The following is a 57,671-nucleotide window of genomic DNA, read 5'->3' as shown; positions in this document are numbered from 1 at the left end:
ATCATTGACAGCCAGCGCAAGGTTTATCTTGGCCGGTGCCAAAACAACCACAGAATTTTCTTTCATATTTACCAAGTTCTTTTACCTTTGATACGATAGAATTATTTTCCTAATATTATAGCGTATTACACCCTCATCCTGCCAGAAAAATATTCTAATCCGCCAAATTTCTTATTTCCGGCAGGATTAAATTGAGGTGATCATTAATGATTTTTCTTAACGGCTCTGCTTTTTCATAAAAGATCACAACAATATCTCCTTCTCTGGCTTTTGCCAGAGCTTCGCGCAAGGCTTCCTCTTCCTTAAGAATGATCTTTATTGAACTTGCCTTTTTCCCTTCCCTTAAAGCCTCTTCATAGATCATATGCGCAATTTCTCCTGATTTTCTGCCTCGCAGATCTGCATCTTCCTTAATATACAGTAGATCAAATCCTGCGGCAGCTTCCCTGGCAAATTGTTTTACTGTGGTGTCGCTTCTGTCACCGGGCAAGCCGATACACCCTACAATCCTCTTGTGCCCAATCGTCTGAAGTGTTTGGACAACCTCTTTAATACCGGCGGGGTTATGACCGTAATCCAGAATTACCTTAAAGCCATCCATTTCATAATATTCGAGCCTTCCCTGATTATCTTCAGGATTTTGCCCAAAGCCGCTTACCGCCCTCCTGATTTGCGGAGCAGTATATCCCAAAGCGTAGCAAGCTGCAACAGCTGCCAGGACATTTTGAACATTATGCCTCGCTTTTCCTCCCCAGGTAATCGGGATTTTGTTCAGGTTACAAACAGTTGAGCCGCAGGTCCCCTGGTAAATCCATATCTTCTTCTGATCTGCGACCACGGCAACCCCTCCAAACGCCAGGTGTTTACAGATTCTTCTGTTTTGGATTTCGGTACTAAAGTAAATAACATGGCCACTGGCTTTTTGGTCCAGGTTCACAACCTGAGGATCATCCGCATTTAGAATGGCAAAACCATGCTTTTGTACTCTTTCAGCAACCAGACTCTTCACCTTGCTCAAATCCTCAATAGTATCAATACCGTATTGACCGAGATGATCCTCAGAAATATTTGTGATAATCGCGACATCCGCATAATCATAACCGAGACCCGCCCGTAAAATCCCCCCTCTGGCTGTTTCCAGGACTGCAACTTGGACATCGGGGTGTCTCAGGACAGTCCTGGCACTGGCAGGTCCGCTGTGGTCACCCTTGCTGAGCAGTCTGTCATTAATATAGATTCCTTCCGTGGAAGTCATCCCTACTGTTAACTGCTGTTTCCGGAGCATTTTACTTAAAAGACGGACGACAGTTGTCTTGCCATTGGTTCCTGTCACCGAGACAATAGGGATTCTGCCGTTTCCATGCGGAAAGAGGATATTGACAATATCCCTGCCGATATTCCTGCTTTGGCCGGCACTGGGCAGCAAATGCATCCTTAAACCCGGAGCTGCATTGACCTCAATAATTCTGCCATCCTGCTCCCGGTAAGAACGCCTGATATCTTCCAGAATAAAGTCTATCCCGGCAATATCGAGTCCCAGTACGCTTGCTGCATAAACAGCCAGCTCAGCATTATCCCTGTGCACCAAATCTGTCACGTCCACTGCCGTTGATCCGGTACTGAGGTTCGCACTTTGCCGGAGTACGACTTTTTCTCCAAGATGTGGAACAGATTTCAGCGAAAATCCCTGCCGGCTGAGATCTAAAATAAGAACGGGATCAACCGCGATTTTTGATAAATATTTTTCATGCCCCGTTCCCCTTAGAGGATTATTATTTTCCTGTTCGATCAGCTCTTCAATGCTCGATTTGCCGTTTCCGGCAACTATCGGCGGTCTTCTCCTGGCCGCCGCCACCAATTTGCCCCCAACAACAAGAAGCCGGTAGTTGTTTCCTTTGATGTATTCTTCGATAATCACCTTTGTGCTGTAGATCTGCGCCAGGCGGCAGGCTTTAACAATCTCACTTTCCTTCGTTAAATTGAGAGATACACCTTTCCCCTGATTGCCCATACAAGGCTTGACAACCACACTGCCGTCAAATTGTCGGAACAGCTTCAGAATCTCCTCTTCCGAAGAAGCAATCTTTCCGCGTGGAACCGGTATGGCAGATTCACTGAGTATTAGCCGCGTAAGCTGTTTGTCTGCTGCAATATCTGTTCCGATGCAGCTCGTTCCACTTGTCATCGCCGCCTGTATTCTTTTTTGCAGACGGCCATAGCCAAGCTGATAAAGATTCCCATCCCCGAGCTTATCGTAAGGAATACCTCTGTCAAGGCAAGCCTGAAGAATGGCTTGCGTGGACGGCCCAGGCATATACGCTGAACGAAGTTTTTTTAATTGAGCGACCAACGGCTCAGCATTCGGCTCTTCCCCATAGCGCAGCCGGTTGAGAAAACCGGCTGCAGCATAAAGTGCCTCAATCGCTGCTTCCTTGCATTCATATTCATAGATCACCTCATATTCTTCCATTTCTTCAACCAGAATACGCGTTTTGCCGTAACGGCTTTTTTCTCCGGCTAAAGTCAGTAATTCTATACTGACATGCTCCAATACATGTCCAGGCAATGTTCCTTCTTCCAGTCTTTCAACAAACCCTCCGGGTTTTCCACGGGAACAGGTATGGTCGGCAAGTGAAGGTAGCGCCTTTAACAATCTTTGATTGAAATCGCCAAGCTCATGGGTCATTTTCCCCTGCCATTCGGCAATACTGACGATTCCGCGGATCACGGGCCTGTAACTGAAAAAGTTTGCACCTTCAATTGCTTTCACCTGATGTATCTTCATGAAGATGTAGCCTCCTGTTTCATTTCCTTTTTAGACAGCTCCGAATGATTCATACTGAATCCTTCAGCCTCACTCAGAAAGCTGGTCCGTTCAGTAATATTAAATCTCCAGCCTTCACTCAAAACGTGTACTTTGACCGGGGCAAGGGCCAGAGGCTTCCCATTATTTAAGTCGTCCACATTACTGATCACTGCACATGAAGCATCGGCAATAAGTACTGTTCCGCGCCCGATCACCCGAAAGGTCCCGTCTTTTCTGATATGGACAGATGTATCTTCATCAATTCCCATTCCTAAAAAGTACGGATTTAAAGAGACAGCCGTCATTAGCCGTCCAATCCTTCCTCTTTGGGCAAAATGCTGGTCAATAATGACACCCTTCAAAAGTCCTAGTCCGGGGGCCATCTGAATTAAGTCTTCACCAGGCGTATCTCCCTGTCCGCCGATAATCATTGTATCAGACATTACGGATGCTCCGGCACTGGTCCCTCCGATAATAACCCCTTGCTCATACAGATGCTGCAAGGCCATACCCATTGCAGTCCCGCCGATCATCGCTGTGATCCTGAGCTGGTCCCCCCCTGTAAAGAAAATACCGCTGGCTTGAACGATCTTTTCAATATTTTCACCTGCATTGGCATACGCTCTGTCTTGAATGGCAATCACGTCTATATTTGAGCAGCCAAACCTCATAAAAAGGTCTCTATAAATGATCCCCGCCTGCTCCCCGTCCTCTGAAGCTGCAGTAATCACACATATCCTGGATCTTTTTTCTCCTGCCTCGCGGTAATAATATTTTAAAATTTTACAGTCTTTTTCCTTGTCTTCTGCTCCGCCGATAATAAGCAGATTTCCCATAATATGCTCGGTCATAGCATCCCTCCGAGCTTAATTTGTGGAAATCTGCGTAAATTATTCCTAAACTTGTATTTTATTCATGGATCAATGCTCTACTTTGGGGTAACCTCTTCTGAGCTGTCCTCTTGTTTCAATTCCGCCTACACCGTCTACACCCGTAACTGTATGCCGAATAATATCTTTGAGAGAAACGGTACGGTCAATTGGCGTATAGGCAATGCTTTCCACCAGAAACACAGGGTCTAAGGCATGAATCAGCATTCGCCTTGGCGAAGAGGCAAAGTTTGCACCGGCTTCAATAATTGCTTCGAAATTAGACTGGCATCCGCCTGCAAAGATAACCAACTGATCTTTATTCGGCTGAATTCGCCTTGCTTCTGTAACGGACTGCACAAAATGGCCCGAGCTCCGGTAGCTGTCCAGACTTTTCAAATTACTCTTCCCTTTAAGCAAAGAGTCATGACCTGTCAAAACCAGAATATCCGCCGGATAATCTCGCAAAGACCCGGCAATTGCCTTGGGCTGTTCCGCTTCCGATTTACAAATTCCTTTGGCCTGAAGTCCCAATTGTCTATACGTTTTTAGACAATGATCCAAATATTCCTGATCTCCGTCCAAATGAAGAATTTTGCCCGGTATTTCAAAGTACTCTTCTTCAACGTTGAATTTGCGGTCGTAGACAACCTTACGGAATTTTTTATAAACTTCCTGAGAATCGGCCAGCTGATAATGGACAATTTGCTTATCATCCTTGAAAATAAGGTCATCGACATCGGCGTCGGCGATTAATCGGTAATTGAGCCCACCGAGTACTGCCGTTACTTTCTTGCGCCTTTTATTCAGGGCCAGTATTTTTAGAAATAAATCCTGGTTATAAGAAAGGCGGGCCACAATATCTCCTGTCTTAAACATGTCTAACCCTCCTGCTCTTCGCAAACTCCTTTAAAAATAGCCGCATCTATATTTTCTGATTTACTCTATTTTATGACATAAAAAAATACCGGTTCCCAAACCGGTATCCTTAGAATCAATTTCTTTGCGCCTCCCAGACGACTACAATCTTCTGATAATCAAGTATCCCGACATCTTCAGCCCTGAGCTTCGGGTCTACTCCTGCAGCCTTGAGTATCTCCGCAGTTTGCTCTTTGGGTAAGGAGAGTCCGCTGGAAAGCGTATTCAGCAGCATCTTCCTTCGCTGCGCAAAAGCCGCCCGCACAACCTTGAAAAAGACGTCTCTCTTTTCCAATGAGAATCCTGGATATGGCCGGATATCCAGTCTTAGCACCGTCGATGTGACCTTCGGCTGAGGCCAGAAGGCCGAAGGGGGAACATCGAACAGCCTTTTGACCTCGGCTGATAACTGAACGGCAATCGATAATATCCCATAATCCCTTCCCCCGGGCAGGGCACACATTCGGTCGGCAACTTCTTTCTGGACCATTACGGTCATGCCCTGCAGCGATTCCGCTTGGTCAAGAAAATGCATCAGTAGCGGATTTGTGATGTAGTATGGGAGATTGCCAATCAGCCAGCCTTTTTCCTGTCCCCAGAGATTGGCTAGTTTAAGCTTCAGGGCATCCATATGCAGCAGAACAAACGGGTAGGCGTTTAATTCTCTTTGGAGCAGCTCAACCTTTTCCTTATCAAGTTCTACCGCCCACATTTTAGGGTATTTCGGGGCAAGCATCCTTGTAAGTGCGCCCGGTCCCGGTCCAATCTCGACCAGCGGCAGATCGGTCCGGGGCACGCCCTCCTGCACAATTCTTTCAATAATACTGTCATCAACTAAAAAATTCTGACCCAAAGATTTTTTGGCCCGGACGCCATGGCGTACAACTCTGCGGATATAGGACGCCGTATCTTCCCGTCTTGCTTCCGTCACTTACTTCCCATCCCCTTCCCTTCCATCTGCTTTACTGCGGAATAAAATTCATCTTTGGTTATCCCAAAACGGTTGACGCGAAATAAAAATTGCTTGGCGTTTGTATCCCCGATCCCCAAAATTCTCCCGAGCCGGGACCGTTTTGCAGCCGAACAGTTTTGCCCAACCAGGCCGCTTTGCCGCAAATCAGCCATTACTACCGCCTCAGTATTCTTCTCAGCAATTTTCACTCCGTCTTTGCTGTCCGTATTCGAAATCTTTACTTCAAGTATTTTGGAAAACGCTTTCCTGATCTCCTCGAGAGAAACGTTTTCCAGGCCAATATCATGATCTTTTGGATTGCGGGCTACCTCGACGGAAAGATAAACATGCCTGGCTTTCGGAATCCGTTTATTGATCCGCTCCCGAATCTGTTTCCCAGCAAAATCAGGGTCCGTACAGACAATAACACCGCGTCTCTCTGCCATCTCCGCAATATACTCCAGCTTTTGCTCAGTCAATCCAAACCCCTCCGTCCAGATGACGTCAACTTTGCCCAGGGCACGTCTGACCGCATGCGCATCGTTTTTTCCTTCGACCACGATCAGCGGCTCATAATCAAGATCCGTATTTGTGTTGAAATTCATTTTATTCTCCTTTAGCTTGCATCGACAAAAGCTGATCCATTTTTTTATCAATAGCCGCTATTTTTCCCAGGCTGTTTTGGTTGCCCTCAATGGCAGATTCAATCTGCAGCACTTTGCGTCTGAGCTCGTTCAAGGCATTTTGAAGCATTGTATCCGAAGCCATAATATCTTTCCCTAGTTCTTTCGTTGCCTCGCGAAAACGGTTAAAAAATGTTTCGCTTTGTTTTTCAATGTAAAGGGTCAACAGCCTTCCCGGAAGCAGGGTGTTGGTCCGACCGTCCCCTCTGATCTTGTATGTGCCTCCGGCCGTGCAATACGGCTTTTCTTTACCGGAGGGAATCTCAATTCGATAGATCGGTTTTCTGGCATAGTTTTCTATTATTATAGCGACTTCAACGGGCGGAACACAACTCTCAGCTTTACTTAAAATAAAGAGTCTTTCCTTGTCACCAACCGGACAGCCGATCATTCTACCTTTCTGCATGCTGTTTTTATCTTCAACTTCGCCGACGCCAACTAAAATGGTTCCTCCATTTTCAGAATTCGCAAATGCTACTAAATCTGTGGTTTGAATGCCTTTAACTGTCATTTTGAAATCCGCATCGAAACCTTCCTGTTTGACCAGCAGCTGTTTTGTTTTGCTGGAAATCGTCATATATAGATCTTTTTCCATAAAAACCTCATGATAGGATATTTTCCTATTCTATCATAACCAATCATCAAACAAAAAATCACTCCAAAAAACCGCATCAGGAAGATAGAAACAAAAGGAGGGACGTATCCTTTTGTCCCCCCTCTCCGCGGTATGCCTAATGCAGTTGTTTTTCTGCTGCGCAGGCCTCACTGTCCACAATATCCAAGATCCTGCTCAATATCTCCTCATATTTTTCTTCAACAGCCTTAAAATTCATATACGGGACATAATATTGCTCCAGAGCATCGTGCTCCTGTTTGGCCTGGTGAATACAGTCCATTCCGCTGAGCATAAGTTGACCAAACAAATCTAGGTCACTGTTCAGTTCCTGTGTCAATGATGAAGAAAGCTCTGTATGGACATGCCTGTTCAGGTTAACGGACTCTTGATGATTGTTTCGGAAATATTCGCTCGACGTCAGGGCAACCTGCAGTTCTTTGATCACAATCGTTCCGATCTTGGAAGGAATCAGCGGTAAGTGATAGATTTCTACATCAAAACCATTTTCCATGGCCTTAGCGGCAATTTTCTCCATAAAAACGGATCTTCCTGTGCCCATCTCGCCTTCCAGATAAACAATCTCCTCAATTTCCTGCAGAATAGAATCTGTAAAATCAACAAAACCTTCCGGTGTATACGCACAGGAAAATAGATGTCTGGCTACGCCGGTCCTACCGGAGTTTTCCGCCATGTACACACCTTCAAATATTTTCTTTGCCAAACGCAGTGTTTCCATATTCAACGCAGAGAAATCCATAGACTGCCTGGTTATGGCCATCATATTCTCCGCGACCGCTCTGGCTGCGCTTAACAAACGGTAAGCCCTGGCAAACAGACGGCTGACTTCATTCGTTGATGCAATAATATGTTTTACGTTATGCTGTATGGCATCCGTATCCCAGTATTCTCCCAGATTGATGATTTCATCCAGACCTCCAGGATACTTCGGATCCACAATATGCGGTGCAGTTCCATCAACCATCACAATCCCGGCATCTACAACCGCTATTCCGTCCAGGGAATGATGGTCAGAAGAGCAGTGGTGGAATTCCACATCATAACCCATTTCCACCATTCTGTTCCCAATTTTTTTCATCAACGTTGATTTTCCGACACCAGGTCCCCCTTTGAGCACAAAAACTCGTTTCGTACCTTTTTCTAGCAGAAACGAATAGTACGAAAAAAATCCCTCTGAGGTATTTCCACCCGGAAATACATGTTTCATGTTTCCTTTCATTTTACCGACACTCCCCCATAATATGTTCACGCTTCATTTTATTGCCTGTTGCCTTAAAAGGTTCAATTGATGGTTCAGGACAGTTCAGGAAAAAAATTTTGACAAATCTCATTGATTTATTTCTCTTATTAATAAGGATTGTCGTTTCTTCGACTATTTTCATGCAGATATGCATGTTAATTACCACTAAAATCATCCAGCCGCTTGTTGCATTATTCCAGTTTCCAGCTTATAATCAAAATGTCTTGGACGTTTGTCTAAGCATGACATTTGTGATCTGCTGAGGGAGGGGAGTTTTTCGCATGGATTTGCGCCGGGTATTTGACTGTATGATTTCCGTTTCGGAGTTAGGCCGCGGACAAGCTTCAAAAGTTATTCAGGCCGTTGAAGATGAAGGCAATCCCTATATCATCGTCAAAAATAATAAACCCCAGGCTGTCATCATCTCCATCCATGAATATTCGGAACTAATGCGCATCCGAGATATGGTCGCCTCTGGTCAGAATATCAGTTCTCCGCTCTATTCGCCCCATTTCCAGGATAATTATGCCTCCCTGAAAACAAATGTTCTTTCTGACGATGAAATCAATATTTTCCTTGAAAGTGAAGACCTTGAAGGCCTGGATCTTGAAAGCGAATCAAATGACTAAATGACGAACCAATAAAATAATTTCTATATATAAATTGAACAGTTATATAAATGATAACAGTTTGGCAATCATCCAGATATTTTCAAAAAAATAGCTTGGATTTTGCTTGAACTGTTTTCTTTATTCATACTATAATGAATCTTATATCACCGAAAACAACCTATAACGTTTGATGATATTTTATAATGCAGATCTAAAATTTGAGAGGGTGGGGACAATGAAAAAGCTTCTGACAGGCAACGAAGCGATTGCAAGAGGTGCCTGGGAAGCCGGAGTTGTAGTATGCACGGCTTATCCAGGAACCCCCAGTACGGAAATTACAGAAAACGCAGCAAAATATGATGAGATGTATGCGGAATGGTCCCCGAACGAAAAAGTAGCACTCGAAGTTGGTTTGGGTGCTGCGATCGCCGGCGGAAGAGTGCTTGTCTCCATGAAACACGTTGGGGTAAACGTAGCAGCAGATCCCTTGTTTACTCTTTCGTATACCGGTGTTAACGGTGGACTGGTACTTGTATCTGCTGACGATCCGGGCATGCATAGTTCTCAAAATGAACAGGATAACCGTCATTTTGGACGGGCAGCAAAGATTCCGGTACTAGAGCCGGCCAACAGCCAGGAGGCCAAAGATTTTACCAAATTGGCTTTTGACATCAGTGAGATGTTTGATACGCCGGTTATGCTCAGAACGACAACGCGGGTGGCACATTCCCAATCCCTGGTCGAACTTGCTGACCGCGAGGAGAAAGGAATCAAGGAATATCAGAAAAATCCTTCCAAATATGTGATGATTCCCGCAAATGCCCGTCATCGCCATGTAATTGTTGAGGATAGGCTGATAAGACTAAAAAACTACGCTGAAAGTACCGATCTAAACCGCGTTGAATGGAACGATACGAAAATTGGAGTAATTACCAGCGGCGTGACCTACCAGTATGTCAAAGAAATTTTACCGGAAGTTTCAATCTTAAAACTTGGCCTGACCTTCCCGCTGCCCCAAAAAATGATTATGGACTTTGCGAACAAAGTAGATCAGTTATATATTGTCGAAGAGTTGGAACCTTTTATCGAAGAGTATGTAAGGTCCTGGGGTCTTGATGTTCATGGCAAGGATACTTTTCCGCTGATAGGGGAACTACTGCCGGAAACGATTGCCGCCAAAATGATGCAGATGCTTGGGGACTGTTCTCCCCGTGAGACGACCGAACCAGATCAACTGCAATATGAAATTCCTCCGCGTCCTCCTGTCCTATGTCCCGGCTGTCCGCACAGAGGTCTTTTCTATGTGCTTAATAAGCTTAAAGTCACCGTCGCCGGTGATATCGGTTGTTATACGCTTGGCTGCCTTGCTCCGCTTAAAGCCATTGACACGACCATTTGTATGGGAGCAAGCATCGGTACTGCCATGGGCATGGAGAAAGCCAGAGGTAAGGATTTCGCCCGCAATCTGGTAGCGGTGATTGGGGATTCCACTTTCATTCATTCGGGAATAACTGCACTTGTTAACGTCGTATACAATAAAGCAACAACAACGACCATTATTTTGGATAACCGCATCACGGCAATGACCGGCCACCAGCATAACCCGACGACCGGTTTTACTGTTAAAGGAGAACCTACTAAAGAAATTGATCTCGTCCTTCTGACCAAGGCCGTCGGCGTGGAAAGGGTCCGGGTTGTTGATCCGTTTGAGCTGGAGGAGCTGGAGAAAATTATCAGAGAAGAATTGGCTGCAGAAGAGCCTTCAGTAATTATTACCCAGCGGATTTGCGCCTTAATCGATAAAAGCAAGAATAGCCCTTATCGCATATCCACAGAAACTTGTACCGGCTGTCTACGCTGTCTTAAATTAGGCTGTCCCTGTATCGCCAAGGAAGGGAAAAAAGTCAGGATCAACCTTGCTCAGTGTGTAGGCTGCGGGCTATGTGCAACCGTCTGCCCCAGCGAAGCAATCAAGAAAGAAGGTGGCGCCAATGACTGATACCACGAATATTCTTATTGTTGGTGTAGGTGGACAAGGGACAATCCTTGCGAGCCGAGTGCTGGCGGGCGCCGTCCAAATGACCGGCCAGGACGTTAAGGTCTCGGAGATTCACGGGATGGCTCAACGGGGCGGGAGTGTGGTTACCCAGGTAAGATATGGCAAAGAAGTCGCCTCCCCGATCATTCCTGAAGGTGAAGCGGATATTATCCTCGCTTTTGAAAAGCTGGAGGCTCTCCGCTGGCTGCCCTATCTGAAAAAGGATGGCAGCATCTTAATTAATGACCAAAGGATCGATCCTATGCCGGTAGTCGTCGGAGCAGCGCAATATCCTTCCGATGTGTTGGATATTATTAAAAAAGAACGTAAAGAAGTTTTCATCATCAACGGACTCGAAAAGGCTGTCGAAGCTGGTAACGCTAAAGCAGTCAACGTTGTTTTGCTGGGATTGCTGGCCAGATGCCTGAAGATCGACAAGCAAACTTGGCTTGATGTTATCCGGGAAACAGTCCCCTCCAAACTGCTTGAGGTCAATCTGAAAGCTTTTGAAGAGGGCTGGAACAGTTTTGACCGCTGAGTTGTATCTCTGTACAAAAAAATGACCGATAGGATACTGCTAATAGTGTTATGCTATTGGCAGTATTTTTTTAGGCTCTATGTCAAATGTTGGGGTGAACCCCAAAACAAGAGTAACTCTAAACCAATATGATGCTGCTAATGGTTTTTGACTGTTATCAGCATTTTTTGAGCTAGGCTAAGGTTGACGACATGGTGCCATCCTCTTTTCGGCTGTTGTGCCATCCATGGCACAAACAGTCGCGTTCCGCATCCGAGCTCCACTTGGCGCGAACAGTACCATGTCGTTAATATCTCGTTCATTAAGCCATCATCTAGAGAATGTGGGATTCTCATACGAAAAAAGGGGACAGCACGACTTTATCGAACATATGTTTGCTTTATTCATTATCCTGTGCTAGAATTAATTTGGGTGATGAGCATGGGTACTCTGGAAAAACTTGCAGTCCTCGCTGATGGAGCCAAGTATGATGTCTCTTGTGCGTCAAGCGGGGTAAATAAGCATAATCAAGGCGGTATCGGCAACTCCAAATCATTTGGCATTTGCCATACCTGGTCTGCTGATGGCCGCTGTGTTTCGCTTTTAAAGATTCTCCTGACCAACTACTGCATCTATAACTGCAATTACTGCGTCAACCGCAATCAGAATGATATCCCGCGAGCCAGTTTCACGCCAAGGGAAGTTGCCGACCTGACGATTCAATTCTACAGGCGGAATTATATTGAAGGTCTTTTTTTGAGCTCGGGTATTGAGCGCAGTCCAAATCATACCATGGAAAGGATTTATCAGGTTCTTGACATTCTGAGGCATGAATATCACTTTTACGGATATATACACGTCAAAGTGATTCCCGGCGCCGATCCGGCACTGGTCAACAAGACCGGATTGCTCGCCGACAGGATGAGCATTAATATTGAACAGCCTACAGAGCAGAGCCTCAAACTCCTGGCCCCGCAAAAGACACTGCCCGTCCTATTTGCGCCGATGAATCAAATTCATCATCAGATGACGCAAAACGCTTCCGAAAGAAAGATTTTCCGGCACGTCCAAAAATTTGTTCCAGCAGGACAGTCGACCCAGATGATTGTCGGGGCAAGCAAAGACAGCGACCTTTCCATTATTAAAGCCACAGAAACCCTTTACAACCGTTTTCAGTTGAAAAGAGTCTATTACTCGGCCTATGTTCCCGTTAATGAGGGCCCAAATCTTCCTGCTCTTTCCACTTCTCCGCCTTTGCTTAGAGAACACCGGCTCTATCAGGCGGACTGGCTGCTGAGATTTTACAGCTTTAAAGCGGATGAAATCGTCAATGAACAGAGTCCGTTTTTGGATACCGATTTTGATCCCAAAATTTCCTGGGCGCTTCGAAACATGCAGTTATTTCCTCTAGAAATCAACCAAGCCTCTTATGAAGAGCTGCTTCGAATTCCTGGCGTAGGCGTGACTTCCGCCCAGAGAATCATTCGGCAGCGCAGGCTGGGTAATATTTCTTATAATCATCTTAAAAAAATGGGGGTGGTTCTTAAGCGCGCTAAATATTTTATCACGTGTCAGGGCTGTTATTACGGAGGCATCCCTGCAGAAAGTGCCTTGGTGCGCCAGGCCCTGACACCTGTGGCCAAACCCGTTCAGCTATGTTTGTTTTGATTTATCCTGTAAACATATATGATCATTTTAGGGTTGACAAGGTTCTAGGAGTCTTCCGAAGAATGAGGGACTGTTGAAAATGGATTATTTATATGACGGAAGCTTTGACGGTTTACTGACTTCAATATATTACAGCTATTATGAACAAAAAGCCCATGGAATCTATCCTGAAGCTTCGTATCAGTTCAATATGTTCACGCCATCTACTGTTATCCAAAGTGATCCTGTGCTTGCTGCCAGGGTTTATGATGCGATAGACAGAAAAATTTCTGTCTACTCCTTAATGCAGATCTATTATGTATACCTCTCGAACAATCCCGCCAAAGAAAACCTTATCTTAAAATACCTTCAGCTCGGCTTTCAATTAGGTCCGAAAATTGACAGCATTCATTCTCATCCCGAGGTATTGCCGATCCGGCAAACAGCCAAGAAAGTATCTTTTGAAGCAGAACGCTTTTTAGGGCTGCTTCGCTTTACGGATACCGGCAGTTATCTTTATGCGGTTCTGGAGCCGGATCATAATATATTAATTCTTCTGGCCGACCATTTTGCTGACAGGCTAGCAGGCGAACGTTTCATTATTCATGACAAAAAAAGAAATCTTGCGATTATCTGCAATAAAAAAGAATGGTACCTTTCCGATTCCTCCGAGGAAGCAGCCATTCCTGATTCAGAGACAGAACAATTTTACCAAGAGCTCTGGGCTAAATATTTTACCCGTATCAGCATCGAAAACCGCAAAAATAAAAAGCTCCAATCCCATTTTGTCCCCCAGCGCTATCGGCATAACCTGGTAGAATTTCGAAAATCGGAGCTGCTTTAGTCCCATCCGTCCATCAATTCATTACAATGTTCTTTCAACCAGTTTTTCCACTTCTTATAGTCCGGCAGAATTTGTTCCACGAATGCCCAAAATTCCTTGGAATGGTTCATGTACTTAAGATGGGCTAATTCGTGAATAATCACATAAGCCGCAACCTGGTTCGGTGCCATGATAATGCGCCAATTTAAGTTGATGTATCCTTTGCTTGAACAGCTTCCCCATTTTGTTTTTTGATCCTTAATTCTAAGTTTTTGATAGATAATATCCAGCTGTCTGGCATAATACTCAACCTGTTCAGGAAGAAGCTTTTGGGCCTGTCGGATATACCATTCTTCCAGTATCTTTTTGGTTGATTGACTTTTTTTCTCTTTTGATAACCCCGGTGGAACGGTTACAACGATCCTGCTTCCAATAAACGATGCTGAGGAGCTTCCGGGTCCGGCCTTTTCCTCGATCAGCAGAGGATAATGCCTGCCCCTGTACAGTAGTTTTTCACCTGAAACATATTCCTTCGCAGCAGTTTCCCCTGCTGCTGAATTTTGTTTTTCGATGTACTTCAATATCAGGTCTTTATTGTTTTCCAGATATCGTCTGGCCTGGGTGAAAGTAACTTCGGCAGGAACAGAAACCTTTAACTTCTGATGTTTGATGGTAACAATCAATCTTTTTGCTTTGCTGCTTTTTCGAAGCTCGTATTCAATTTGCCTTTTGCCTATACGAAGGTATTCCATTTTGCCTTCCACTTTACTCCCGAAAATAATGATATTGCCCTGTGCAAAAAATCGAGCAAGACTATTTTACTACGATTAAGGGAAAAAAAGAAACCTTTACGCCAATAAATATTATCTGAATATATCTTTTATTTGTATTTTTCGTTCATAATCCCGTCATACCGTCCGATAGGTTGCCTGGCTGACTGCCACTTTCCACCCGCTCAGGTATTGTTGGCGCTCAGATTCGGTGATGTTCGAAGCAAAAATAAGGCGCCCTTTACTAAGGTCTTTCAGCTCTTCCTTGTCCTTCCAGTATCCGGTTGCCAAACCTGCCAGATATGCTGCTCCCAAAGCCGTAACCTCACAAATTTCTGACCGTTCAACCGGAATACCGCTGAGATCCGCCTGAAACTGCAGCAGGAAATTATTATCAGCTGCACCGCCGTCTACTTTCAAGGCCTTAAGAGGGATATCGGCATCCTTAGCCATTGCCGTAAGAACATCATTTGTCTGATAAGCAATGCTCTCCAGCGCGGCTCTTACAAGGTGGAAACGGTTTGCGCCCCGGGTAAGTCCGGTCACTATGCCGCGGGCATGCATATCCCAGTATGGTGCGCCGAGTCCGACGAAGGCCGGAACAATATAGACATCGTTCGTATCTTTGACCTGAGTTGCATAATACTCGCTTTCGGCAGAAGTTTTCAGCAATCCAAGTTCATCACGAAGCCACTGAATGACTGCTCCGCCAATAAACACACTGCCTTCCAGCGCATATTCCACCTCGTTGTCAATTCCCCAGGCAATTGTCGTCAGCAATTTATTTTGAGACCGGATCATATTTCTACCGGTATGCATCAGGATAAAACAACCCGTACCGTAGGTATTTTTGACCATTCCTTCTGTAAAGCAGGCCTGCCCAAAAAGTGCGGCCTGCTGATCACCGGCTATGCCAGCTATCGGTATTTCAGCTCCAAATATCGAAGAATCTGTTACACCGTAACAGTGGCTGCTCGGACAGACTTCCGCCAGCAGTGGTCTGGGGATATCCAAATAAGATAATATTTTGTCATCCCACGCTAGTTCCCTGATATTATAGAGCATGGTCCGGGAGGCATTGCTGTAATCCGTAATATGCAGCCGGCCTTTGGTAAGATTCCAGACGAGCCAGCTGTCAATTGTGCCAAAAAGCAAATCCTCTTTTTCGGCCATCGCCTGACCATCCGGGATATGATCCAGGATCCAGCGAATTTTCGTTCCGGAAAAATAAGCATCCGCAACAAGGCCGGTCGCATCTGAAATATACTCGTTCAAGGTACCGTTCAGTATCTGCTCGCAAAGTTCCGTCGTTCTACGGCATTGCCAGACAATCGCATGATAGACAGGTTTGCCGGTAAAACGGTTCCAAACCACAGTCGTCTCCCTTTGATTTGCTATCCCTAGCCCAACAATATCATCCGGATTTATGTTCGTCTGATCCAGAACCTCTCTGATAGCAGCCAGCTGGGTGTCCCAGATTTCCAAAGGATCATGTTCAACCCACCCCGGGAACGGATAAATCTGGGCAAACTCTTTTTGGGCTTTACCTACGATCATTCCTTCATGGTTAAAAATGACAGCCCGTGAGCTTGTTGTCCCCTGATCGAGCGCAATAATATATTTTTGAACCATTTGTGTTCCTCCATTAACCAGTTCATTAATGAGCCAAAGCCCGAATACTTTTCGCAAATAATTTTATTATACTATAATTAATGAGAAAACAGGCCAAAATAGTTCCAATCAGTACCCGATTAAGCTGAATAGATGAACACGGCAACCAGAATTATCTGAGGAAAGAAGTGTCAGACTATGCAAAACTGGCAGGAAAAAGCAGCCATACTCGTTGATGAGCATGTAGCTCCTCAAGGAGTTCATGACAAACGCATCCTGGACGCCATTAAAAAAATCCCCAGACATTTGTTCATTCCTGAAGATTTATGGCCCTACAGTTATGATGATGAACCGCTTCCGATCGGAGAGAAGCAGACGATCTCTCAGCCCTTTATTGTCGCTAAAATGACCGAGCTATTGGCTTTGGAACCTGGTGACAAAGTCCTTGAAATAGGTACGGGTTCCGGCTATCAGTCTGCTTTGCTGGCCGAGATGGGTATGGCCGTGACAACCATCGAAAGAATCGAAGCACTCGCCCTTAAAGTTCGAGTATTATTTGAACAGCTGAACTATCCAATCTGCAGTATCATTGCCGACGGCCGAAACGGTTATGAACCAAATGCACCGTACCGGGGAATCCTCGTAACGGCAGCAACACCGGTCATTGGACCTTGCTGGCTTGAACAGCTCGATGTCGACGGAAAAATCGTTGTCCCGCTTGAAGCCGGCGAAGGGCTAGCCTGTCAGCGTTTGCTGGTCAGACAAAAGACCAATACAAATCCGGAAGGCTATATTGACAGCTGGGATGACTACTGCCGCTTTGTACCGCTGCTCTCTGGGACAGCAGCGGGAACAAAAGAAACGCTCCCATGTCCCCGCTCGTCTATTTCCCGTACTTAAGCAGCCTCTTCACGGCAAATTCTACCCATTTGCTATCCGGCTGTCCATAATTGCTGTAAGGATGAATGGAGATCCCTCCTCTGGGGCTGAATTCTCCTATAACTTCGATATATCTAGGTTCAAGTAGCCGGATCAGGTCCTTCATGATGATGTTGACAACATCTTCGTGGAAACCTCCATGGTTGCGGAAACTGAAAAGATATAGCTTCAACGATTTGCTTTCTACCAATTTTTGATCCGGAATGTAATTGATAATCATCGTTCCAAAATCCGGCTGGCCGGTAATCGGACACAGGCTGGTAAATTCAGGGCAATTTAAGCGGACAAAATAATTATTATCGGGATACTTGTTTGCAAAACTCTCCAGTATGTCCGGATCATAATCAAAAACATAGCGTGTTTGTCCCGATCCCAGAAGTGACAGGTCCTCAGTTTCCTTGTTTTTCATTTACGGTAACCTCCCAACGGTTCTTAATCATAAACAGAATGCTTATTCCGAGCACTTGCATCAGACTCTTAACAGCAAACTGCCCGAGTACTGCATTCGGTACAAAATCCCAGATCAGGATGCCTGAAATAAGCGGGGACAGACCGATTAATATAAAGACTAAACTATCGAGAAAACTGCTGACAATCCCGCTCGCAAACACTTTACGCAGGAAAGAGCCTTTAAGCCTCGTATAAATTTCCGTATCTGCCGATTCCGATATCAAAAAGGAAATGGCTGAAGCCAAGGTAATGGTCAAAGTATCTCCAAGAAGTTTGGAGGAAACAGCCGATAGGACAAGAGCCGTGGTAATCGCCAGATAAGCAGCTTTTCGCCCGTACTTGCGCTGAATAATGTCCCTAAGTACCAACGTCACCCCGATCAGCCAGCTTCCGTAAGGAATTAAAAACGGTCCTATCTGCAAAGGTGCCAGCGCTGCAGTAATAATATTCGCAATAATGATGGCAGCTAAATAAAGAATAAGCAACATTATTTTTCTCCTAATAATAAATAATGACCCAAAGATTTGCCACTCCTTGCCGTCCATGGATGTTAAAAATAAAAAGGGCATGTAACTGCCCTAAAACTACCAGACGATAGCTTCCCTAGTTTTGTTTAGAGACAGGATGGATGACGAACTGTCTTATTAAGTTAAATGGTCTATTCCATATCGGTAAACGGCCAGGATGCGGATAGCTTGCAGCTGTCTCCTCGATAATAAGTAATACCCAGCCCGATTGGCTTATCCTGTGTATTAAACAGTCTTTGCTCAACAACCAAAAGTGGGAGAGCATTGTACAGGGACAGGTATTTTGATATTTTTTCATCAGGCATTTGGGCAGAAATTGTTAATTCTTTCTTAATCGCAAACAGAGAAGTATACCGAGAAACAATTTCCGGGAAAGTATTGTATTTGATTTCTTTTTCAACGATAGGCATTCCCTTGTAGTAAATCAGGTATTTTTCATCATACGCGACTGCTTCTCCATTGCTGCAATGGATCCGTTTAACCATAATTATTTTTTTGCTTTGGGGTATATTCAGACTGTCAATGAGTCTTGGTGTCGGCAGGATAATTTTAACTTCAATCAGCTTGGTCGTATCGATGGTGTTAATCAGATTTGCCATCTCGTTGTAATATAAGATGTATTTCTTGGAATCCGGTTCATTCACAAAGCTACCCTTGCCAGGGATAGAGGTGATATATCCCTCATTCACTAAGATTGCCAGACCCTTGCGGACCGTCATCCGGCTCACGCCATAGGTATCACACAATGAATTTTCTGAAGGGATCGCATCTCCCGGCTTCAAAACACCCTCTTTGATTTTTTTCTTTATCTCTTCAATAATATGTTGATAGATTGGTAATTCCATCTTCTTACTCCTCGGCAATTATTTAGTTATCATATATTATACATAGGAACAGATTAATAAATCCATCAATATTTTTTAAGCCACTAACTTATTTACTTTCTTCAAAAACCTGTATTCTGCAGATATTCCTGTTGAAAAGCAGGATTTGCCGCCAGGTCAAAATGGGTTACCTTTGCCAATAATATCAAAGTATTCATCCGTATATTTCTGGACAGTAGAAAATTCAATGCTCCGGCTCCTGCCGCATTGCCTATGGACCGGATGGGTACATTCGAAAAATCGGGAAACAGACCGAGTACCTGAGCACTTGGAGCGTCAATATAGTTGCCGAAGGCCCCGGCAATCAGAATTTCCTCGAGATCTTCTCCTTTCAGCCCATATTCTTTCATTAATAGCATACATCCTGTATAAATGGCGCTTTTGGCTAGCTGTACAGCACGAATATCCTTTTGGCTGATGTAAATTCGGTCGTTATCACCGGACTGTCCCTCATCCATCAGGTAGAAAACGCTGACCCCGTCAATTTTTGCCAGATAATCAGCAAATCTTTGATTTTCCGGCCGGCAAATTTTTAAATATTTGTCGGGAGGCAGCAGTCTGCCTTCTTTACTGATCAGCTCGGCTTTCAACATTTCAGCAACTGCATCAACGATACCGGAGCCACAAATCCCTTTGGGCTGTTCTCCGCCAATCACTTTTAATTTAATTTTACCTTCCGACAGTTTTACCCGTTCGATGGCTCCGTTTGTTCCACGCATTCCAAAGCGGATCGTTGCTCCTTCGAGGGCCGGTCCGGCAGCAGTTGAAGTGGCTAGCCACTTCTTCTCGTTCCCCAATAAAATTTCGCCGTTTGTTCCAAGATCAATAATCAATCTGTTCCCTTGACGTTCCCCTTCAGGCAAAGCCAGTAGGACAGCCAAAGTGTCCGCTCCGACGAAGCCCCCGATCAAAGGTAAAAAATCAATAATGGCATTGGGATGAATGTTAAGGCTCAACTCCCGTGCTGTTGTTAACACTTCACTTAAAATCGTATTGGTGTAAGGCGTCCTGCCAAGAGATCCAGGATACAAACCTAAAAAGAGGTGCTGCATGGCACTGTTGCCGCAAATCACCATCGTATAGATATTTTCAGCGCTGATCTGGTTTTGCTGTATCGCTTCCAGAATCAGGGTGTTAATGGTCTCTACTACTTTACGCTGAAGAATTTTTAGCCCTTCAGGATTATTTATCGCCGCCATAATGCGGGATATAACATCCGCACCTTCCGTAATCTGACCGTTTAAGCCGGAATATACCCCTACTTTTTTGCCGCTATTAAGGTCATATAAGTAGGCCACAACTGAGGTACTCCCAAGGTCAACGGCAAATCCATAATTGCTGGCTGAGGTGTCGCCCTGCTCAATATCAAGCAGCTGTTCGTCTCTTAAGACCAAAGTAATGCCTGTCATTTCCTGTTTCTGCATCAGCAGTGATAATTTTTGCAGAAGGCATAAAGCTGGCGTATTAATCCGGAATGGAACCGTGGCTTGAATATGTTCCCAGTCCCCGTAATAGAACGGAGTTCTTAGAAACTTCTTATCGATAAAGATCTTTTTAACTGGCGGATCGATGTTTAGCTCTGTTTCAATACGATCTGTTAAAATTGAGGCTTCATGTTTATAGTCTTCATATTTAAGATAAACGATCAAGCCGTCGCTTACTGGTTCCTGACACGCCAATACTTCCTGCCGTATGCCGTCCCTTTCTATTTCAACTGTGCATTTTTTACATGTACCTTTTCCTCCGCATACAAGATCAAGTGGATATCCAAGGCCTGAACAGGCAGCAGCGACCGTGTCATTCTCCTGGCATAAGATTTCTTTATTCTGGCTTGGAAATAGAACTTTTTTCATCATATTGTTTTCCTTTCTGTTATAATAAAACCTGCCATTTTCAGCGAAGGACAACCGTCTTTTTCCAAAAAAACATTCTAACATATCATATTATAAAACGTAACTTTCCTTAATTACAAGTCGGTAGTTTCAGGCTATTGTCGAAATAGAAATTATTTTCTAAAAAATCTCTTATTTTTTGTCTTTTAAATATATTGACTATTGAAAATTCGGATGATATATTAAAGTAAGCAAAACACCTGTATATACAATAGTATACATTATTTGGACGCAATTATCTCTTTTTATTTTCTTTATTTTTTATTTTCATGTTAGACTTTTGAGAATAATTGGAAAGGGGGATACTTATGGAGAACGCTTTTCGTAAAGCAATACAGGACAACAATGAGTTTATTGTAACATGGGAACTCGTACCCGGCCGCGGCTCTAAAGAAGTTTCTCAGGAAAAAGCGCTTCAATTGGCGGAGCAGGCTGCTAAAGGGAAAAAGATCCATGCTGTTAGTCTGACTGACAACCCGGGTGGAAGTGTCGGCATTAATCCTGAGGGCATTGGCAGGGAAATCAAAAGTCTGGGCATCGATGCAATTATTCACGTTGCCTGCAAGGACAAAAACCGCACACAACTGGAAAGCCAGCTTTTTTCCCTGGAACGTTCGGGACTCCATAACTTACTGGTACTGACCGGCGACTATGATCCAGGTAATTTCTTCGGACGGCCCAAACCGGTTTTTGACCTTGATTCCACTCAGCTCTTGGCCTTTATCACCAAGATGAATGACGGGTTGGAACTTCCCACAGTTAGAGGTGTCAATAAACTTCAGCCAACCCATCTGTTTGCGGGTGCTGCTGTTTCACCTTTTAAAGCCACCGAAGCCGAGCAGATGCTCCAGTACACCAAGCTCAAAAAGAAGATCGAGAATGGTGCTCAGTTCATTATACCCCAAGTTGGCTACGATGTCAGAAAGTACCACGAACTCTATCAATTTGTGAAGCACAATAACCTGCCCGGGTGTCTGATGGGAAATATTTACCTGCTGACTTATGGTGCTGCCAAAGCGATGAGTATGAATAAAGTCCCCGGATGTGTTGTTACGGACAAGCTTGTTGCTGAACTGGAACAGGAAAAACAAAGCAGCGACAAGGGTGTTGCCGCCATGCTCGATAGGGCAGCGAAACTCTTTGCTATCCTGAAAGGTATGGGCTACAAAGGCGTTCATCTCGGCGGGCATAATACGACGTATGAACAAGTTGAATATATTATTGACCGTGGAAACGAATTGACCGCCAACTGGCAGGATTATATTCGGGAGTTTGACTATCCTCAAAAAAACGGTTTCTATGTTTACGCCAAAGATGAAAAGACCGGCTTGAATACTGCTCAAAAATCCAATGACTACAACAATTATGAGAAGAGCTTTGATTTGAATTATAAGATGTCTAGAGTTGTTCACAAGATGATGTTTGAACCTAACAAAGGAATGTTCGGCTTTATGCGCGGATTTTGTCATGCCATAAAGGATTCTGCGCTGGAAAAACCTTTCCACGGCATTGAGCATCTCGCCAAATCCTGCATGTACAATTGCCAGGACTGCGGTGACTGTGCGCTGATCGATGTAGCCTATGTCTGTCCAATGGGCAACTGTCCCAAGAACCAACGGAACGGCCCATGTGAAGGAAGCTACAACGGCTGGTGTGAAGTGTATCCGGACAAGCAAAAGTGCATCTGGGTCAAAGCCTATTACCGCTTAAAAGGCTATTCTGAGGAAGAAAAGCTGAATTCCTATCATGTGAGCCCTTACAATTGGGAAAAACAGCATACTTCAGGCTGGATAAACTTTTTTGAAGGCCAGGACCACTCTGCGGAAAGACTTGGCATTAAACCTAGAACAAAGTCCAAAGAAAAAGAATAAAGTGCTTCAGTTTAAAGGCATTCAGTCTTTGTAACCGTCCTTTAAACCTTATGACCTTTTAAATCAGTCCAAATACACTTATAATAGGGGTAGGAGAATGGAAAAAATGTTTAAAACTCCTTCAGAGATTACTGAGGGATTTGTAGAATATGGAAAGAATAAAACGAATTCTTCTATATTGAAATTGCTGCTGTTGGCAATACTAGCGGGAGCCTTTATTGCCTTCGCGGCGGAAGGCTCTAATACTGCCATTCACACCATCACTTCTGTTGGCTTAGGCAAAGCACTCGCTGGTGCCTTATTTGCCACAGGACTGATGATGGTGGTTATCACCGGAGCTGAATTATTCACCGGAAACACCCTGATTGTGGTATCTTGTATGGAAAAGGAATCAAGATGGCTAAAGATGCTGCGTAATTGGACGATTGTCTATATCGGGAACTTTATTGGTTCCATGCTTGTCGTCTTGTTTATCCTTTACTCCGGCCAGTTTGACTTTTCCTCAGGTCTACTCGGAGGGTTTACAATCAAAGTCGCCGCATATAAGACGGGCCTGACTTTCCCGAAAGCTTTCTTCATGGGAATCTTGTGTAACTGGCTGGTTTGTATGGCTGTTTGGATGGCGAATGCCGCCAAGGATATCACCGGTAAACTTCTTGCTATCTTTTTTCCGATCTGGCTGTTCATTACTTCTGGTTTTGAACACTGTGTTGCCAATATGTATTACATTCCTGCCGGCATTCTTGCCAAAGCCAACCCGACCTGGGTGGCCCAGGCTGCAACGCTCGGTGTAACACCTGAAAAACTTGCTCACCTTAACTGGGGAACGTTTGTCGTGAATAACCTTATTCCTGTTACGCTCGGAAATATCGTTGGCGGAAGCATATTTGTCGGACTTATTTACTGGCTGAGCTTCATGTACAAAAAGAAATCCACTACTGTTTTGGATGTAGACCATCTTGTTCAGAAAAAATTTGATAGTGCTTACGTAAAATCTAAATAAAGTTAAGCAAAATGTCCATAATTAAAAAAAGGGGGAAAACCAATGGCTTTCAAAAGTGATATTGAAATCGCCCAGGAATCAACCATGCTGCCTGTATTAGATGTAGCAAAAGAACTCGGAATCCCCGAGGATTATCTGGAATCCTATGGCAAATACAAAGCCAAGGTCGACTACAACTTATTAAATCAAAAAGCGGACACACCGAATGGCAAACTGATTCTTGTTACTGCCATCAACCCGACTCCTGCCGGAGAAGGTAAAACTACGACATCCGTCGGTTTAGGAGATGCTCTCCATTATCTCGGCAAAAAAACTGTCATTGCACTACGCGAACCATCCTTAGGCCCTGTATTTGGTGTCAAAGGTGGCGCCGCTGGCGGCGGTTATGCTCAGGTCGTACCAATGGAAGATATCAACCTTCACTTCACAGGTGATTTTCATGCCATCGGTGCTGCCAACAACCTGATTGCAGCGATGCTCGACAACCATATCCAACAAGGCAACGCGCTGGATATCGATGTCCGTAGAATTACTTGGAAAAGATGCATGGATATGAATGACCGCCAGCTCCGCTTCATTGTCAACGGACTTGGCGGCAAAGCCAATGGCACTCCGAGAGAAGACGGCTTTGACATCACGGTTGCTTCTGAAATCATGGCGATCATGTGCCTATCCAGCGATATTGACGACTTCAAAGCAAGAGTTGAGAGAATCATTGTCGCCTACAACAGAAGCGGTGAACCCGTAACTGCCGGTCAACTGAAGTGTCAAGGTGCTGTTGGTGCCCTGATGAAAGATGCTTTAAAACCGAACCTTGTACAAACTCTTGAACATACACCAGCTTTCATTCACGGCGGACCGTTCGCGAACATTGCTCACGGCTGCAACAGTGTTATGGCGACCAAGATGGCTTTAAAACTTGGCGACTATGTTGTAACCGAAGCTGGATTCGGTGCTGACCTCGGCGCTGAGAAATTTATTGACATTAAATGTCGTTTAAGTGGCCTGCGTCCGGAAGCCGTTGTTATTGTTGCAACCGTTCGCGCGCTCAAATCCCATGGCGGCGTAGCCAAAGCTGATCTCAACAAAGAAAACCTGGATGCCCTCAAAAAAGGCTTGCCGAACCTCTTAAAACACGTCGAAAACGTCACCATCAACTTTGGTCTGCCTGCCGTTGTTGCGATCAACAAGTTCCCAACCGACAGCGAAGCTGAACTGGCAATGATTGAAGACGAGTGCAAGAAACTCGGCGTTAATGTAGCCCTTTCCGAAGTTTGGGAAAAAGGCGGCCCTGGTGGTGCGAAACTGGCTGAAGAAGTCCTTCGCATCATTGACAGCCCGAAAAACTTTAACTTTGCTTATGACATCAACATGGGCCTCAAAGACAAGATTACCGCAATTGCCACCAAGATCTATGGTGCAGACGGTGTTGACTTCATTGGCAGCAGCTCCGCAGATATTGAGAATATCGAAAAAATCGGCTATCGTGATGTTCCGGTCTGTATGGCGAAGACCCAGTATTCCTTGTCTGATGACCAGAAGAAACTGGGACGTCCATCAGGCTTCAGAATCTCGATCCGTGGCGTGAAGATTTCTGCTGGTGCAGGCTTTGCCGTTGCACTTACCGGAGACATCATGACCATGCCCGGCCTGCCGAAAGTACCGTCTGCTGAAAACATTGACGTAGACAGCACCGGTAAGATTTCCGGCTTATTCTAAGATAAAGTTTAATATTGTTTCCAATAAGAATGAGATGGCAGCTTCGTACTACCATCTCATTCTATAAATGCTCTTAATCTTTATTCACTGACGTTGTCTATGTATTACACAGACTAGTTTCTAGAACTAGATACCAGAATTTAAGCTTTGAGTATTTTGTAGAATACTTGTCTTAAGATGACATGACTATGGGATCGCTATATATTGGTTGCTCACGCAATAATTTAGTAGCAAAAAAAATTAAGAACAGGAGATGAATATTATGTTGAAAAAGAGCTGTATTGAATTTGTAAACGCTCTGTCTTCCAAAGAGCCGATTCCTGGCGGCGGCGGTGCTTCTGCTTATGTTGGCTCCATCGGCATGGCGCTGGGTGTCATGGTAGGAAGTTTAACTGTCGGCAAGAAGAAATATGCTGATGTTGAAGCCGATGTACTCGTCCTGATGGAAAAAGGCCAGAAGATCATTGAAAAACTGCAGGTTCTGGTCAAAGAAGATGCTGATGCTTTCTATCCGCTTTCCCAGGCTTACGGACTGCCTAAAAATACTGAAGAAGAAATCCGGGCCAAAGAAGAAACCTTGCAGGCCGCTTTGGTTAAAGCAACACTTGTACCGCTCGATATTGCCAGATGCTGCGCTGACGGCATCAATCTTCAGGAAGAATTCGCTCAGAAAGGCACCCGTATTGCGATTAGCGACGTCGGTGTCGGCGTAACCTTCCTGAAAGCTGCGCTCGAAGGTGCCAAACTGAATGTCTTAATCAACACCCAGATCATGAAAGATCAGGTTCTAAAACAGAAAATTGAGACTGAACTGAATGAACTTGTCACCACATATACCGCCAAAGCCGACCGCATCTTTGCGGAAGTTCAGAATGCAATCACAGGAGGTAAATAAGCAGCATGACTCAGATTCTTAACGCTAAACCCGTTGTTCAGGCCATGAAAGAAAACCTCCAGCAGGAAGTTGCGGCTTTAAAAGCTGAAGGCATCAACCCGACCTTAGGCATCATTCGCGTCGGCAGCCGTCCGGACGACGTTTACTATGAAAACAACATTATTAAAAACTGCGATAATCTTGGCATTGCAACCAAGACCTATCCTTTGGACTTAAATATCAGCATGGAAGAATTCACAAAAGTCATGACGGGGGTCAACAATGACAGTACCGTTCATGGCATCATGCTGTTCCGTCCGCTACCGAAACAGCTGGACGAAGAAGTCATCAAGCACCTGATCTCGGCAGATAAAGACATTGACTGCATGAATCCGCTGAATCTGGCCAAAGTATTTGAAGGCGATATGAGCGGACTCCTGCCCTGCACGCCCGCAGCATGTATGGAAACCTTGAGCCATTACGGCTACAATCTTAGCGGCGCGAATGTAGTGGTCATGGGAAGAAGCCTCGTTGTCGGCAAACCGCTGGCCATGATGCTCTTAAAAGAAAATGCGACCGTGACGATGTGCCATTCCAAGACCAAAGATATGGCCGGAATTGCGAAGAAAGCGGACATCATCATTGCTGCGATGGGCAGAGCCAAAATGATCGATGACAAATACGTATCCGAAAACACCGTTGTCATCGACGTTGGCATCAACGATGCCGGAGACGGCAAGATGTGCGGGGATGTCGATTATGATGCAGTCGTGGACAAAGTCAGTGCGATCACCCCTGTACCGGGCGGCGTAGGTTCGATTACCACCGCGATTTTGATGAAAAACTGTCTGCGGGCAGCCAGAAAAAAACACTGATAAACCTTGTTGACCCAGCAATCTAAATAGTCTATGAAAGATAAAATATTTAGGATACTTTTATTTTTAGAATATAGCGTACTTTGTCGAAAAAGATATTGACCATATGTAGAAACAATGTTAAACTCTAAGCGTATACCTGTATATACAAATTTCATGAAGGAGTGAATTTGATAGATGATTATTATTGGTGAAAAAATCAATGGTACAATCCCTATCGTAAAAAAAGCGATTGAAGAAAGAGATGCTGACTTTATCCGCCAGCGTGCGATTGACCAGACCAATGACGGCGCCCACTACCTAGATGTCAGTGCCAGCACATCACCTGACGTTGAAGTGGAAACACTGAAATGGTTAATGGATATTGTTCAGGATGCCGTTGACACTCCCCTCTGTATTGACAGCCCCAATCCGCGTGCAATTGAAGCCGTTTTTAAATATGCCAAGAGACCGGGGCTTATCAATTCCGTTTCCATGGAAGGCGACAAATGCGATGTCATTTTCCCGCTTATCAAGGGAACGACCTGGGAAGTCATTGCGCTGACTTGCGACAATGACGGAATTCCGAAAGACGTTGACACCAGAGTCAGAATTGCTAAGCAAATGGTTGAGGAAGCTGCTAAATATGATATTACTCCTGACAGGATGCATGTCGACCCCTTGGTTATTGCTTTGTCTACTGATAACAATTCTATGTACTCCTTTAATGAAAGCATGACAAGAATCAAAGAAATGTACCCGACAATCAAGATCACTTCCGGTTTGAGCAACATCTCTTTTGGAATGCCTTTAAGAAAAGTTGTGAACCAGAACTTCCTGGCCCTGGCTACTTTCTTTGGTATGGATTCCGCAATTATGGATCCCTGCAGCAGAGATATGATTGCAACCCTGCTCGCAACTGAAGCATTAATGGGTAAAGACAAGAACTGCAGAAAGTTCAGCACCGCTTTCAGACAAGGTAAAATTGGTCCTGTGAAATAAAGATAGACAAGAAAAATGAAATTTGTGACCACTAGAAAGGCGTTCCCCTTCTGGTGGTCCGCAAAACCTTTTAAAGCCAGGTGAATAAAATGATTAAAAACATATTGGTTGACGCCCATGTTCATTTGGCTTTGGATGGAATAGCTTTTAAAGAGGCACGTCTGCTGCACAAAGATAACCCCAATTCAACTATAATCACCAATTTCCTTAGGAAATATAAAAAAATGGGCATTTGCGCACTACGTGACGGGGGAGACAACTTAAATGTATCTCTTCTGGCCAGGGAACTGGCCCTTGAAGAAGGAATGATTCTCCGGACCCCTGGTTTTGCGATCTACAAACAAGGATGCTACGGCAGCTTTTTGGGCAGACCGGTTGCCGATATAGCTGATTTCAAAAATGTTTTTAAAAAGCTGCTTGCGTTAAAGCCCGATCATCTTAAGATACTACTGACCGGACTTGTAGATTTTGATCAATTCGGGAAAGTTGACGGCTCACATTTCAGTTATGATGAAATGTACTACATGATACAGACAGCAAGGGATCAAGACCTTCCCGTAATGGTCCACACTAACTCGGCAGAAGCAGTTGGTATCGCTGTGAGAGCCGGTGCAAATACAATTGAGCACGGTTATTTTTTGACAGAACATGAATTGCAGCTGATGCTGGAACACGATGCCATCTGGGTCCCTACATTAGCACCTTTGGGCAACCTGATTACTTCAAAAGACAGCCGCTTTACAGACCAATTGCCGAATATTGCCCGGATTTATGATACGCAGAAAGCCCAGGTCAAAAAAGCCTTTGAATTAGGCGTAAAAATCGCCGTTGGCAGCGATGCTGGTTCATACGGGGTATCCCACGGAAAAGGTTTCTATGATGAAGTCGGTCACATGGTTATGACAGGAATAAGCAAACACGCCGTTTTGGAACTGGCCACTGCAAACGGAATCAGTGCTTTAAATCTCAATAATAAAGAATTGGATTATATCTCCTAAGCAAAAAAATCGATTGAATTGAGAAATTATGATAAAGACAACAGTGATTTGTTGTGAAATGTTGAAAAACGAGCTTTCTACCATCATCGAAAAACTAGCATACACTAATCCTGTCGTCTGGATCTCCTCGGAATATCATAACATCCTGAGACCCTAACCCTACGTGCTAAATTACTAAGTGAAATCAATAAGTATTATTTTGTAAAAAAATTCTTTTTAAGATATTAAAAAGCAAATACCACAATTGTTTATAATAAATTTTGTATTTATTAAAGCAAAAGTGTCATAATCCTTGTATATACAAAGATATACAAACCTATACAGGTAATTTTTTAATTTTTTATTTATATACAAGTATATATAAATTATGCTGTTAAGAATTGAATAATTGCTATTCAGCCTCCCATTTCGTTCATTAACAACGGATCAATATATTCCCGAAAAATTTCGTACTATAATAATCTTAAATTTACACTGTCTATTTTATACCATTTTTACTGCCAGAGCTCTAATCCTTATATTTTTAAAAAAGTTTGTGAATTTACTCATAAAGGACCCGATTTCGAGTTAAAACCTCAGTACACGACACTTTTTACTTTAAGTATTAGCTATCTGTAGCAGCTAAACGATTTAAAGACAACGTATAGTTATTGAAGGAGGAAACGCAATGGACGAAAAACTACAGGATGAAAAAAAATTACTGGACGAAACAACACTGTCAGTAGATTTAGCTACTCAAGAGCTTTACGTCAAGGCCCGGAATGACGGTTCCGAAACACTCTGGGACAGAAAAGCCGCTCTCAAAAACCAATGCGGTTTTGGTGAGCAAGGTGTCTGCTGCCGGATTTGTACCATGGGTCCTTGCCGCGTCAGCCCGATTCCAGGAAAAGGCGTTCAAAAAGGTATTTGCGGCGCCACTGCGGATGTTATTGCTTCCAGGCATTATGCCCGAATGGTAGCAGGCGGTTCATCTGCACACTCCGATCACGGCAGACATATTGCCCATGTACTTCATATGGCAAGTCCGGACGGAGATTATCAAATCCGTGACGAGAAAAAACTGCTGAATGTTGCAGCCAGATGGGGTGTGGCTACAGAAGGCAAAGATATCTACCGGGTTGCCCATGAAGTTGCTGAAGCAGCTCTGAATGATTTTGGCAAGCCTTTTGGTTCGATGGTTATTCCGCCAAGTATTACTAAACAAAGATTAAAAGTCTGGGAAGATAATGATATCCTCCCCGATGCTATTGACAAAGAAGTTGTATCGATTATGCATGCTACACATATGGGCTGTACCGCTGATGCTGAAAGCATGATCAATCTTTCTATGCGGACATCTTTGACCGACGGTTGGGGCGGTTCCTATATCGGTACTGAATTCAGCGATATTATCTTTGGAACCCCGATGCCGAGAGAAATCGAAGCCAACATGGGTGTTATTGAGAAAAACATGGTGAACATTGTCTTGCATGGTCATGAACCCAGTTTATCGGAAATGATCGTTATTGCCGCTGATGACCCTGAGCTGAAGGCTCTGGCCAAGAGTGTCGGCGCAGAGGGAATCAACCTGGTCGGCATTTGCTGTACCGGCAATGAAGTCGCGATGCGTCATGGCATTAAAATTGCCGGGAATTTCAATCAGCAGGAGCTCGCGATTGTTACCGGCGCCGTTGAGGCCATGATTGTGGACGTTCAATGTATCTTCCCTGCCCTGGCCAACCTGGCTCAATGTTACCATACCAAATTTATCACAACCTCAAGACTTGCAAAAATTAAAGACGCCGTTCATATCGAATTTGATGAGAACAACGCCTATGAATGCGCAAAGAGAATAATTCGGAAAGCAGTAGAGAACTATACAAACAGAAAGCACGAAAAGGTTTCCATCCCAACACATAAATCAACCGGCACGATCGGTTACAGCAACCAGGCTATTATTGGCCAGTTGGACCGCGTTGTCAATTCTTATACGCATAAGCCAGGCACGTTTGAACCATTGGCGCAATGCTTAGTTTCTGGTGTATTAAGAGGCGCAGCCGGTGTCGTCGGCTGCAACAACCCGAAGGTGAAAGGTGACCATAGCCATATCGAGATCATTAAAAAGATGCTCGCCAATGACGTCATTGTTGTTGTTACCGGCTGTGCGGCTCAGGCTGCTGCCAAAGCTGGTCTCTTAAGCAAAGATGCTGTCAAGTATTGCGGAGTAGGCTTACAAAAAGTATGCGAACTGGCCGATATCCCTCCTGTTCTGCATATGGGCTCCTGTGTTGACAACAGTCGTATCCTTGAACTGGTTGGTGAAGTAGCCAAGATTCTGGGACTCGATATGAGTGAATTGCCGGTTGTCGGCGCAGCTCCGGAATGGATGTCCGAAAAAGCTATCGCCATCGGTACCTATGTAGTAAGCTCTGGAATTGATACCTTCCTGGGCGTTGTTCCTCCGGTAACTGGAAGCCCGGAAGTTACAGATATCCTGACCAACAAACTGGAAGACTGGGTAGGAGCAAAATTCTACTTTGAAACAGATCCGGCTGTAGCCGCAGAAAAAATGCTGGCCAGAATTGAAGAAAAGAGAGCCAAAGTCGAAGCCCTTAACGTTCAGAGAATGAATGTCACCGGCTATGACGACTTAATTCCTGCCGGCTTTTAAAAAACGCGGCCATGGTCGTTTTGTTGCAAGAAGAATTTCTTCTTGCAACCAATAACAAAGATAAATCGTGCATCGGGGTGATTTAAATAAAAATAGCAATTACAGGTAAAGGTGGCGTCGGCAAAACAACTTTTGCAGCAATTCTAAGCAGACTGTATGCAGCGGAAGGCTACCGGGTCCTGGCAGTTGATGCCGATCCTGATGCCAATCTGGCTTTGGCCCTTGGTTTTCCTGACGAGATTATTTCCAAGATCGTACCGATCGCCGAGATGAAAGAACTGATTGCCGAAAGAACAAGTACCCCGACCGATTCCTTTAGTAAAATGTTTAAATTGAATCCGCAGGTAGATGATATCCCGGACAAATACTGTACCCGCTATAACGGTGTAAATCTGTTAACGATGGGTACCGTCGAAAGCGGCGGCAGCGGCTGCGTTTGCCCGGAACATGTCCTGTTGAAAAGACTTACTTCTCATTTAGTCCTGCAAAATAAAGATGTTGTCGTTATGGATATGGAAGCCGGGATTGAGCATCTCGGCAGAGGAACAGCCCAGGGTGTGAATGCCTTTATTGTGGTCATTGAGCCCGGAGCCAGAAGCCTCCAGACGTACCACAAGATCAAGAAGCTGGCTTCCGATATCGGCGTATCGAAAATTTATGCCGTGGGCAACAAGATCAAAAACGATGCAGATAAAGGGTATATCCTCGACAATATCGATTTTGAAGCCTGCCTGGGTTTTATCTCTTACAACGCAAACGTCGTCAATTCTGATCGGGCAGACCAGTCTCCTTTCACGGACAATAAGATTGTTGAAGAAGTTAAAGCAATTAAGATTAAGCTCAATGCTTTGATATAGAAAAGAGGCAATTTAGATGGGAAGAACAATTGCGGTAGCCGGTAAAGGCGGAACCGGAAAAACAACCATTACAGGCCTTTTGATCGATTACCTTGTCAAAAATAAGCAAGGACCTGTACTTGCCGTCGATGCTGATGCCAATGCCAATTTGAATGAAGTGCTGGGAGAAACAATCGAAGTTACGCTTGGAGAAATCAGAGAAGAAGTAAACTTAAGAGAAACCATGCGTGATGGCTTCCCCGGAGGAATGACCAAGGCCCAGTACCTTCAGTACCAACTGAATACCGGGATCACCGAAGGAGATGGTTATGACCTCCTCGTCATGGGAAGATCCGAAGGCAAAGGCTGCTACTGTTTTGTTAACGGGATTTTGCGGGAACAGCTTGACAAAGTCTCTGATAAATACAACTATGTTGTGATCGATAATGAAGCCGGCATGGAGCACTTGAGTCGGGGAACGGCAAGAAACATTGATATTCTGATCCTCGTTAGCGACTGCTCGCGCCGCGGCATTCAGGCCGTTGGCCGAATCAACAAGTTGGTTAAAGAATTAGGTCTGAAAGTAGCTCAACAATATTTGATTGTCAATAAAGCCCCAGATGAACAATTAAGCGAGGGGATTACTGAAGAAATATCTTTGCAGGGGTTGGAACTGCTGGGGATCATTGCCCTGGATCCATTGATATATGCGTATGATTCTCAGGGAAAAGCCTTGGTTAATTTGCCTGATGACAGTTTATCAAAACGGGCAATTAAAGATATCTGCCAAATAATTGGTTTATAAGAAGAAGGAGGAGATTCTAGTGGCTTTTAAAACCTCAGTCCAAAAGTATAGTGGAAGCATTTACAACTTGGAATTAGGGACAGGGGAGAACACCTTAGCTCTCGGTGGACAGAATGTGTTTCCGTTTTACAGTTTTGACGGTGACACCGGCAGCGGCGTAAAGATTGGTTTGGAAATACTCGATATTTACCCAGAAAATTGGGCAGATGGTCTTAAGTCCATCTATGGTTCAGCTGCAGAAAATACTGTGGAATGGGCCAAATATGCTGAAGAAAAGTTTGCACCTGATTTCATTTGCTTACGGTTTGAAGGCGCAGATCCGAATGGTCTAAATAAATCCGTTGAAGAATGTGCCACTCTGGCTAAGAAAGTTGCCAATGCTGTTAAACTGCCTCTTGTTATTGCCGGGACACAAAATTATGAGAAAGACCTTAAATTATTTGAGAAAGTAGCCGAAGAGCTGGAAGGTAAAAATATCCTTTTGTTATCCGCTGTTGAAGATAACTATAAGACTGTTGCCGCAGCTGGCGTAACAGCTTATAAACATAAAGTAGCGGCTGAGTCCTCGGTTGACATCAACCTGGCTAAGCAATTAAATATTTTAATCAACCAACTGGAAGTCAAAAACGAAAATATCATAATGAATGTTGGGACCGCACCTGTCGGTTACGGTTTTGAGTATGTCGCTTCGACCATTGACAGAATCAGACTGGCCGCTTTGGGTCAAAATGATAAAACCTTACAGATGCCGATTATTACACCCGTTTCTTTTGATACTTGGAACGTTAAAGAGTCTGCCTCTACAGAGGAAGATTCTCCGGAATGGGGCTGCCAGGAAGAGCGTGGAATTGCTATGGAGGTTTCTACAGCCGCCAGTGTTATTGCCGTCGGCTCCGATGCTGTTGTTCTACGTCATCCGCGTTCAGCAGAGACAATCCGTGCTTTCGTGGATAACCTGAAATAATTAATATTTAAGAATTTTGATACTACTTTTGATTCAAGGAGGAAAATGAAAATGGCAATGTCCGGATTGGATATCTATAAACTGACTCCCAAAACCAACTGTAAAGAATGTGGCTTTCCTACCTGTATGGCTTTTTCGATGAAGGTAGCAGCTGGCGGTGTAGAAATAAGCAAGTGCTCGCACATGAGTGATGATGCGATGGCAAAGCTCTCTGAGTCCACTGCTCCCCTGATGAAGGTCGTGACTTTCGGCAAAGGAGAAACCGAATGTAAACTTGGCGGTGAAATTGTTCTTTTCCGTCACGAGAAAACCTTTGTCAACCGCAACAGATTTGCTGTACTGCTTTCCGATGCGATGTCCCAGGAACAAATCGATGCGAAGATCGCCAATATGAAAAACGTCGACTATGTCCGGATCGGCGAAGAAATGAGAGCTGAAATTGCTGCCCTACAGTATGTTGGCAACAAAGACGCTTATCTCTCTTTAGTCAGTAAAGTTAAAGCTTCCGGTTTAAAAGTAGCCTACATGCTGGTATGCCCCGATGTTTCCGTGCTGAAAGAAACTTTGGAACTGGTCAAAGATGAACTCCCGATCGTATTCGGCGCTGACAGCAACAACTATCAGGAAATGGTTGCTTTGGTCAAGGATCTCAAACTCCCTCTCGGCTTAAAAGCACCCTCACTTGCCGAATTGTATGATCTGGTCGAAAATGTCCAGAAACTTGATTACAAAGAATTACTGCTGGATATCGGCAGCGCTTCTGCACGTGAAGCTTTTACCAACGCTGTACAGATCCGCAGAACAGCTCTAAAAGAGCAAGACAGAACCTTTGGTTATCCTTCCGTAGTCTTTGTCAACGAGCTGGCCAAAGGTGACAAATTTATGGAAGTTGCTCTGGCCTCCCTGTTCACCATGAAATATGGTTCCCTTATTGTTATGGACGATATGGATTACGCCCGCGCTCTCCCGCTCTTCGGTTTAAGACAGAATATCTATACTGACCCGCAGAAACCGATGAGAGTTGAACCGGAATTCTATCCGATCAACAACCCCGGCGACAGCTCACCTGTTTTGATTACGGTTGACTTTGCTCTGACTTACTTCGTTGTTTCCGGTGAAGTGGAGAGATCCAAAGTACCGGCCTGGCTGGGAATCCCTGATGCCGGCGGTTATTCCGTCCTTACAGCATGGGCCGCAGGCAAGTTCAGCGGTTCGGTCATTGCTAAATTCATTAAAGAATCCGGCATTGAAAGTAAAACAAAATGCAGAAAGCTTATTATTCCTGGAAAAGTTGCCGTTCTGAAAGGTGACATCCAGGACAGCCTTCCTGACTGGGAAGTTATCATTGGTCCTGATGAAGCCATGCATCTTCCTAAATTTTTAAGAACGATGGAAGGCATTAACTGAACTGAAAAAGACACGAATTGACCTAAAGTATTAATTTATTAATCTAAAGTGTTCCGTTCTCAATAAAAATTGGAGGTGCTCCTAACATGGACAGATTTTTAGTCATTGGTGAAAGAATCCACTGTATTTCTCCGGTCATTCGGCAGGCTATCGCTGACCGTAATCCTGCCCCAATTTTCCAGAGAGCAAAAGAACAGCTAGATGCCGGTGCTGTTTATCTTGACCTGAATATCGGACCTGCTGAAAGGGACGGCGAAGAAGTCATGGCCTGGGCCGTTCAGCTTCTGCAGAATGAATTTGATAATGTTCCAATTTGTTTAGATACGGCCAATAAAAAAGCCATTGAAGCCGGTATCAGGGTCTACAACCGTTCCAAAGGCAAACCGATTATCAATTCTGCCGATGCCGGTCCGAGACTGGGACTCTTAGAAGTCGCCGCCGCCAACGATGCCATGGCTATTGCCCTGTGTGCTAAAGAAGGTATTCCTTCTGACGTCGAAGAGCGCATCACTTATTGTACCGAAATGCTGGAAAAAGCAATGATGCTTGGTATCGACCCAATGGATCTCTTATTTGACCCGCTGTTCCTAGTCATCAAAGGCATGCAGGAAAAAGCAACGGAAGTCCTTGAGACCATTCGTCAAATTACGGAGATGGGCCTCAGAACCAATGCTGGCTTAAGCAATGTCTCCAATGGCGCTCCGAAACATGTCCGTCCGATCATTGACGCTACTTATTGTGCAATGGCCATGCAATGCGGTCTGACCGCAGCCATTGTTAACCCTTGCGATCAGAGGCTTATGGAGACAATCAAAACCTGCGACATGATTAAAGGCAATATGTTATATGCCGATTCCTACCTGGAGCTATAATTGATAGCCTCGTCTTGCAACGGCCTGGGGGAATTCTACGGAAAGGGGAATATACATGAATTTATATAGCACCATATTTGCAGGCGCCAAGCAGGCTCTCGATACTGCTGCCGAATATGTTGAAAAAGCAATCTCCTTAAAAGGAAGAGAGCATAAAGTTGCTTTTCCGGACACCGCTTACTCCCTGTCCCTTATTTATGCCATTACCGGCAAAAAAATAGGCACCCTGGGAGAACTTGAAGGTGCTTTAGACCTTGTCAGAAGCCTTATTGTGGAAAAAGAGCAGCTTCGAGAAGCAGAGAATGCCGGTATGGCAGCTGCTGTCTCTTCCGAAATTATTGAAGCTTTAAAGTATGTCATGGACGAAAAGCCCTATGAAGCTCCGTGCATGGGTTTTCTGACGGATGCGATTATCCGCGGCTGGGGTGTTGGTCTCGTAATGGACGATATCCCGGGGCAGGCGGTTATCATTGGTGAGTTTCCGGACCCCGAATCAGCCGCCAAAGTCATCAAAGAATACCAAGCTAAAGGGCTTTTAACCTTCCTTGTCGGTAAGGTCATCAATCAGGCCATTGAAGGCGGGGTCAAAGTAGGACTTGAGTTCAGGGTCATGCCTTTAGGTTATAACATGACCTCTGTAATCCACGTCGTTACGGTAACCATCCGCGCTGCCTTAATCTTCGGAGCCTTGACCCCCGGCGACTGGGAAGAATTCAAGCGTTATACCTATAAAAGATTGAAAGCTTTTATCAATGCCGTAGGCCCTTTAAGCAATTACAAAGTTGCTGCAGGCGCAGCAGCGATTAACCTTGGCTTCCCAGTTGTAACCGACCAGGATGTTGCCGAAGTCCCGATGAAGCTTATCACCCAAAAAGATTACGATAAAATGGCTGCAACTTCCCTTGAGATCAGAGGCATTAAGATAAAGATCACAGAAATTCCTATTCCGGTTGCTTTTGCTGCTGCTTTTGAAGGAGAGAGAATCAGAAAAGATGCTATGTTTGTTGAATTCGGCGGCAGCAAAACAGATTCCTGGGAGCTTGTTACGCAAAGAGAAGCCAGTGAGATTGAGGATCATAAGATTGTGCTCATTGGTGACGATATTGACACCGTACAGCAGGTACCCGGAAGAATGCCTCTGGCAGTACTCGTCGAAGTAGCCGGCAAGAGCATGCATTCAGATTTTGAACCGGTTCTGGAAAGAAGAATTCACTATTTTATGAACTATATTGAAGGCATCATGCACGTCGGCCAGAGAGACACCACCTGGATTCGTATCAGCAAGGATGCTTACGAAAAAGGCTTCAGACTACGCCATTTTGGTGAAGTGCTGTATGCCAAGATGCTGGACGAGTTTGGCGCAGTCGTGGATAAATGTCAGATTACAATTATCACTGATGCTGCCAAAGTCAAAGAAGTAAAGGCCCAGCAGGTGGTTTCCAAGTATGCAGCAAGAGACGAACGTATTGCCAGTCTGACTGATGAAAGTGTCGACACTTTTTATACCTGTATTCTCTGCCAGTCCTTTGCCCCTTCCCATGTGTGCATTGTTACACCGGAAAGACTAGGATTATGCGGCGCCGTAAGCTGGCTTGATTCCAAAGCTACTTTTGAGCTCGATCCAACCGGTCCTTGTCAGCCAATTACCAAAGGTCTTGTTGATGATCCCGTCAAAGGTATCTGGCAAGAAGTCAACAAAACCGTGGAACGGCACTCCCAAGGCGCTTTGAGCCAGATCACGCTGTATAGTTTACTGGAAGATCCGATGACTTCCTGCGGCTGCTTTGAATGTATCGCCGGCATAATGCCGGAAGCCAATGGCATTGTCATCGTGAACAGAGAGTTTTCCGGCGTATCTCCGGTAGGTATGACATTCGGCGAACTGGCTTCCATGACAGGCGGCGGCGTTCAGACTCCCGGATTTATGGGACATGGCAGACAGTTTATTTCCTCTAAGAAATTCATCTCAGCTGAGGGCGGTCCCGGACGTATTGTCTGGATGCCGAAAGAACTCAAGGAATTCGTTGCTGACAAACTGAATGCAACTGCGAAAGAAATGTATGGAATTGATAACTTTGTCGATATGATTTGCGATGAAACCATCGCTTCAGAGTCCGAAGCAGTCTTAGAGTATCTAAGTGAAAAAGGCCACCCTGCACTAACAATGGATCCGCTGATGTAGTTTAAGCAGTACTGTTATAGGACTGTCCTATCAGAAGGAGTATGGTGCAACATGTTTAAAGTAAAATTTATGCCTGAAAACACCGTTGTGATTGCCAAATTAGGTGAGACGCTGTTCGATGCGGCCCGCAAAGCTGGTATCTTCCTTGATGCGCCTTGTAATGGACTCGGATCATGCGGCAAATGCAAGCTAAAGGTTCTTAAAGGCAGTGTAAATTTTCGTAAAAGCCATCACATTACTGAATCTGAACTAGCACAGGGTTTTGTTTTAGCATGTAATTCCAAAATTAACGGTGATATCACTGTTGAGGTACCGGCGATCCAAACGTCCGTCTTAAGCGGTATGAAAGTTGAAGATTTGGCTGGAACAAAAGATCAGCATATCATCGACAGCGTTATTAACATGGCTGCCAAGAATCATATTCTGTTTAGCTCTCCAGTTCAAAAGGTCTATATGGAGTTAGACCTGCCAAGCCTTGATGACTGCCTCTCCGACTGGGACAGAATCCAAAGACATCTGCTTAAAAACAGCGCTTATCACAAAGTCGTCTGCCAACTGCCTATCCTCAAAAAAATCCCTCATATTCTAAGGGAAAATGATTTTCAGGCGACCGTAACGTATTTCGCAGAAACCAGCGAGCGAATCAGAGTCATTAATATTGAGCCCGGAGATACATCCGACAAGCTGTATGGGGTAGCTATAGATGTAGGCACTACATCTGTAGCTGCCATTCTGGTCGATCTTCATAACGGACAGATTATTGCCAAATCCTCTGCCGGAAACGCCCAGATCAGATATGGCGCTGATGTGATCAGCAGAATTATCCACTCAACCAAAAAAAATGGCTTACAGGAATTAACCAATGCAATTATCAAAGAAACAATTAATCCTTTGCTTAAGAAAATGAGACAGGAAATTGGTATTTCCAAAGACGCGATCAGCGTGATCGTCGCCTCAGGAAATACAACCATGATGCACCTCATGCTCGGGGTTTATCCGGACTATTTGCGGAAGGATCCCTATATTCCCGCTTTCCTTAGTTCTGAATACCTTAAAGCTGGCGACCTCGGATTAGAGGCTTATGCTGAAAGCATTATCTACATATTGCCTTCAGTATCAAGCTATGTTGGCGGAGACATTACTGCCGGCGTGCTCGCTTCTGGCCTGTGGTCGGAAGATCAAAATATTCTTTTTATGGACTTAGGTACCAATGGTGAAATTGTTTTTGGCAATAAAGACTTCTTGCTCACTTGTGCCTGTTCAGCCGGACCTGCATTTGAAGGCGGAGAAATAAGTTCCGGAATGCGTGCGGCACCAGGCGCGATTGAAAATATCAAGATCGATAGAAAAACTTTTGAACCTACTATAGATACAATTGATAATCAACTGCCGCTCGGCTTATGCGGCTCAGGGATCATCGACGCCATAGCCGAAATGTTCAAGGCAGGGATCATTGACAGCCGGGGCCGTCTGAACCGCCATCTGAAAACCCACCGTATCCGTTCTGATGAATATGGGATCGGCGAATATGTGCTGGCTTTCAGCAGAGAATACCATATCCCCAAAGATATCACGATTACCGAAATTGATCTGGAAAATTTTATTCGGGCCAAAGGTGCTGTCTACTCTGCCGTGGTCGTATTATTAAAAAGCATGGGTATGGATTATTCCGGAATAGACAAAATATATATAGCTGGTGGGATCGGCACGAATATCAATATGAATAACTCAATTACGATTGGGCTTTTCCCGGACCTTCCGGTCGAAAAGTTTGAATATCTCGGCAATAGTTCCTTGTTAGGCAGTTATCTGACTCTGCAAAGCACTGACGCCAGAAAAAAAGCCGAGGATATTGCCTCCCATATGACTTACCTTGAACTCAGTGCCGACAGCTCCTACATGGGAGAATTCATATCTGCCTGTTTCCTTCCCCACACTGAAATTGAAAGATTCCCAACCGTTAAGAACCAGCGAAAAATCGTCTAAATTAATGCTAAGCAACTGGATTGAAGCCCCGTCTGACAGGCATAAAAATAACTGTTAAGAAAGGTGATTTAATATGTGTGAATCTAACGCTTATGTTCTGACTCCTAATGGAGAGAAAATGGTTATGGAAAATGTTGCGAACATGAAGGTTGACTCTGGTAAGATCTTTTTAACAGGTTTATTGGGAGACGAAAAAACAATTAGCGGCATCATTCAGGAAATAAAACTCTTGGAACATAAAATCCTGATCACTGAAAAAGCGTAAAGGAATAGCACGTGCCTGATACACCTATGCACTATGAATATATTCGCGCGAAACTCAAAGACTGTGACCCTGTGGAAATATCCCGGAAATCGGGAGCAACGTATGACAGGCAAAAGCAAGAGTTTCGTGTTTTATTAATGGGCACAACTTATTTTGTCTCCTACCCTTCAGGGGAAATCTGTGATTCTGACGGTGCCAAAATTACAAACTTTCCGGTTCTAACATTAATCCTGCGTTACCTGGTCAACGCCAAGGGTACAGCACCTACCCAAAGGGACATCACCTATCGGGAAGTCTCGGGCGGACAGGTTTACTACCCGAATTTTTACGGCCGTTGTATCATGCGGCTTGCCAGGATGTTCGGCAAGGATTTTCCTGCCTTGGAACGCGGGATGCAAAAGCAGAATGCAGTGAAAACAACGTACGGAGACCTAAGTTATCGTTTTCAGTTTATTAACAATATTTATGTCACCTTTATTCTCTGGAACGGCGATGAGGAATTTCCAGCGGGAGCCAATATTCTTTTTGATGCCAATACACCAGATTACTTTAATGCTGAAGATCATGCTGTTGTCTGCGATATTGCGCTAAGCTTTTTGAAGGAACTTGCGAAGTAAATAGATCATTATAACATGAATCCAAACAAGCTAGACAAGGACGCTTCCTTATATTGAAACTTTTTTGCAGCTCCAAACAGCGATAAGGGAAACAGTCCCAGCGGACTATTTCCCTTATCACCTTGCTAACATCCAAAACGCCTTAGCTTTTCTGAACGTGGTCGCTTCGGCTTATACACCAGATATTTACTTTACCCAGCTCTGGCAAATCTTAACACCTTCGGCTGCATTCGTGGTAAATGCATCTGCACCAATTTGCCTGCAGGCTTCTTCTGTTACAGGGTTTCCGCCAATAATAATTTTGAGGCTGTCACGCACACCAGCAGCCTTCAATTCATCTACCGTCCTTTTCATCGCTTCCAGGGCTAGCGTCAGTACACCGCTCATCCCTACGATATCAGGCTGTACTTCTTTGACTTTTTCAATGAAGGCGCTTGGGCTTTGGTCGATTCCCAAATCAAAGACTTCAAATCCGGCTGCTTCAGACATGCTTCTGAAAATGTTCTTGCCGATATCATGCAAATCACCTTCGACAGTGGCCAGTACGATCTTGCCTACTTTGGCGGATTCGTCGCAGCCGATTACCGGTTTCAGGATATCGATGGACTGGGTTAAGAGCTCACCAGCAAAAATCAAATCGCCTACAAAGTATTCGCCGCTTTCAAACAGTTCGCCTACTTTTGCCATCCCCCGCTGGCAGGCCGTAACGACGGACTGAGCCTCTTCTTCGGTAGGTTTTGATGCAACAAAGTCATTCAGCATCCCCATCAGTTTATCTTCGTCTAGGTCACCTACGGCATTTGTTAACACTTTCAGATCAATCATTTATATTTCCTCCTTAAAATTAATAACGCAAAGCAATTATCAAAAAATTCGCATCCGCTTAATACTAATATCTTGTTTCTAGGACTGAAATAATATCCTCCGGTAACCGAGAGATCTTGCACTCCTCCTGTCTGGTACGTGTTTTTTAATCAAAGACTCCAGTTTCAAAACACATCTTTCCGCTATCGGTGTATAGCTGTATCTACAAGATGGTGAAAAAAATTATTAGCCCTCTCAAAACTTGAACGAGTCTAATCTGATTTAGTATTTGCATTTTTCCTACACACTATATATTTTACCATTAGACCGGGAGTATTCACAATAGAAAAGATGACCATTTTGACAAAAAACCGCCAAAATTTTCAGAATAATGCATCTCTCCGTTCGGTTTGCAGATCACTGAAGATTACTACCTACCTCACACTGAAGCTGATCCATTCTGAACAATCTGCGGGCATTTTCACTGCTCAGACGGGCTGCTTCCCTGATCTCCATTCCTCTGATTGCCGCAATTCTGGCTAGCACTTTACACACATAAGCAGGCTCATTTCGTTTGCCACGATAGGGCTCAGGAGTAAGATACGGACAATCTGTCTCAATTAAGAACCTATCTTCCGGCACTTTCGCCGCGACTTCAGGGGCATGACGGGCATTTTTAAAAGTAAGCGGTCCTGAAAAAGACAAATAAAAACCCATGGCCAAAAGTTCTTTTGCCATTTCCCAGGAGCCTGAATAAGAATGAAAAACGCCGCCTGCCTCAGGAAGATGATTTTTAATAATTTGGAGAACATCCGCGTGTGCATCCCGGTTATGAATGATCACCGGTAAACCGGCTTCATTGGCCAGTTTTAATTGATGAATAAACCACTTGCGCTGGTCATCCCGTGGCGAAATGTCCCTGTAATAATCCAGACCAATTTCTCCCCAGGCAACAACTTTCGGGTTCTTCGCCAATCTGAACAACGTTTCCCAGGTTTTATCCGTACAAGTTTCAACATCGTGCGGATGAATGCCTACTGCTGCATAAATAAACGGGTATTCTTCAGCCAGCCTCACCGAATCCTGACTTGTCTTTTCGGTAGAGCCGACATTTACAATCGTCGTTACACCAGCTGCGGTAGCTCGGGCAATGGTCTCATCCCTGTCCGGGCTAAACTGGCTATCCTCTAAATGCGCATGCGTATCCCAGATCATTTGACCTGAGCCCCTGTCGGAAGATCTTTCTGAACATTAAGCACCTCCAGCTCTCCGTCCTGCGACGCTGCCAGAATCATTCCCTGGGACATGATTCCGCGGAGCTTGGCAGGCTTAAGATTCGCAACCAGAATAACCTTTTTGCCGACAAGTTCTTCGGGGCTGTAATGCTGGGCAATACCAGATACAATCGTTCTACGCTCCCCACCCATTTCTACTTCCAGTTTTAACAGTTTGTCGGCTTTTTCTACTTTTTCTGCCTGCAGCACTTTAACAACCCTAAAATCCATTTTGGCAAACTCTTCAATGCTGATTTCTTCCTTGAGCGGAGCCATCTCCGCCATGTGCTGCGAATTTTCCGGCTGCGAAGGACTGACTTCTAGATTTACTTCTTGTTGATGGTCTGTATTCCCCTGCACCTGCGTGACACACCTTTCTATTTCAGAATTGACCTGCTCAAGATATGCGGAGACATCGATTCTCGGGAAAATAGCTTCTCCCTTTCGGATGGCTGTGCCCGGCTGAATAACATTCCAGCTGTCTGCCTGTTCCCAGTCCTTGAAGAAATCTGTATCTCCCAGGAGGGGTTTGATTTTTCTCGGTACTCCCGGCATAAAGGGGGAGCATAAAATACCTAGGATCCTGATGCACTCCATAAATGTATAAAGCACCGTATCCAGCCTGTCCTGATTATCCTCACTTTTTGCCAGATTCCAGGGAGCTGTCTCATCGACATATTTATTGCACCTGCTGACAAACTGCCAGATGACCTCAAGCGCAGCCGCCGTATCACAGGCCAGCATTTTTTCTTCTGTCCCTTGTTTTACCCTGCTGCTTAAATCTCTGATCTCCCTCTCCAGATCGGTATCTTCTCCGGGTCCTGGGACAATTCCATTCCGGTATTTTACGACCATGGCCAAGGTGCGAGACACAAAATTTCCAAGATCATTCGCCAGATCACTGTTTAATTTTTCGACCAGATCGTCCTCGGAGAAGGTACCGTCCAACCCATACTGTAGTTCTTTTAACAGGAAATACCGAATGGGATCAGCACCATATCTCTGAATCAACTGAAATGAATCCTGAACGTTTCCTCTTGACTTGGATATTTTTCCACCTTCTTTATTTAAGAACCATCCGTGGCCAAAAACCTTCTCGGGCAAAGGAAGATCAAGCGCCATCAAAATAATTGGCCAGATAATGGTATGGAAACGGACAATATCTTTGCCAACAAGATGAACATTGGCCGGCCAGTAAGTTTTGTATTTTTCGCCGTCAGGATAGCCCAGCGCAGAGATATAGTTGATCAGGGCATCGAGCCAGACATAGACCACATGTTTCGGATCAAAAGGGACCTTGATGCCCCACTGGAAGGTCGTACGCGATACACAGAGATCTTCAAGCCCTCCTTCAATAAAGCGGATCATTTCATTTCTTCTCGAAGCAGGCTGAATAAAATCGGGATGGTCCTGAATATATTGCAGCAGTCTGCCACTGTATTTGGACATCCTGAAAAAGTAACTTTCTTCTTTCAGAAGTTCCACATGTCTTCCACAATCCGGATTCGGACATTTTCCGTCAACAAGTTTGTTCTCTGTCCAGAAAGTTTCACAAGGTGTACAGTACCAACCTTCGTATTCAGATTTGTAAATATCGCCCTTTTCATAAAGCCTTGTAAATATTTGCTGTACGACTTTGGCATGCCGTTCTTCTGTTGTTCGAATAAAATCATCATTGGAAATGTCAAGCAGTCTCCAGAATTCCTTAAATTTATCGACGATTCCGTCAACATATGTAAGCGGATCCATCCCGGCATTTTCAGCAGTCCGTACAATTTTTTGCGCATTCTCATCCGTCCCGGTCAAAAAATAGACATCATCGCCCTTCATTCTTCGCAGACGGGCCATCGCATCCGCCGCAATAGTCGTGTACGCAGTCCCGATATGAGGACTGGAATTGGGATAATAAATAGGTGTGGTAATATAATATTTCACAGGAATAGACCTCCTTTTATTTACGGTAGACAATTCGTTATCATCAGCAGTTTCAAGGTTTGCTTTGTTTGCATTTTCTTAATATAAGAAACTTCAGGAAATACTGTCAAGGCCAATGAGATTGTTTCGACAAATTAAATATTATAATTTTGGATATCATGAATATACTATATATTTTTTGTGATAAAAAAGCGTTTTTAAAACTTTTCGCCTATTGACTTTTTCAGGCATGATTGGTAACATTAGGATGATATATGTCGAAACTTGTTGAGAAAGGGGATGAAAATTATGAAATCCACAGGAATTGTGAGAAAAGTTGATGAATTGGGTCGGGTCGTATTACCAATCGAACTTCGCAGAACATTAGGAATTGATGAAAGAGACGCTTTGGAAATATATGTTGACGAAGAAAAAATCATACTTAAAAAGTATGAGCCAGCTTGCGTCTTCTGTGGCAATGCTTCCAATGTTCAAGTATTCCGCGGGAAGAATGTCTGTCGTGAATGTGCCGCGGCAATGGGGGAAGCTGCTGCTTCAGAAAATAAAGCCGGTTGAACATCTGGCTTTCCAGACAGGAGGTAAATAGTTACTTCCTGTTTTTTTTGTCCATTTTGTCACTTCTGATCCAGAAAAGCCTTATAAATCATACTTTTACTCATACCATATTTTTTAGCAACCATTTTCATTGCTTCCTTGCGATCTTTGCCGTCTTTTTCAAATTTTCGGAGGTCCTCCATCCAAAGGGAAGGGTCCCCGGGATCAATGTTTTTTTCTGCAGGTGCCAGAATAATACAGCATTCACCTTTTACTGGTGCAAGCCGGAATTCCTGCAGAAGTTCATTTGCGAGACCCCTGTGTACCGTTTGGTGCAGTTTAGTCAGCTCCCTGGCTACTGCAGTCTGACGGTCCCCAAGAATCTCCAGAATGTCTTCCAGCGTTGCTTTGATCCGGTGAGGTGCCTCATAGAGAATAATGGTGTAAGGAATTTCGGTCATTTTTCTCAGGATTTTTTTGCGCTCTGTTTTTGTTGAAGGCAAAAATCCCAGAAAGAGAAAATTCTCCGCCGGCATTCCCGACAGAACAAGTGCTGTTAAAGCAGCATTGGCGCCAGGCAAAACGTCAACACAGATTTTTTCTTCCTGACAGCGGGCAATAAGTATATGACCGGGATCAGATATCCCGGGCATTCCCGCATCAGAGACCAACGCACCGCTTTTTCCTTCTTTTAAGAAGCGAACAATCTCCTCGGCACGCGATTTTTCATTATGGTCATGGTAACTTAAAAGAGGGGTCTTAATCTGATAATGATCAAGAAGTTTTCTCGAATGCCTCGTATCTTCCGCGGCTATAAAATCGACTGCTTTCAGTGTTTCGAGCACCCGAAGCGTAATATCTCCTAAATTGCCGATTGGGGTGGCACAGACATACAAAATCCCTGTTTGCGGCATGATATCCTCCGGTCGTCAGTCTTTACGAAGAAAAGCATTGCAGAAAAGGCAGCTTCCTTCAACGGGTTCGCCGAAATAAATATGGCAGACATGAAAACCTTCCTGATAGAGCTTTTCGAGATTTTCCTGTGCTTCCTTTTGGATTTTGGCTGCATTTTTCTGTACCCTGACCGTATCTGCCTCTGAGACGGCACAAAGCTGCCTTTTTAGTTTGACGTTTTCTTCTTCCAGATACTCAACATATTGTCTAAGGCTTTTTACTTCACTTAAAAGCGTTGAGATATTTTCTTCAACTTCCGTAATTGCCTGATATAGCTGGCCCAACTCTATTCCTCCGCTTCTTCGGCAACAAGTTTGCGCAATTCTTCTTGGCTCTCCTTATCATATACCTCAGAGAAAATTCGATTCTCTTTGGGTCCCTTATTTAATGTGTTGTGGCATTCATAGCAGCTATTCTCATATTTAAGACAGCACATCAGCCTTCCGCAGATGCCGGAAATTTTTGTCGGGTTAAGCGAAAGATTCTGATCTTTGGCCATCCGGATCGATACCGGTTCGAAATCTCCCAGGAAAGAGCTGCAGCACAGTTCCCTGCCACAGGAACCGAGTCCTCCGAGCATCTTCGCCTCATCCCGCACCCCGATCTGTCGAAGTTCTATGCGGGTACGGAATACGGAGGCCAGATCTTTCACCAGTTCCCTGAAATCCACCCGGCCTTCGGCTGTAAAAGAAAAAATAATCTTATTGCCATCAAAAGTATATTCTACATCAATCAGTTTCATCGGAAGCTGATGGGCATGAATTTTTCTGAGGCATATCTGAAAAGCCTCTTTTTCTTTCTTCTCATTGTTTTGATAGATTTCCTCATCTTCGGGTGTTGCTAAGCGCAGCACCTCTTTGAGCGGCGATACCACTTCCTCTTCGGAAATCTCTTTTAATGAAATGACCGCTTTACCGTATTCCATTCCCCGTACCGTCTCCACAATAACACCGTCGTTCGGCTTTATATCGAGGCTGCCGGGAAGAAAATAATAGATCTTGCCGGCTTTTTTGAAACGAATACCAACAACTTTAGCCAATATCGGTTCCTCCCAATTTCAAATGTTTTAGGGCCAGTACTTCCAGCGCCAGCCTGTGATTAACCTGTCTGCGGACGGCTTCTGTCATTTGTGTAATTTCTTTAAGAACCTGAGGTGACTGCTGCCCTTTAATCACCATTTCTTTCAGGACAACAGCCAGGACCTGCAGAAGAAGCTGGCCTTCTTCTCTTTCCATCGGAAAAAGCGCAAACATTTTCAGGAAATCTTTTTTTTCGATGGCCTCCAGATAGTTTCCCGACAGGCTCTTGATCCGGCTTAGACCAACCTCCTGGATTTTCCTTGCCAGATCTGGATCTCCGCCGCTAAGCCGGAAAGCATCCGTCTCCTCCAGCCAATCGCTTTCTGCCGGTGAAGAGAAATAGACTTCCTGAGCACGGCTCCTTAAGGTATTAATAATTCCCTCGGCATTTCCTGCACTTAAGACAATTAACGTATGATCTGGTGGCTCCTCGGCCAATTTAAGCAACGCATTCGCAGCAGGGAGCGTAAGCTTGTCTGCCTGGTCAACCAAACATATCCGGAATTTCCCTTCATAGGTCTTACGATATAGTTTCCCCTGAATCTGAATAATCTGTTCGATGCCAATCGATGTCTTTTGCGGCCTGATCATATGAAAATCAGGGTGATTGCCGGATAACATTTTTCTACAATCCGGACACTCCCTGCAGGGTTTGTTTTCTTTTCTACAGTTTAACATGAGAGCAAGATCTCGAACAGCCCTTTCTCTTTCGATCATCCCGCTACCGTGAAATAAGAGAAAATGGGCCAGTTTTCCTTCAAGCGCTGCTTTTGTTAATAATGTATAATTGATCCCCATGATCCTATCCACCTTAAATATTCACTGCGAGAATTTCTCCGCGTTCCGAACCATCCCACCCCTGCCAATTATACTCCCTGGCCCTGTTCAGATATTCCAACACATAAGAGGTGATCTCTTCTCCTCCTGCAATAAGCGGGATGCCGGGGGGATAAATCGAAATAGTTTCTCCGGAAATTAAACCAAGGGCATCCTTTAGTTTCACCGGTTTCTTGGCTGCCAGCCATGCTTCCCTCGGTGTCAAATGCATCGGAGGGATAAGCAGAGTGGAGCCTGATCTGGCAGAATTCTGAGATTGATCCGTTCTTCGCTCCTTTTGCTGTCCTGCCGGCCGACGGTACTTGCCCACCAGGTATTCTAGCGCCTTCGTCAAATGACGTACGTCCTCGGGCCTGCTGCCTGCGCCGAGCATAAAAAGAATATTTTCTTTGTCCCATAATTCAGGCTCAATCTGGAATACCTTTCTTAAAAAATCTACAGCTTCAAACGCAGTCAAGCCCAAACCCGAAACATTGATCAGAATTTTGGACCAATCAACATCATAAATACCATATTTCCCGGAGTCCTTACCTGTAAGTATCCGAAAAGGTCCCTCCAGTTTTCGGTGCAGCAGACATACTTCCACGTAAAGATCCTGCCAGATCTGTGTCTGTGTTAATCCTTCAAGCGCCGTTTCCAGAGAAGCCATCAAAAGATAGCTCGGACTGGAAGTCTGCAGAAATTCCAATGATTTTTTTAGGGACGTGCGGTCAACTCTGCTGCCCTGTACATGGAGCATCCCGGCCTGAGTGAGCGCCGCGAGGGTCTTATGGGAACTATGGAGTACCAGGTCTGCTCCTTCGGCTACGGCACCGGCAGGGAACAGCTCTCCCTGCAAATGGGAGCCATGGGCTTGATCCACCAGGATCGGAACAAACGGAGCATTCCCGTCCCTTTGCTTGATGATTGTTTTGAGATCTGTGACCGTTCCGTAATAACTTGGACTCGTCAGATGCAGTGCCCCAATTCCTGCCAGATCGTCGGAATATTCTGCCGCATCCATTCCTAGAGCCAAATGAAAATCCGGATGAATAATCGGAGCAATATATTCGGGAACAACCCCCGACAGAATCAAGGCACCAAAAACGGATCGGTGTGCCCTGCGGTCAATTCGGACTTTTCTGTCTGTCAGCCGCGTGCCGGCCATCAGCGCGGCAAACATAGACTGGTTACCCGCAGTACCTCCGTTAATCAGAAAAAAGGTCTCTTCCGATCCATAAGCTTCCGCAGCTTTTTTCTGTGCTTCAGCGATAATCCCATGTGGATGGTGGAGCATATCCAACCCTGGAAGTTCCGTTAAATCATAATCCGGAAACATCATTCCGGACAGTAGTTCCTTACTGCCTTTATGACCAGGCGTATGAAACGAAATCATACCCTGCCCACAGTAGTCATCAAGTCCTTTTCTCAGTGAATCCACCGGGTTCCTCCCCACAATAGGTATCATTTTATTTTAGCATATTTTCACTTGTATTTCACCTTTGTTTTAGCGATTTGACTGTCCACATATGTAATCAGCAGACTGTCCGTATAGGACTTTCCGTATAAGCAGTAAATTCTCCTGATACGTTGGGGTCCGGACATCGGCTGTCATAATTTGTTCTTCACAAGCTGAGCAAATAAACTTTCCGGCAAGGCGAAGCCCGTCATACAGACCATTTAAGGGAGTATTCCGGCACAGTGAACAACGTGGATAAATATTATGCATTGAGACTCATTCCTTTCGGTTAACCAAAATGCTTACTGTTTATTTAGTACCTTGTCAACCCTAAAATTATTATATAATGGGATCAGATTTTTTTAAGGCAAGTAGCTGCAAGACACGCAGTATTAAAAGAAATCTGCCACCAGGATATTATAAGATCTAGGGTTGATATGGTACTTGATGCTTATAGTATATTCTTCCCTTAAAAAAGAGTTATTAGTACCCTTTTGCCGGATATGGAAACTAAAAAAAGAGGCTGCCGCGGCAAATGTTCATCATCTGCCTGCAGCAGCTTCATTGTTTGTTCTCCAATTTTGCAGTGTTAGTTCCAATCCTGATCATTCAGGCGCTTGTATGATTTGTAGCGTTCTCCGGCAAATTTTTCGGCTCCTTTAAAAAGGTCTTCCGCCGTATCCGGGAAAGTACGAAGCAAGGAGCTGTATCTTACTTCAGACATGATAAAATCTCTGAAGGACGCTGATGGCTCTTTCGAATCGAGGGTAAACGGTTTTTCTCCTTTTTCGAGAAGATCCGGATTGTAACGGTACAGATGCCAATACCCGGCTTCAACAGCTTTCTTGGCCTGTGTGACACTGGTCGCCATACCGGAATGAATGCCATGGTTGATACAGGGTGCATACGCAATAACCAGAGAAGGTCCTTTGTACGCCTCTGCTTCCTGAATGGCCTTTAAGGTCTGAGTCATGCTGGATCCCAGAGCAACCTGGGCAACGTAAACATAGCCGTAGCTCATGGCCATCATGCCGAGATCCTTTTTGCGGATTTTCTTGCCGGCTGCAGCAAATTTAGCAATGGCAGCACGTGGTGTTGCCTTGGAAGCCTGACCGCCTGTATTCGAATAGACTTCTGTGTCGAGAACCAGAATATTGACATCATCGCCTGAAGCCAGGACATGGTCCAGTCCGCCGTAGCCGATATCATAAGCCCAGCCGTCTCCACCGATGATCCACTGTGATTTTTTGACCAAGTGATCTTTCTTCTCCCAAATCTTTTGCAGAAGTTCATTGGACTTCACATCGACGGAAGCAAAAGCGTCAAGCACTTTTTTGGCAGCAGCCTTGGAGGTATCTCCATCATTCATATTCTCTGTCCATTCCTGGAAAGCTGCTTTCATTTCCGCAGGAATATCCAGACTGAGGGCCTGCTTCATTTCGTCAGCCAGTCTGCTGCGCATCTGCTGAACGCCAAGATACATACCATACCCGTATTCAGCATTGTCTTCAAACAAGGAGTTGGCCCAGGTAGGTCCTTTACCTTCTTTGTTGGTGGTATATGGAATGGAAGGAGCACTGCCGCCCCAGATCGACGTACAACCTGTGGCATTTGCAACCATCATCCGATCCCCAAACAGCTGGGTTAAGAGTTTTACATAGGCAGTCTCTCCGCAGCCGGGGCAAGCGCCGCTGAATTCAAGCAGCGGTTTAACAAACTGGCTGTTCTTCACGGAATATTTATTGGCAATTTTGTCTTCTTTACCGCTTAAAGCCACTGCATACTCCCAGAGAGGAGCCTGGACCGCGGTCATCTCTTCGACTTCCCTCATAACCAGCGCTTTTTCTTTCGCAGGACAAATATCCGCGCAGTTGCCGCAGCCTGTGCAATCGAGCGGGCTGACCTGCATGCGGTATTGGAGTCCGGCCAGATCTTTGCCGGCAGCCTTGACAGCAGCAAAAGCTTCCGGAGCCTGAGCCGCTTCCTGCTCATCCATCAGGAAAGGTCTGATCGCGCTATGCGGGCATACATAAGAACATTGGTTGCATTGGGTGCAGTTATCTTTGATCCATTCAGGAATCGCAGTACCAATCCCGCGTTTCTCGTAAGCCGAGGTCCCCAGAGGAAATGTTCCGTCCTCACGGCCTAAAAATGCACTTACCGGAAGTTTGTCACCTTCCTGGGCAGCCATAACACGCGCAACATCTTTAATAAAGGCAGGGTCTTTCTCATTTCCGAGGAAAATGCCCTTATTGGCATCGGCCTCAGCCCAGGATGCGGGAACTTCAACTTGCACAAGTGCATTACATCCGGCATCGATCGCCTTATTGTTCATGTCAACGACTTCCTGTCCCTTTTTGCCATAGGCCTTAACAACCGAATCCTTCAGGTACTGAAGCGCATCCTCCAGCGGAATGACTTTGGCCAGCTTGAAGAAGGCCGACTGCATAATCATATTGATCCTGCTGCCGAGTCCAATTTCCCTGGCAATCTTGCCGGCGTCAATAATATAGAACTTGGCATTCTTAGCCGCAATGGCTTTTTTGAGTGCATCAGGAAGCTTTTCGTCCAGTTCCTCCACCGGCCACTGACAGTTTAATACGAACGTACCTCCAGGTTTCAGTCCTTTCAGCAGATGATATTTATCCACATAAGACTGGTTATGACAGGCAATGTAGTTCGCGGTATTGACAAGATAAGGCGCTTTGATCGCGGTTTTGCCAAATCTCAGATGCGATACGGTCGTACCTCCTGATTTCTTGCTGTCATAGGCGAAATAAGCCTGAGCATAGAGTTCCGTGAAATCTCCGATAATCTTGATCGCCTGCTTATTGGCACCGACGGTTCCATCCGCACCAAGTCCCCAGAACTGGCAGCTGATGGTTCCTTCAGGGGTTGTATCAATAAATTGCTTCTCTTCCAAAGAAGTAAACGTAACATCATCAATAATGCCGATCGTGAAACCGTGCTTGGGACTTTCCGCTTTCAGGTTCTCATATACCGCGAGGATCTGAGAAGGTGTGGTATCCTTGGAACCCAGACCATAGCGTCCGCCGACAATTACCGGTTTTTCGGCCTGCTTGGAGAAAACATCTACAACATCAAGGTATAAAGGTTCGCCAAGGGAACCCGGCTCTTTGGTACGTTCCAATACAGCTATTTTCTTGACTGTCTTGGGCAAAGCTGCGATAAAGTGTTCCGCAGAGAAAGGCCGGAACAAACGAACCCTTAATACACCTACTTTTTCACCCTGGGCTGCGAGATAATCAATCGTTTCACTGATTGTATCCCCGACAGAACCCATAACAATAATAACCCGCTCAGCATCCTGAGCTCCATAATACTGAAAGAGCTTATATTCACGTCCCGTAAGACCCTTATATTTTTGCATATATTCTTCGACAATCCCAGGCACCGCCTGATAAAAACTATTACTGGCTTCGCGGGCCTGAAAGTAGATATCGGGATTCTGGGCGGTCCCTCTGAGACAGGGATGTTCAGGATTCAAGGCATTGTCTCTGAACTGTTTCAATGCTTCCCAATCAAGCAGCGTTCCAACTTCTTCATACTCCGGCACGTTGATTTTGGAAATCTCATGAGAAGTCCTGAAGCCATCAAAGAAATGAAGGAACGGCACTCTGGCTTTTATTGCAGAGAGGTGAGCGATGTAAGCAAGATCCATGGCTTCCTGCACACTTCCGGAACTTAACATCGCAAAGCCGGTCATCCGGACAGACATGACATCCTGATGATCGCCAAAGATGGACAAGGCATGTGCTGCAAGTGCTCTGGCACTGACATGAAAGACACCGGGCAGCTGCTCACCGGAGACTTTATACATATTCGGAATCATCAGAAGCAGACCTTGAGAAGCCGTATACGTCGTAGTAAGCGCTCCGGCCTGCAGCGAACCATGAAAAGCACCAGCGGCTCCGGCTTCCGATTGCATCTCAACTACCTTCATCGGTTGGCCAAAAATATTCTTACGGCCATACGCAGCCCATTCATCAACAAGCTCTGCCATGTCGGATGAAGGGGTAATCGGGAAAATAGTAGCTACTTCGGAAAACGCATATGAAGCATGCGCAGCAGCTTCGTTCCCTGACATTGTTTTCATTTTCGACATTTGTTTTCTCCTCCTCAATCTTCTTGTTTGTTTTTCTTTCGTTAGAGATAACCCCTATCCGACCAATTAAATAAAAGAAACTAAAAAAATAACATTAACGGATTGAAAATGTTGCTTCGGCCAGTAGTATGCGATTAAGAGTAAACTACCTGGATTAGGCTACAAATACAGGGAACTATTTTTTTACGATAGTCCCCTGCTATTTTAGTATACTTTTTATTTGTTCTATTCGTCAAGCTTAATTTTGCTGCAACAGGGCTTATTTAAAAAAGAATACTGTATTCAATCAGACAATTTATATTCCTATTAATTGCAGAACAGCAAGCACAATTACCCCAGGAAATCCAAGTATCGCGACAACACTCACGGTAAAAATATTAATCGGGATCTCAAATGAAAAAATGCTTAACAGCAAATCCACGACCCATAAACCGACAATTCCGCCAAGGATGTGAATGAAGAGCTTAATCAGTTTATTGGGTTTTCTTAATGAGGCCACGGTCACCAATATTAATAGGACAATAAACAACCCTAAAAAAACGAACGTCATGATGATGATTCCTCCCGCCGTATATCCTGTTATCAGGCTATGCCGACAGTGGACAAGATAGAACCAAAATAGCAAAGGGAGTATCCCAAATTCAGATACTCCCACAATGATCAATACAATCTAAAAATACGGACCGACATCTGATTTACAGCTGACGTCTGCCTTCGAGCGCCCGGGCAATGGTGACTTCATCCGCGTATTCTAAATCTCCGCCTACCGGCAGGCCATGCGCGATCTTTGTCACTTTAATCTCGATGGGTTTTAGGAGCTTTGAAATATACAATGAGGTGGCCTCACCTTCAACCGTTGGATTCACTGCCAGTACAACTTCCTGAACCCCTTCCAGCCGGTGGAATAATGGAGATAGATTAAGCTGCTCCGGCCCGATCCCTTCCATTGGCGACAGTACACCGTGTAAGACATGATAAAGCCCTTTATATTCGCCGGTCTTCTCCAGCGCAATCACATCGCGGGGCTGTTCTACGACACAAAGAAGCGTTCTGTCCCTGCGCTCCCCTGAACAAATTTTACATGGATCAATATCGGTATAATTCCCGCAAACCGTGCATTGTTTGATTTCCTGCAACGCTTTTGTCACTGTCTGCGTCAGATCACCGGCTTGATCCGGATGCCTCAAAAGATAAAAGGCAAGGCGCCCTGCAGTCTTCGGCCCAACCCCAGGCAAGCGAGAAAATGCCGCAATCAAATCGGATACTGGCTGAGGGTAATATAGATAATCCATAAAATGTATACTCTCCAGAATTTTTCTAGTCCCTTGTCAACCTTAAACTGATTAGATTTAGCGTTAAACGGTATCAATGTTTTAGAATAATCCGGGAATATTGAATCCTCCGGTTGCTTTGGCCATGCCGTTCTCGACCATCGCCTGGGCATTCCTAAGTCCCTGGTTGATTGCAGCTTTAATCATGTCCTCGAGTAGTTCAGCGTCATCCGGATCAATCGCTTCCGGCTTTATTTTAAGTTCCAGAACTTCCATTTTACCGCTGACAACGACTTCCACCATGCCGCCGCCTGAAGATGCCTGAATACTTTGACTTTCCAGTTCTTCCTTCGCTTTCATCATATTCTCTTGCATCTTCTGTGCCTGTTTCAGCATCTGGTTCATATTGCCCATTCCGCCACCGCCTTGTTTAAATCCCATGAATAACACTCTCCTTATTCGACTATTCTTTTTTTGCTATTGCTTGATTCTTTTTTCTAACATTCGTTTGCTCGCTTATGGCTCGCTTAAAGCTGTCTATCATCTATATTACTTTTCTTTTCGCACCTGCACAAGCTGATCTCCAAATAATTCGCGGGCTTTTTGGACCAAATAGTCGTCTTCAGCTGGTCCCATCCGGTCCGTTACTCTTTTTTTTGACTCTGTAGAATCCGCAGCTTCAGCCGGCAGAGCCTGAACCTCACTTTCAATAAGGTTGTTCAGACTGAGTTTTTTACCAAATGTTTGCAGAAGTACTTCTTCCACAACATTTTTATTTTCTACCTGATTGAATTTGTCCCGGTGGAAAGAATAGCCGTCTTTAAAAACCAAATAGACCTGATCATCTTTTACGGCAAGCGGTTTTCCCTCCAGCAGGAAAGCATGGGTAGATCTTTTCCGTTTCCGGACTTCCTCGAGTATTTCCGGCCATTTATCCTGGACCGTCTGGAAGTTGACACTGCCTTGTTCAGCAGCAGGTAAGGTTTCAGCCATATTCTGGTCCTGTTCGGTGGTTTCAACTGCCTTCGTTGGAGCCTCATCCTTACTTTCAGCCGGATGTTTACCGGCCGTCTGCACGGCCTTTTGCGGCTGTTTAACGTGCGTTTCTTTAGGCCGGTTTTCGGTTGTATCAGTTGAACCCCCCGCTATATCTGCTCCAAAAATGGTCTGCACCAGAATCATTTCCGCTGCCAGACGGGCATTTGTCGCGTAGCGCAATTCCCCTTCACCCTTCAGAAGGACATTGATCCAGCAGAGAAGCCGGTTCAGACCGATTGCCTGACTCTGCGCAACAAGCCGCCGGGTCATCTCAGGTGCCATCAAAGGTTCCTGACCGCCGGTCAAATATAACAGCGCCTGCCGCAGATAGTCCAACAGTTCGCGGATGATTTGCCGGGGATCCCGACCCAGAGAAATTCCTTCTCCGAGCTTAGCCAGGGTCAAAGCATAATCTTGATTCAGCAGGGAATCCGTCAGATCTGCACTGAATGTTTCCCCAACCATGCCGATCACCTGATAAACATGCTCCATCCTGATAGGATCATCCTGCAGTAGACACTGGTCGAGGATGCTTAATGCATCGCGCAAACCACCTTCGGCCTTAGCCGCGATAACCCGCAGTGCTTTGGTCTCGATATCCCGCCCTAAAGCCTGACACACCTCCTGCAGTCTCATCGCAATGCCTTCCGCGGAAATGCGGTGGA

At 44.9% G+C, this 57,671-nt stretch carries 52 protein-coding genes (2 of these 52 cut by a window edge); 24 read left to right on the top strand and 28 right to left on the bottom strand.

Annotation, left to right across the window (positions count from 1 at the left end; all coding sequences use genetic code 11):
- From ispE to AAH944_RS00530, 8 genes are all read right to left on the bottom strand, one after another.
- On the bottom strand, positions 1–66 hold the start of the coding sequence (gene ispE / locus AAH944_RS00565; RefSeq protein WP_415537716.1) for a 4-(cytidine 5'-diphospho)-2-C-methyl-D-erythritol kinase. Its footprint begins 855 nt before the window's first position; only the first 66 of its 921 coding nucleotides appear in the window; the start codon lies at positions 64–66; its stop codon lies off the left edge, out of view.
- Between the two features lie 88 nt (positions 67–154).
- Positions 155–2,785, bottom strand: a complete 2,631-nt coding sequence (cphA, locus tag AAH944_RS00560) for a cyanophycin synthetase (protein WP_415535635.1) — start codon at positions 2,783–2,785, stop codon at positions 155–157.
- Complete coding sequence (locus tag AAH944_RS00555; protein WP_415535633.1) at positions 2,782–3,657, bottom strand: cyanophycinase; 876 nt, start codon at positions 3,655–3,657, stop codon at positions 2,782–2,784. Before AAH944_RS00555 ends, cphA begins: the two co-directional genes overlap by 4 nt.
- A 69-nt stretch (positions 3,658–3,726) precedes the next feature.
- Positions 3,727–4,554 carry a sporulation peptidase YabG gene (gene yabG, locus AAH944_RS00550; RefSeq protein ID WP_415535631.1) on the bottom strand — a complete coding sequence of 276 codons (828 nt, stop codon included), beginning with the start codon at positions 4,552–4,554 and terminating at the stop codon, positions 3,727–3,729.
- A gap of 115 nt (positions 4,555–4,669) precedes the next feature.
- Positions 4,670–5,524, bottom strand: a complete 855-nt coding sequence (rsmA, locus tag AAH944_RS00545) for a 16S rRNA (adenine(1518)-N(6)/adenine(1519)-N(6))-dimethyltransferase RsmA (RefSeq protein WP_415535630.1) — start codon at positions 5,522–5,524, stop codon at positions 4,670–4,672.
- Positions 5,521–6,150 carry a toprim domain-containing protein gene (locus AAH944_RS00540; RefSeq protein ID WP_415535628.1) on the bottom strand — a complete coding sequence of 210 codons (630 nt, stop codon included), beginning with the start codon at positions 6,148–6,150 and terminating at the stop codon, positions 5,521–5,523. Before AAH944_RS00540 ends, rsmA begins: the two co-directional genes overlap by 4 nt.
- Position 6,151: 1 nt before the next feature.
- Entirely contained in the window at positions 6,152–6,823 is a 672-nt protein-coding gene (locus AAH944_RS00535) for a helix-turn-helix domain-containing protein (RefSeq protein ID WP_415535627.1), read from the bottom strand.
- A 136-nt stretch (positions 6,824–6,959) separates the two neighbouring features.
- Positions 6,960–8,081, bottom strand: a complete 1,122-nt coding sequence (locus AAH944_RS00530; RefSeq protein ID WP_415535625.1) for an ATPase — start codon at positions 8,079–8,081, stop codon at positions 6,960–6,962.
- 302 nt (positions 8,082–8,383) lie between these two features.
- Here AAH944_RS00530 and AAH944_RS00525 point away from each other — a divergent pair, with 302 nt between their 5' ends.
- From AAH944_RS00525 to AAH944_RS00505, 5 genes are all read left to right on the top strand, one after another.
- Entirely contained in the window at positions 8,384–8,731 is a 348-nt protein-coding gene (locus tag AAH944_RS00525) for a type II toxin-antitoxin system Phd/YefM family antitoxin (protein WP_415535623.1), read from the top strand.
- Positions 8,732–8,948: 217 nt separating this feature from the next.
- Complete coding sequence (gene iorA, locus AAH944_RS00520) at positions 8,949–10,712, top strand: indolepyruvate ferredoxin oxidoreductase subunit alpha (protein ID WP_415535621.1); 1,764 nt, start codon at positions 8,949–8,951, stop codon at positions 10,710–10,712.
- On the top strand, positions 10,705–11,289 hold the full coding sequence (locus tag AAH944_RS00515) for an indolepyruvate oxidoreductase subunit beta (protein WP_415535619.1): 585 nt from the start codon (positions 10,705–10,707) through the stop codon (positions 11,287–11,289). The genes iorA and AAH944_RS00515 overlap by 8 nt, the downstream gene beginning before the upstream one ends.
- Before the next feature lie 420 nt (positions 11,290–11,709).
- The gene (locus AAH944_RS00510; protein WP_415537714.1) at positions 11,710–12,936 is read left to right on the top strand and encodes a putative DNA modification/repair radical SAM protein; all 1,227 of its coding nucleotides are present in this window, start codon (positions 11,710–11,712) and stop codon (positions 12,934–12,936) included.
- A 79-nt stretch (positions 12,937–13,015) separates the two neighbouring features.
- Entirely contained in the window at positions 13,016–13,759 is a 744-nt protein-coding gene (locus AAH944_RS00505; RefSeq protein WP_415535617.1) for a TIGR03915 family putative DNA repair protein, read from the top strand.
- Here AAH944_RS00505 and AAH944_RS00500 read toward each other — a convergent pair.
- Both AAH944_RS00500 and glpK read right to left on the bottom strand, forming a co-directional pair.
- Entirely contained in the window at positions 13,756–14,502 is a 747-nt protein-coding gene (locus AAH944_RS00500) for a M48 family metallopeptidase (protein WP_415535615.1), read from the bottom strand. The two genes, AAH944_RS00505 and AAH944_RS00500, sit on opposite strands and share 4 nt — an antisense overlap.
- A 144-nt stretch (positions 14,503–14,646) precedes the next feature.
- On the bottom strand, positions 14,647–16,140 hold the full coding sequence (gene glpK / locus AAH944_RS00495; protein ID WP_415535613.1) for a glycerol kinase GlpK: 1,494 nt from the start codon (positions 16,138–16,140) through the stop codon (positions 14,647–14,649).
- Between the two features lie 177 nt (positions 16,141–16,317).
- Between glpK and AAH944_RS00490 the strand changes: the two genes are divergently transcribed.
- On the top strand, positions 16,318–17,019 hold the full coding sequence (locus AAH944_RS00490) for a protein-L-isoaspartate(D-aspartate) O-methyltransferase (protein WP_415535611.1): 702 nt from the start codon (positions 16,318–16,320) through the stop codon (positions 17,017–17,019).
- Here AAH944_RS00490 and queF read toward each other — a convergent pair.
- From queF to AAH944_RS00470, 4 genes are all read right to left on the bottom strand, one after another.
- Complete coding sequence (gene queF, locus AAH944_RS00485) at positions 17,003–17,467, bottom strand: preQ(1) synthase (protein ID WP_415535609.1); 465 nt, start codon at positions 17,465–17,467, stop codon at positions 17,003–17,005. The genes AAH944_RS00490 and queF overlap by 17 nt on opposite strands.
- Positions 17,448–17,996 (bottom strand): VUT family protein, encoded by a 549-nt coding sequence (locus tag AAH944_RS00480; RefSeq protein ID WP_415535607.1) that lies wholly within the window; start codon positions 17,994–17,996, stop codon positions 17,448–17,450. Before AAH944_RS00480 ends, queF begins: the two co-directional genes overlap by 20 nt.
- A 170-nt stretch (positions 17,997–18,166) precedes the next feature.
- A complete protein-coding gene (locus AAH944_RS00475; RefSeq protein WP_415535605.1) occupies positions 18,167–18,880 on the bottom strand; it encodes a GntR family transcriptional regulator in 714 nt (237 codons plus the stop codon).
- 101 nt (positions 18,881–18,981) lie between these two features.
- Complete coding sequence (locus AAH944_RS00470) at positions 18,982–20,772, bottom strand: ASKHA domain-containing protein (protein ID WP_415535603.1); 1,791 nt, start codon at positions 20,770–20,772, stop codon at positions 18,982–18,984.
- Between the two features lie 347 nt (positions 20,773–21,119).
- On the opposite strand from AAH944_RS00470, the gene AAH944_RS00465 reads away from it, so the two are divergent.
- From AAH944_RS00465 to AAH944_RS00385, 17 genes are all read left to right on the top strand, one after another.
- Complete coding sequence (locus AAH944_RS00465; protein ID WP_415535601.1) at positions 21,120–22,682, top strand: methylenetetrahydrofolate reductase C-terminal domain-containing protein; 1,563 nt, start codon at positions 21,120–21,122, stop codon at positions 22,680–22,682.
- 97 nt (positions 22,683–22,779) lie between these two features.
- Positions 22,780–23,685: a formate/nitrite transporter family protein gene (locus tag AAH944_RS00460; RefSeq protein ID WP_415535599.1), complete on the top strand. Its 906-nt coding sequence runs from the start codon at positions 22,780–22,782 to the stop codon at positions 23,683–23,685.
- A 42-nt stretch (positions 23,686–23,727) separates the two neighbouring features.
- Positions 23,728–25,404 carry a formate--tetrahydrofolate ligase gene (locus tag AAH944_RS00455; protein ID WP_415535598.1) on the top strand — a complete coding sequence of 559 codons (1,677 nt, stop codon included), beginning with the start codon at positions 23,728–23,730 and terminating at the stop codon, positions 25,402–25,404.
- Positions 25,405–25,666: 262 nt separating this feature from the next.
- Positions 25,667–26,299 (top strand): cyclodeaminase/cyclohydrolase family protein, encoded by a 633-nt coding sequence (locus AAH944_RS00450; RefSeq protein ID WP_415535596.1) that lies wholly within the window; start codon positions 25,667–25,669, stop codon positions 26,297–26,299.
- A gap of 5 nt (positions 26,300–26,304) precedes the next feature.
- The gene (locus AAH944_RS00445; protein WP_415535594.1) at positions 26,305–27,153 is read left to right on the top strand and encodes a bifunctional 5,10-methylenetetrahydrofolate dehydrogenase/5,10-methenyltetrahydrofolate cyclohydrolase; all 849 of its coding nucleotides are present in this window, start codon (positions 26,305–26,307) and stop codon (positions 27,151–27,153) included.
- 177 nt (positions 27,154–27,330) lie between these two features.
- Positions 27,331–28,134, top strand: coding sequence for a methyltetrahydrofolate cobalamin methyltransferase (locus AAH944_RS00440; protein WP_415535592.1), 804 nt, complete (start codon positions 27,331–27,333; stop codon positions 28,132–28,134).
- Between the two features lie 89 nt (positions 28,135–28,223).
- Positions 28,224–29,132 carry an amidohydrolase family protein gene (locus AAH944_RS00435; RefSeq protein WP_415535590.1) on the top strand — a complete coding sequence of 303 codons (909 nt, stop codon included), beginning with the start codon at positions 28,224–28,226 and terminating at the stop codon, positions 29,130–29,132.
- Positions 29,133–29,799: 667 nt separating this feature from the next.
- A complete protein-coding gene (gene cooS / locus AAH944_RS00430) occupies positions 29,800–31,782 on the top strand; it encodes an anaerobic carbon-monoxide dehydrogenase catalytic subunit (RefSeq protein ID WP_415535588.1) in 1,983 nt (660 codons plus the stop codon).
- A gap of 86 nt (positions 31,783–31,868) precedes the next feature.
- Positions 31,869–32,639 carry an AAA family ATPase gene (locus tag AAH944_RS00425; RefSeq protein ID WP_415537712.1) on the top strand — a complete coding sequence of 257 codons (771 nt, stop codon included), beginning with the start codon at positions 31,869–31,871 and terminating at the stop codon, positions 32,637–32,639.
- A gap of 16 nt (positions 32,640–32,655) precedes the next feature.
- On the top strand, positions 32,656–33,423 hold the full coding sequence (locus AAH944_RS00420; RefSeq protein ID WP_415535586.1) for an AAA family ATPase: 768 nt from the start codon (positions 32,656–32,658) through the stop codon (positions 33,421–33,423).
- A 19-nt stretch (positions 33,424–33,442) separates the two neighbouring features.
- Positions 33,443–34,387, top strand: a complete 945-nt coding sequence (gene acsD, locus AAH944_RS00415; protein ID WP_415535584.1) for an acetyl-CoA decarbonylase/synthase complex subunit delta — start codon at positions 33,443–33,445, stop codon at positions 34,385–34,387.
- Positions 34,388–34,438: 51 nt separating this feature from the next.
- Positions 34,439–35,794, top strand: a complete 1,356-nt coding sequence (acsC, locus tag AAH944_RS00410) for an acetyl-CoA decarbonylase/synthase complex subunit gamma (protein ID WP_415535582.1) — start codon at positions 34,439–34,441, stop codon at positions 35,792–35,794.
- Between the two features lie 86 nt (positions 35,795–35,880).
- Positions 35,881–36,666, top strand: coding sequence for a carbon monoxide dehydrogenase/acetyl-CoA synthase methytransferase subunit (gene acsE / locus AAH944_RS00405; RefSeq protein WP_415535580.1), 786 nt, complete (start codon positions 35,881–35,883; stop codon positions 36,664–36,666).
- A gap of 55 nt (positions 36,667–36,721) precedes the next feature.
- Positions 36,722–38,848, top strand: coding sequence for an acetyl-CoA decarbonylase/synthase complex subunit alpha/beta (gene acsB, locus AAH944_RS00400; RefSeq protein ID WP_415535578.1), 2,127 nt, complete (start codon positions 36,722–36,724; stop codon positions 38,846–38,848).
- Positions 38,849–38,899: 51 nt separating this feature from the next.
- Positions 38,900–40,834 carry a corrinoid activation/regeneration protein AcsV gene (gene acsV / locus AAH944_RS00395; RefSeq protein ID WP_415535576.1) on the top strand — a complete coding sequence of 645 codons (1,935 nt, stop codon included), beginning with the start codon at positions 38,900–38,902 and terminating at the stop codon, positions 40,832–40,834.
- Between the two features lie 73 nt (positions 40,835–40,907).
- Positions 40,908–41,099, top strand: a complete 192-nt coding sequence (locus AAH944_RS00390; protein ID WP_415535574.1) for a CooT family nickel-binding protein — start codon at positions 40,908–40,910, stop codon at positions 41,097–41,099.
- Between the two features lie 11 nt (positions 41,100–41,110).
- Positions 41,111–41,716: a DUF3786 domain-containing protein gene (locus AAH944_RS00385; RefSeq protein WP_415535572.1), complete on the top strand. Its 606-nt coding sequence runs from the start codon at positions 41,111–41,113 to the stop codon at positions 41,714–41,716.
- Between the two features lie 186 nt (positions 41,717–41,902).
- Here AAH944_RS00385 and AAH944_RS00380 read toward each other — a convergent pair whose 3' ends face one another.
- The 3 genes from AAH944_RS00380 to metG form a co-directional block, all read right to left on the bottom strand.
- A complete protein-coding gene (locus AAH944_RS00380; RefSeq protein ID WP_415535570.1) occupies positions 41,903–42,541 on the bottom strand; it encodes a B12-binding domain-containing protein in 639 nt (212 codons plus the stop codon).
- Positions 42,542–42,937: 396 nt separating this feature from the next.
- A complete protein-coding gene (locus AAH944_RS00375; protein ID WP_415535568.1) occupies positions 42,938–43,735 on the bottom strand; it encodes a TatD family hydrolase in 798 nt (265 codons plus the stop codon).
- A complete protein-coding gene (gene metG / locus AAH944_RS00370; protein WP_415535566.1) occupies positions 43,732–45,729 on the bottom strand; it encodes a methionine--tRNA ligase in 1,998 nt (665 codons plus the stop codon). The genes AAH944_RS00375 and metG overlap by 4 nt, the downstream gene beginning before the upstream one ends.
- Positions 45,730–46,017: 288 nt before the next feature.
- Between metG and AAH944_RS00365 the strand changes: the two genes are divergently transcribed.
- Entirely contained in the window at positions 46,018–46,284 is a 267-nt protein-coding gene (locus AAH944_RS00365) for an AbrB/MazE/SpoVT family DNA-binding domain-containing protein (protein ID WP_015042289.1), read from the top strand.
- A 59-nt stretch (positions 46,285–46,343) separates the two neighbouring features.
- On the opposite strand, the gene rsmI is transcribed toward AAH944_RS00365, so the two are convergent.
- From rsmI to dnaX, 11 genes are all read right to left on the bottom strand, one after another.
- Complete coding sequence (gene rsmI / locus AAH944_RS00360; protein WP_415535564.1) at positions 46,344–47,177, bottom strand: 16S rRNA (cytidine(1402)-2'-O)-methyltransferase; 834 nt, start codon at positions 47,175–47,177, stop codon at positions 46,344–46,346.
- A gap of 15 nt (positions 47,178–47,192) precedes the next feature.
- Entirely contained in the window at positions 47,193–47,501 is a 309-nt protein-coding gene (locus tag AAH944_RS00355) for an initiation-control protein YabA (protein WP_015042287.1), read from the bottom strand.
- A gap of 2 nt (positions 47,502–47,503) precedes the next feature.
- Positions 47,504–48,256, bottom strand: coding sequence for a PSP1 domain-containing protein (locus tag AAH944_RS00350; RefSeq protein WP_415535562.1), 753 nt, complete (start codon positions 48,254–48,256; stop codon positions 47,504–47,506).
- Positions 48,249–49,094: a DNA polymerase III subunit delta' gene (locus AAH944_RS00345; protein WP_415535560.1), complete on the bottom strand. Its 846-nt coding sequence runs from the start codon at positions 49,092–49,094 to the stop codon at positions 48,249–48,251. The genes AAH944_RS00350 and AAH944_RS00345 overlap by 8 nt, the downstream gene beginning before the upstream one ends.
- Positions 49,095–49,107: 13 nt before the next feature.
- The gene (locus AAH944_RS00340) at positions 49,108–50,553 is read right to left on the bottom strand and encodes an aminotransferase class I/II-fold pyridoxal phosphate-dependent enzyme (RefSeq protein WP_415535558.1); all 1,446 of its coding nucleotides are present in this window, start codon (positions 50,551–50,553) and stop codon (positions 49,108–49,110) included.
- A 66-nt stretch (positions 50,554–50,619) separates the two neighbouring features.
- Positions 50,620–50,841, bottom strand: coding sequence for a sigma factor G inhibitor Gin (locus AAH944_RS00335; RefSeq protein WP_415535556.1), 222 nt, complete (start codon positions 50,839–50,841; stop codon positions 50,620–50,622).
- A 319-nt stretch (positions 50,842–51,160) separates the two neighbouring features.
- Entirely contained in the window at positions 51,161–54,697 is a 3,537-nt protein-coding gene (gene nifJ, locus AAH944_RS00330; RefSeq protein ID WP_415535554.1) for a pyruvate:ferredoxin (flavodoxin) oxidoreductase, read from the bottom strand.
- Positions 54,698–54,992: 295 nt separating this feature from the next.
- On the bottom strand, positions 54,993–55,247 hold the full coding sequence (locus tag AAH944_RS00325) for a pro-sigmaK processing inhibitor BofA family protein (protein WP_015042280.1): 255 nt from the start codon (positions 55,245–55,247) through the stop codon (positions 54,993–54,995).
- A gap of 145 nt (positions 55,248–55,392) precedes the next feature.
- Complete coding sequence (gene recR / locus AAH944_RS00320) at positions 55,393–55,989, bottom strand: recombination mediator RecR (RefSeq protein WP_415535552.1); 597 nt, start codon at positions 55,987–55,989, stop codon at positions 55,393–55,395.
- 81 nt (positions 55,990–56,070) lie between these two features.
- Positions 56,071–56,409 (bottom strand): YbaB/EbfC family nucleoid-associated protein, encoded by a 339-nt coding sequence (locus tag AAH944_RS00315; RefSeq protein ID WP_415535550.1) that lies wholly within the window; start codon positions 56,407–56,409, stop codon positions 56,071–56,073.
- Between the two features lie 108 nt (positions 56,410–56,517).
- Positions 56,518–57,671, bottom strand: partial view of a DNA polymerase III subunit gamma/tau gene (gene dnaX, locus AAH944_RS00310; protein ID WP_415535549.1) — the 3' portion only. Its footprint extends 523 nt past the window's final position; 1,154 of the gene's 1,677 nt are visible here — the last part of the coding sequence; the start codon falls outside the window, past its right edge; the stop codon is at positions 56,518–56,520.

The sequence above is a fragment of the Dehalobacter sp. CP genome (assembly GCF_047652685.1).
In the GTDB taxonomy this organism is placed as follows: domain Bacteria; phylum Bacillota; class Desulfitobacteriia; order Desulfitobacteriales; family Syntrophobotulaceae; genus Dehalobacter.
Note: the sequence above shows the minus strand (reverse complement) of the source record. Positions and strands in the feature narration are given on the sequence as shown.

Coding starts and splice junctions, on each gene's coding strand:
- AAH944_RS00535 (WP_415535627.1), bottom strand. CDS start 6,823: ATGGAAAAAGATCTATATATGACGATTTCCAGCAAAACAAAACAGCTG.
- cooS (WP_415535588.1), top strand. CDS start 29,800: ATGGACGAAAAACTACAGGATGAAAAAAAATTACTGGACGAAACAACA.
- AAH944_RS00325 (WP_015042280.1), bottom strand. CDS start 55,247: ATGACGTTCGTTTTTTTAGGGTTGTTTATTGTCCTATTAATATTGGTG.
- rsmI (WP_415535564.1), bottom strand. CDS start 47,177: ATGCCGCAAACAGGGATTTTGTATGTCTGTGCCACCCCAATCGGCAAT.
- cphA (WP_415535635.1), bottom strand. CDS start 2,785: ATGAAGATACATCAGGTGAAAGCAATTGAAGGTGCAAACTTTTTCAGT.
- acsV (WP_415535576.1), top strand. CDS start 38,900: ATGTTTAAAGTAAAATTTATGCCTGAAAACACCGTTGTGATTGCCAAA.
- AAH944_RS00315 (WP_415535550.1), bottom strand. CDS start 56,409: ATGGGATTTAAACAAGGCGGTGGCGGAATGGGCAATATGAACCAGATG.
- queF (WP_415535609.1), bottom strand. CDS start 17,467: ATGAAAAACAAGGAAACTGAGGACCTGTCACTTCTGGGATCGGGACAA.
- nifJ (WP_415535554.1), bottom strand. CDS start 54,697: ATGTCGAAAATGAAAACAATGTCAGGGAACGAAGCTGCTGCGCATGCT.
- AAH944_RS00480 (WP_415535607.1), bottom strand. CDS start 17,996: ATGTTGCTTATTCTTTATTTAGCTGCCATCATTATTGCGAATATTATT.
- AAH944_RS00540 (WP_415535628.1), bottom strand. CDS start 6,150: ATGAATTTCAACACAAATACGGATCTTGATTATGAGCCGCTGATCGTG.
- AAH944_RS00445 (WP_415535594.1), top strand. CDS start 26,305: ATGACTCAGATTCTTAACGCTAAACCCGTTGTTCAGGCCATGAAAGAA.
- yabG (WP_415535631.1), bottom strand. CDS start 4,554: ATGTTTAAGACAGGAGATATTGTGGCCCGCCTTTCTTATAACCAGGAT.
- AAH944_RS00505 (WP_415535617.1), top strand. CDS start 13,016: ATGGATTATTTATATGACGGAAGCTTTGACGGTTTACTGACTTCAATA.
- AAH944_RS00375 (WP_415535568.1), bottom strand. CDS start 43,735: ATGATCTGGGATACGCATGCGCATTTAGAGGATAGCCAGTTTAGCCCG.
- recR (WP_415535552.1), bottom strand. CDS start 55,989: ATGGATTATCTATATTACCCTCAGCCAGTATCCGATTTGATTGCGGCA.
- AAH944_RS00390 (WP_415535574.1), top strand. CDS start 40,908: ATGTGTGAATCTAACGCTTATGTTCTGACTCCTAATGGAGAGAAAATG.
- AAH944_RS00470 (WP_415535603.1), bottom strand. CDS start 20,772: ATGAAAAAAGTTCTATTTCCAAGCCAGAATAAAGAAATCTTATGCCAG.
- AAH944_RS00525 (WP_415535623.1), top strand. CDS start 8,384: ATGGATTTGCGCCGGGTATTTGACTGTATGATTTCCGTTTCGGAGTTA.
- AAH944_RS00475 (WP_415535605.1), bottom strand. CDS start 18,880: ATGGAATTACCAATCTATCAACATATTATTGAAGAGATAAAGAAAAAA.
- AAH944_RS00555 (WP_415535633.1), bottom strand. CDS start 3,657: ATGACCGAGCATATTATGGGAAATCTGCTTATTATCGGCGGAGCAGAA.
- AAH944_RS00365 (WP_015042289.1), top strand. CDS start 46,018: ATGAAATCCACAGGAATTGTGAGAAAAGTTGATGAATTGGGTCGGGTC.
- iorA (WP_415535621.1), top strand. CDS start 8,949: ATGAAAAAGCTTCTGACAGGCAACGAAGCGATTGCAAGAGGTGCCTGG.
- AAH944_RS00335 (WP_415535556.1), bottom strand. CDS start 50,841: ATGCATAATATTTATCCACGTTGTTCACTGTGCCGGAATACTCCCTTA.
- AAH944_RS00380 (WP_415535570.1), bottom strand. CDS start 42,541: ATGATTGATCTGAAAGTGTTAACAAATGCCGTAGGTGACCTAGACGAA.
- AAH944_RS00465 (WP_415535601.1), top strand. CDS start 21,120: ATGGAGAACGCTTTTCGTAAAGCAATACAGGACAACAATGAGTTTATT.
- AAH944_RS00460 (WP_415535599.1), top strand. CDS start 22,780: ATGGAAAAAATGTTTAAAACTCCTTCAGAGATTACTGAGGGATTTGTA.
- acsE (WP_415535580.1), top strand. CDS start 35,881: ATGGACAGATTTTTAGTCATTGGTGAAAGAATCCACTGTATTTCTCCG.
- AAH944_RS00510 (WP_415537714.1), top strand. CDS start 11,710: ATGGGTACTCTGGAAAAACTTGCAGTCCTCGCTGATGGAGCCAAGTAT.
- AAH944_RS00515 (WP_415535619.1), top strand. CDS start 10,705: ATGACTGATACCACGAATATTCTTATTGTTGGTGTAGGTGGACAAGGG.
- AAH944_RS00490 (WP_415535611.1), top strand. CDS start 16,318: ATGCAAAACTGGCAGGAAAAAGCAGCCATACTCGTTGATGAGCATGTA.
- AAH944_RS00455 (WP_415535598.1), top strand. CDS start 23,728: ATGGCTTTCAAAAGTGATATTGAAATCGCCCAGGAATCAACCATGCTG.
- AAH944_RS00450 (WP_415535596.1), top strand. CDS start 25,667: ATGTTGAAAAAGAGCTGTATTGAATTTGTAAACGCTCTGTCTTCCAAA.
- AAH944_RS00420 (WP_415535586.1), top strand. CDS start 32,656: ATGGGAAGAACAATTGCGGTAGCCGGTAAAGGCGGAACCGGAAAAACA.
- AAH944_RS00440 (WP_415535592.1), top strand. CDS start 27,331: ATGATTATTATTGGTGAAAAAATCAATGGTACAATCCCTATCGTAAAA.
- acsC (WP_415535582.1), top strand. CDS start 34,439: ATGGCAATGTCCGGATTGGATATCTATAAACTGACTCCCAAAACCAAC.
- glpK (WP_415535613.1), bottom strand. CDS start 16,140: ATGGTTCAAAAATATATTATTGCGCTCGATCAGGGGACAACAAGCTCA.
- AAH944_RS00345 (WP_415535560.1), bottom strand. CDS start 49,094: ATGGGGATCAATTATACATTATTAACAAAAGCAGCGCTTGAAGGAAAA.
- AAH944_RS00530 (WP_415535625.1), bottom strand. CDS start 8,081: ATGAAAGGAAACATGAAACATGTATTTCCGGGTGGAAATACCTCAGAG.
- AAH944_RS00435 (WP_415535590.1), top strand. CDS start 28,224: ATGATTAAAAACATATTGGTTGACGCCCATGTTCATTTGGCTTTGGAT.
- acsB (WP_415535578.1), top strand. CDS start 36,722: ATGAATTTATATAGCACCATATTTGCAGGCGCCAAGCAGGCTCTCGAT.